This is a genomic window from Cytophaga sp. FL35, from assembly GCF_014349235.1.
Classification (GTDB): Bacteria; Bacteroidota; Bacteroidia; order Flavobacteriales; family Flavobacteriaceae; genus Euzebyella.
In genome coordinates, this window is record NZ_JACSOH010000011.1 from 57,672 (window position 1) to 115,342 (window position 57,671).

43 protein-coding genes (2 of these 43 cut by a window edge) are annotated in these 57,671 nt (G+C 39.8%); 32 read left to right on the plus strand and 11 right to left on the minus strand.

The window, feature by feature from the left end:
• The 25 genes from BIZ36_RS10820 to BIZ36_RS10940 form a co-directional block, all read left to right on the plus strand.
• Window positions 1-284 carry the final stretch of an NAD(P)/FAD-dependent oxidoreductase gene (locus BIZ36_RS10820; RefSeq protein WP_187457921.1) on the plus strand. Its footprint begins 1,069 nt before the window's first position, so 284 of the gene's 1,353 nt are visible here — the last part of the coding sequence; its start codon lies off the left edge, out of view; its stop codon occupies window positions 282-284.
• A 24-nt stretch (window positions 285-308) separates the two neighbouring features.
• Window positions 309-1,907: a 4Fe-4S binding protein gene (locus BIZ36_RS10825; protein WP_187457922.1), complete on the plus strand. Its 1,599-nt coding sequence runs from the start codon at window positions 309-311 to the stop codon at window positions 1,905-1,907.
• Window positions 1,908-1,909: 2 nt separating this feature from the next.
• Window positions 1,910-2,398, plus strand: a complete 489-nt coding sequence (locus tag BIZ36_RS10830) for a toxin-antitoxin system YwqK family antitoxin (protein ID WP_187457923.1) — start codon at window positions 1,910-1,912, stop codon at window positions 2,396-2,398.
• Window positions 2,398-3,108 carry a glycosyltransferase family 2 protein gene (locus tag BIZ36_RS10835; RefSeq protein WP_187457924.1) on the plus strand — a complete coding sequence of 237 codons (711 nt, stop codon included), beginning with the start codon at window positions 2,398-2,400 and terminating at the stop codon, window positions 3,106-3,108. The genes BIZ36_RS10830 and BIZ36_RS10835 overlap by 1 nt, the downstream gene beginning before the upstream one ends.
• 4 nt (window positions 3,109-3,112) lie before the next feature.
• Window positions 3,113-4,597: a cellulose synthase family protein gene (locus BIZ36_RS10840; RefSeq protein ID WP_187457925.1), complete on the plus strand. Its 1,485-nt coding sequence runs from the start codon at window positions 3,113-3,115 to the stop codon at window positions 4,595-4,597.
• Window positions 4,598-4,685: 88 nt separating this feature from the next.
• A complete protein-coding gene (locus BIZ36_RS10845) occupies window positions 4,686-6,047 on the plus strand; it encodes an MptA/MptB family glycosyltransferase (protein ID WP_187457926.1) in 1,362 nt (453 codons plus the stop codon).
• A 306-nt stretch (window positions 6,048-6,353) separates the two neighbouring features.
• Window positions 6,354-6,956 (plus strand): GNAT family N-acetyltransferase, encoded by a 603-nt coding sequence (locus BIZ36_RS10850; RefSeq protein ID WP_187457927.1) that lies wholly within the window; start codon window positions 6,354-6,356, stop codon window positions 6,954-6,956.
• A gap of 14 nt (window positions 6,957-6,970) precedes the next feature.
• The gene (gene argG / locus BIZ36_RS10855; RefSeq protein WP_187457928.1) at window positions 6,971-8,161 is read left to right on the plus strand and encodes an argininosuccinate synthase; all 1,191 of its coding nucleotides are present in this window, start codon (window positions 6,971-6,973) and stop codon (window positions 8,159-8,161) included.
• The gene (gene argC / locus BIZ36_RS10860; protein WP_187457929.1) at window positions 8,154-9,128 is read left to right on the plus strand and encodes an N-acetyl-gamma-glutamyl-phosphate reductase; all 975 of its coding nucleotides are present in this window, start codon (window positions 8,154-8,156) and stop codon (window positions 9,126-9,128) included. The genes argG and argC overlap by 8 nt, the downstream gene beginning before the upstream one ends.
• 150 nt (window positions 9,129-9,278) lie before the next feature.
• The gene (proC, locus tag BIZ36_RS10865; RefSeq protein ID WP_187457930.1) at window positions 9,279-10,079 is read left to right on the plus strand and encodes a pyrroline-5-carboxylate reductase; all 801 of its coding nucleotides are present in this window, start codon (window positions 9,279-9,281) and stop codon (window positions 10,077-10,079) included.
• 18 nt (window positions 10,080-10,097) lie between these two features.
• On the plus strand, window positions 10,098-11,225 hold the full coding sequence (locus tag BIZ36_RS10870) for an aspartate aminotransferase family protein (protein ID WP_187457931.1): 1,128 nt from the start codon (window positions 10,098-10,100) through the stop codon (window positions 11,223-11,225).
• Window positions 11,222-12,418, plus strand: coding sequence for a glutamate-5-semialdehyde dehydrogenase (locus BIZ36_RS10875; protein WP_187457932.1), 1,197 nt, complete (start codon window positions 11,222-11,224; stop codon window positions 12,416-12,418). Before BIZ36_RS10870 ends, BIZ36_RS10875 begins: the two co-directional genes overlap by 4 nt.
• Before the next feature lie 175 nt (window positions 12,419-12,593).
• Complete coding sequence (proB, locus tag BIZ36_RS10880) at window positions 12,594-13,358, plus strand: glutamate 5-kinase (RefSeq protein WP_187457933.1); 765 nt, start codon at window positions 12,594-12,596, stop codon at window positions 13,356-13,358.
• Window positions 13,355-14,293: a Rossmann-fold NAD(P)-binding domain-containing protein gene (locus BIZ36_RS10885; protein WP_187457934.1), complete on the plus strand. Its 939-nt coding sequence runs from the start codon at window positions 13,355-13,357 to the stop codon at window positions 14,291-14,293. Before proB ends, BIZ36_RS10885 begins: the two co-directional genes overlap by 4 nt.
• A 10-nt stretch (window positions 14,294-14,303) precedes the next feature.
• Entirely contained in the window at window positions 14,304-15,050 is a 747-nt protein-coding gene (locus BIZ36_RS10890; RefSeq protein WP_353616837.1) for an SDR family NAD(P)-dependent oxidoreductase, read from the plus strand.
• Between the two features lies 1 nt (window position 15,051).
• Complete coding sequence (gene argB / locus BIZ36_RS10895; protein WP_187457935.1) at window positions 15,052-15,828, plus strand: acetylglutamate kinase; 777 nt, start codon at window positions 15,052-15,054, stop codon at window positions 15,826-15,828.
• A 2-nt stretch (window positions 15,829-15,830) separates the two neighbouring features.
• Window positions 15,831-16,895 (plus strand): M20 family metallo-hydrolase, encoded by a 1,065-nt coding sequence (locus BIZ36_RS10900; RefSeq protein ID WP_187457936.1) that lies wholly within the window; start codon window positions 15,831-15,833, stop codon window positions 16,893-16,895.
• A gap of 31 nt (window positions 16,896-16,926) precedes the next feature.
• Window positions 16,927-17,283, plus strand: coding sequence for a four helix bundle protein (locus BIZ36_RS10905; RefSeq protein WP_187457937.1), 357 nt, complete (start codon window positions 16,927-16,929; stop codon window positions 17,281-17,283).
• A 27-nt stretch (window positions 17,284-17,310) separates the two neighbouring features.
• A complete protein-coding gene (argH, locus tag BIZ36_RS10910) occupies window positions 17,311-18,591 on the plus strand; it encodes an argininosuccinate lyase (protein WP_187457938.1) in 1,281 nt (426 codons plus the stop codon).
• An 81-nt stretch (window positions 18,592-18,672) separates the two neighbouring features.
• The gene (locus tag BIZ36_RS10915) at window positions 18,673-19,203 is read left to right on the plus strand and encodes a hypothetical protein (protein WP_187457939.1); all 531 of its coding nucleotides are present in this window, start codon (window positions 18,673-18,675) and stop codon (window positions 19,201-19,203) included.
• Between the two features lie 89 nt (window positions 19,204-19,292).
• The gene (locus BIZ36_RS10920) at window positions 19,293-20,891 is read left to right on the plus strand and encodes a M1 family metallopeptidase (RefSeq protein WP_187457940.1); all 1,599 of its coding nucleotides are present in this window, start codon (window positions 19,293-19,295) and stop codon (window positions 20,889-20,891) included.
• A 129-nt stretch (window positions 20,892-21,020) separates the two neighbouring features.
• Entirely contained in the window at window positions 21,021-22,055 is a 1,035-nt protein-coding gene (locus tag BIZ36_RS10925) for an endonuclease/exonuclease/phosphatase family protein (RefSeq protein ID WP_187457941.1), read from the plus strand.
• 180 nt (window positions 22,056-22,235) lie between these two features.
• Complete coding sequence (locus BIZ36_RS10930; protein WP_187457942.1) at window positions 22,236-23,306, plus strand: hypothetical protein; 1,071 nt, start codon at window positions 22,236-22,238, stop codon at window positions 23,304-23,306.
• A gap of 69 nt (window positions 23,307-23,375) precedes the next feature.
• Window positions 23,376-30,296 (plus strand): BspA family leucine-rich repeat surface protein, encoded by a 6,921-nt coding sequence (locus BIZ36_RS10935; RefSeq protein ID WP_187457943.1) that lies wholly within the window; start codon window positions 23,376-23,378, stop codon window positions 30,294-30,296.
• Window positions 30,297-30,302: 6 nt separating this feature from the next.
• The gene (locus BIZ36_RS10940; RefSeq protein WP_187457944.1) at window positions 30,303-31,223 is read left to right on the plus strand and encodes a PorP/SprF family type IX secretion system membrane protein; all 921 of its coding nucleotides are present in this window, start codon (window positions 30,303-30,305) and stop codon (window positions 31,221-31,223) included.
• A 9-nt stretch (window positions 31,224-31,232) separates the two neighbouring features.
• Here BIZ36_RS10940 and BIZ36_RS10945 read toward each other — a convergent pair whose 3' ends face one another.
• The 4 genes from BIZ36_RS10945 to BIZ36_RS10960 form a co-directional block, all read right to left on the minus strand.
• Window positions 31,233-32,075 (minus strand): pseudouridine synthase, encoded by an 843-nt coding sequence (locus BIZ36_RS10945; protein WP_187457945.1) that lies wholly within the window; start codon window positions 32,073-32,075, stop codon window positions 31,233-31,235.
• A 79-nt stretch (window positions 32,076-32,154) separates the two neighbouring features.
• Complete coding sequence (locus BIZ36_RS10950) at window positions 32,155-33,060, minus strand: geranylgeranylglycerol-phosphate geranylgeranyltransferase (RefSeq protein WP_187457946.1); 906 nt, start codon at window positions 33,058-33,060, stop codon at window positions 32,155-32,157.
• A gap of 46 nt (window positions 33,061-33,106) precedes the next feature.
• On the minus strand, window positions 33,107-34,045 hold the full coding sequence (locus tag BIZ36_RS10955; RefSeq protein ID WP_187457947.1) for a mevalonate kinase family protein: 939 nt from the start codon (window positions 34,043-34,045) through the stop codon (window positions 33,107-33,109).
• 177 nt (window positions 34,046-34,222) lie between these two features.
• The gene (locus BIZ36_RS10960; protein WP_187457948.1) at window positions 34,223-35,308 is read right to left on the minus strand and encodes a diphosphomevalonate decarboxylase; all 1,086 of its coding nucleotides are present in this window, start codon (window positions 35,306-35,308) and stop codon (window positions 34,223-34,225) included.
• Window positions 35,309-35,396: 88 nt separating this feature from the next.
• Between BIZ36_RS10960 and BIZ36_RS10965 the strand changes: the two genes are divergently transcribed.
• A complete protein-coding gene (locus BIZ36_RS10965; protein WP_187457949.1) occupies window positions 35,397-35,870 on the plus strand; it encodes a TspO/MBR family protein in 474 nt (157 codons plus the stop codon).
• Here the strand turns inward: BIZ36_RS10965 and BIZ36_RS10970 are convergent.
• The 7 genes from BIZ36_RS10970 to BIZ36_RS11000 form a co-directional block, all read right to left on the minus strand.
• Entirely contained in the window at window positions 35,863-36,411 is a 549-nt protein-coding gene (locus BIZ36_RS10970) for a DUF1697 domain-containing protein (RefSeq protein ID WP_187457950.1), read from the minus strand. The genes BIZ36_RS10965 and BIZ36_RS10970 overlap by 8 nt on opposite strands.
• 3 nt (window positions 36,412-36,414) lie before the next feature.
• Complete coding sequence (locus BIZ36_RS10975) at window positions 36,415-37,680, minus strand: BaiN/RdsA family NAD(P)/FAD-dependent oxidoreductase (protein WP_187457951.1); 1,266 nt, start codon at window positions 37,678-37,680, stop codon at window positions 36,415-36,417.
• Window positions 37,680-38,375, minus strand: coding sequence for a glycerophosphodiester phosphodiesterase (locus tag BIZ36_RS10980; RefSeq protein ID WP_222937355.1), 696 nt, complete (start codon window positions 38,373-38,375; stop codon window positions 37,680-37,682). Before BIZ36_RS10980 ends, BIZ36_RS10975 begins: the two co-directional genes overlap by 1 nt.
• 53 nt (window positions 38,376-38,428) lie before the next feature.
• Window positions 38,429-40,207 (minus strand): alpha-amylase family glycosyl hydrolase, encoded by a 1,779-nt coding sequence (locus BIZ36_RS10985; RefSeq protein WP_187457953.1) that lies wholly within the window; start codon window positions 40,205-40,207, stop codon window positions 38,429-38,431.
• A gap of 34 nt (window positions 40,208-40,241) precedes the next feature.
• Window positions 40,242-42,554 (minus strand): maltose phosphorylase MdxK, encoded by a 2,313-nt coding sequence (gene mdxK / locus BIZ36_RS10990; RefSeq protein ID WP_187457954.1) that lies wholly within the window; start codon window positions 42,552-42,554, stop codon window positions 40,242-40,244.
• 89 nt (window positions 42,555-42,643) lie between these two features.
• Entirely contained in the window at window positions 42,644-43,297 is a 654-nt protein-coding gene (pgmB, locus tag BIZ36_RS10995; RefSeq protein ID WP_187457955.1) for a beta-phosphoglucomutase, read from the minus strand.
• A gap of 54 nt (window positions 43,298-43,351) precedes the next feature.
• Window positions 43,352-44,380 (minus strand): LacI family DNA-binding transcriptional regulator, encoded by a 1,029-nt coding sequence (locus BIZ36_RS11000; RefSeq protein ID WP_187457956.1) that lies wholly within the window; start codon window positions 44,378-44,380, stop codon window positions 43,352-43,354.
• A 344-nt stretch (window positions 44,381-44,724) separates the two neighbouring features.
• Here BIZ36_RS11000 and BIZ36_RS11005 point away from each other — a divergent pair, with 344 nt between their 5' ends.
• From BIZ36_RS11005 to BIZ36_RS11030, 6 genes are all read left to right on the plus strand, one after another.
• A complete protein-coding gene (locus BIZ36_RS11005) occupies window positions 44,725-47,787 on the plus strand; it encodes a SusC/RagA family TonB-linked outer membrane protein (protein WP_187457957.1) in 3,063 nt (1,020 codons plus the stop codon).
• Between the two features lie 11 nt (window positions 47,788-47,798).
• Window positions 47,799-49,391: a RagB/SusD family nutrient uptake outer membrane protein gene (locus tag BIZ36_RS11010; RefSeq protein ID WP_187457958.1), complete on the plus strand. Its 1,593-nt coding sequence runs from the start codon at window positions 47,799-47,801 to the stop codon at window positions 49,389-49,391.
• 233 nt (window positions 49,392-49,624) lie between these two features.
• Complete coding sequence (locus BIZ36_RS11015; RefSeq protein ID WP_187457959.1) at window positions 49,625-52,939, plus strand: VCBS repeat-containing protein; 3,315 nt, start codon at window positions 49,625-49,627, stop codon at window positions 52,937-52,939.
• Window positions 52,936-56,199: a VCBS repeat-containing protein gene (locus BIZ36_RS11020; RefSeq protein ID WP_187457960.1), complete on the plus strand. Its 3,264-nt coding sequence runs from the start codon at window positions 52,936-52,938 to the stop codon at window positions 56,197-56,199. The genes BIZ36_RS11015 and BIZ36_RS11020 overlap by 4 nt, the downstream gene beginning before the upstream one ends.
• Window positions 56,200-56,253: 54 nt before the next feature.
• Window positions 56,254-57,108, plus strand: a complete 855-nt coding sequence (locus BIZ36_RS11025) for a GyrI-like domain-containing protein (protein ID WP_187457961.1) — start codon at window positions 56,254-56,256, stop codon at window positions 57,106-57,108.
• A 156-nt stretch (window positions 57,109-57,264) separates the two neighbouring features.
• On the plus strand, window positions 57,265-57,671 hold the 5' end (the start) of the coding sequence (locus tag BIZ36_RS11030) for a xylulokinase (RefSeq protein ID WP_187457962.1). It continues 1,078 nt past the right edge of the window; only the first 407 of its 1,485 coding nucleotides appear in the window; it begins with the start codon at window positions 57,265-57,267; the stop codon falls past the right edge of the window.

Below are 57,671 nucleotides of genomic sequence, written 5' to 3' on the forward strand. Positions count from 1 at the left end.
CAGAAGAAAAAGTATGCATTACCATGGCCTACCACGCCGACACCGGTAAATTTTTGGGTTTAAATACCTTTGGCATAAGAATGCGTCATGAAGTATTTGACCGTTGGCTGACCGAAGAGTGTAGTGCGGACTATGTATTAGAACACCTAAAGGATGCCAATTTTGACCCTGAGTTCTACAAAGCTTACGAAAATCTTATCGTAGCTAAATATAATACCGACACAGGAAGTCACATCCAAACCAAGAAAAAGAGCTGGAAAAGAATTTTAAGCCTTGGCGCCTAAAACCAAACACTTACAAATTGCATTATGAACAATACAGCAGATAGAAGTATGGCCTTAACAGGCGAACCTCCAAAGGCCCTGAACTTACAACAGAAACTTGCCACCCTATTCGGTATGACCGGAATGGGTATCTTGGTTCTAGCTCTTATGAATATCAATTTCGAGAACCGAGCCCTTTGGCTTACCCTTTCATTACTGGCGATTAGCGGAGGTATTGTTTGGTTCTCCTATGCCGCATATGCGAATACACAACCTGGCATTAAAAACGACGGGGTTATGTTCAAATCCATTTCAAGTCGTGGTTTTTGGGGCTGGATTGCAGGTATTGCGCTCACAGGTTTTTACATTGTACTTTATTTTTATCCACAGTACTTGGGCCTTACAAAAGAGGGAGATAACACCGGCCTTATTGCTCTTTTTGACCCCTTGAGCAAATTATTGAGTGGCAACCCTGCCAGCCAATGGTTTGTTTATGGCACGCTTTACACGGTGGCCATTCTTGCATTCGGAATCAAGTTTTTGTACAAGTACCGCCATAACGCCTATGAAAGGCTGCGCACCATTAGCGTTATGTTCTTTCAGACCGCTTTCGCTTTTTTGATTCCTGAATTAATGGCAAGACTAAATGGAGAAGGCTTTTCCCTACCCTATTACGATCTAAAGAATATTTGGCCCCTTAATTATTATAATTTTGAACGCTATCGGGTGAATAGTTTTATCGATGCAGGCGATATTGGCCTGGCACTATTGATTTTTGGAATTCTTTCCATCTTTGTCATCACACCCATTCTCACCTATAAGTACGGGAAACGTTGGTATTGCTCATGGGTTTGTGGCTGCGGCGGATTAGCAGAAACGGCAGGAGACTCCTTTAGGCAACTAAGTGATAAAAGTCTTTTTGCTTGGCGGGTCGAAAGGTGGGTCGTACACAGTGTAGTAGTGTTCGTAACCCTTATGACCACGGCCGTAATTTATTCCTACCTAGGTAACGACACCAGCAAATACTGGTTAACAAAAACAACTTTCTTAATAGGTGTAGCCACTTTTTTAACGGCCATTTTCGCTTGGGTGATGATATACAAAAGAGAGCAACTGAAAAAAGATGCCACCTACGGGGCTATTGGTTATTTTGTAATCATAATTGCCTTAATCGGTATACATTTTTTCAGTGGAGATGGCAATGTGTTTCTATTTAAATCTGAAGCCTTGAGAAAAACCTATTCCTTTTTAATAGGAAGTATTTTTTCGGGTGTGATCGGAACCGGATTCTATCCCATTTTTGGAAATAGGGTATGGTGCCGCTTTGGTTGTCCCATGGCCGCCATCCTGGGCTTTCAACAACGCCTTTTTTCAAAATTTAGAATAACCACCAATGGTGGACAATGTATATCATGCGGTAATTGTTCCACCTATTGTGAAATGGGTATTGATGTTAGAGCCTACGCACAAAAAGGACAAAATATCGTTCGCTCCAGTTGTGTGGGCTGCGGTATCTGTTCTGCGGTGTGCCCTCGTGGCGTGCTTAAATTGGAGAATGGCCCTGCCAAAGGTAGAATCAACAGCCAAGATGTTCTTTTGGGCAATGATGTTGACCTAATGCAATTGGTAAATGAAAATAAATAATCATGTTTAAGAAGGTTTTATTTATTGGGATATCGTTTTTCCTGGTTTGTTCATTTCAGAGTTCTTCTGACGCCATCTACACCAGAACCTTTTTTGCTTCGGGAGAAATAAAATCGGAAGGCTGGTCGTCAAATGGTTTAAAAACCAATTATTGGAAAAACTATTTCCAGAATGGAAAAATAGCTTCAGAAGGTCATTATGAAAACAATAAAAAAACCAAATATTGGAAGTTTTTTAATGAGGACGGGCAATTAGTAAAGGAAGGTCACTACGCAGAAGGAAAGAAATATAAATGGTGGTTATTCTATGATCAAGCCGGGCATATCAATCACAAATGCCAATTAATGAACGGTAAGAAGAACGGCTACTGTTTAAAATACAAGAACCAAAAACTAACGTCCGCGGAAAAATACAAGAACGGCCAAAAAATTAAGGAATGGTTTAGCTTTGCCAGCTTCAAAAGGGACAACAATCTTGCAGATTTAAATTAATGGATCACAATTTTCAAAATCCACCGGACATAAAAGTAATTATACCTGCTTTTAATGAAGCAGAATCAATCCAAGAGGTGATAAAAGAAATTCCGGAAATAGTTTCCGAAGTTATTGTGGTAAACAACAACTCTTCGGATAAAACAGAAGCCAATGCTAAAGCTGCAGGCGCTACCGTTTTATCGGAAAAAAGAAAGGGGTATGGTTATGCTTGCTTAAAAGGAATGGATTATGTGGCGTCGCAATCCAAAACACCCGATATTATCGTATTTCTCGACGGAGACTATTCAGACTATCCAGAGGAATTGACTAAATTGGTGGAACCCATATTATTACAAAATTTAGACTTTGTAATTGGAGCACGAGTTAAACGACTTAGAGAAGAAGGAAGCATGACTCCACAGCAAATTTTTGGTAATTGGCTGGCTACATTTTTAATGAAATTGCTTTTTGGGGCAACATTTACCGATTTAGGTCCGTTTAGGGCTATAACTTACCCTAAGTTATTGTCTTTGAACATGGAAGACAAAACTTATGGTTGGACAGTGGAAATGCAGCTAAAGGCACTTAAAAAGAAATTGGCATATACCGAAGTACCAGTACGTTACAAAAAAAGAATTGGTGTCTCTAAAGTATCAGGAACCGTAAAAGGTAGTATATTTGCGGGCATAAAAATATTAGGTTGGATTTTCAAATACAGCATAAAATAAGTCTATGGGATTAGTCATCTCTTATATCATCTTAGCCATCTATAGCGTTGCGCTTTTATTGATATTTTTCTACAGCTTGGCACAATTGAATCTACTGGTCAACTATTTGGGCCACAAGAGACAAAACCAGACGGCTCCAAAATTCAATCTCCTAGATGCAAAGGAAATTCCGCATGTTACCATACAACTTCCCGTGTATAACGAAGAGTATGTTATGGGTAGACTTTTGGAAAATATTTCAAAAATTGAATACCCAAAAAGTAAACTTGAAATTCAAGTACTCGATGATTCTACAGACGAATCGGTGGTAGAAACCGCTGCCAAGGTAGAGGAGCTTAAAAAATCGGGACTTGATATAAAGCATATTAGAAGAACCAACAGAAAGGGCTTCAAAGCAGGTGCTTTAAAAGAAGGACTGGAAATTGCCAAAGGAGAATTCATTGCCATTTTTGATGCCGATTTTATGCCTTCTGGCGACTGGCTTAAAAAAACGGTCATTTATTTTAAAGATCCCGAAATTGGCGTGGTCCAAACTCGTTGGGGGCATATTAACCGTGAGTACTCAACCCTTACAAGAATTCAAGCTTTTGCCTTGGACGCCCACTTTACTTTGGAGCAAGTAGGCAGGAATGCTAAAGGCCATTTTATCAACTTCAACGGTACCGCCGGTATTTGGAGAAAAGAATGCATACTTGATGCCGGTAACTGGGAAGGTGATACCTTGACCGAAGACCTTGATTTGAGCTACCGCGCGCAATTGAAAAATTGGAAATTCAAGTATCTGGAAGATGTAGAAACTCCTGCAGAACTTCCTGTGGTTATCAGTGCAGCTCGTTCGCAACAGTTCCGCTGGAACAAAGGCGGTGCGGAAAATTTCAGAAAATCCGTCATGAGCGTCATTAGCGCCAAAAACATTTCGTTCAAGACCAAATTTCATGGTGTCATGCACTTATTAAACAGTTCAATGTTCCTATGTGTGTTCTTGGTTTCTATATTGAGTATCCCTGCAATGTACATTAAAGCACTATATCCGCAATTCGATATTGTTTTTAACCTTTTGAGCTTTTTCGTACTTAGTACTATAATCTTATTTATTTGTTATTGGTTTACCTACAAAAGCATACAGGGCAGTAGCTTTGATAATTTTGTAGACTACATCAAGCTATTCTTTACCTTTTTCTCCGTTGCATTGGGCTTTTCATTGCATAATTCCATTGCTGTTTTAGAAGGCCATATTGGCAAGAGAAGTGAATTTGTGCGTACCCCAAAATTCAATTTGAACAACCTAACGGATTCATGGAAAGGCAATAAATACCTAACCAAAAAGCTCTCTCCTAACATGATTTTTGAGGCCTTGTTAATGTGCTATTTCCTATTTGGCATGTACAGTGCCATTCCGTTAAATGATTTTGGTTTGTTTCCATTTCACTTCATGTTATTCCTTGGTTTCGGTTTTGTTTTTACCAAGTCTTTGACGGCCAGAGCTTAATTGCAAAAGATTTAGGGTGCTAAAAAATTTGATAAGCAATTTCATCTATTTTTAGTATTTTTTCGGTTGCAACCAAACTCAGCTTTTGATGTCCAACCCTTTAATACGATACTGGAAACTACATAAGATACCCATCTTGCTTGCTTTGCTAAGCTGCATTTTCTATTATGTTTTTGCCTATCAATTAATTCGAACGGATTTTGTAAAGCTCATTACTCTTTTTGCAGCTTTATTCTTTATATGCCTAAGGTTGGTTCGCTTTGAAAAATGGAACCTTAGGTTTTTGGCCGTCTGTGGGGTTATTTTCCGCTTGATTTTTTTAATGTCAGAACCCAATCTTTCGCAAGACTATTTTCGTTTCATTTGGGATGGCCATCTCGTTTCACAATTTCAAAACCCTTACCTGTTATCACCGGATGTTCTAATAGAACAGAGCTCAAAACTTATTCCCAATGCAGAACTACTCCATCAAAATATGGGAGACTTGAGTGCCAAACATTACAGCAACTACCCACCGGTGAATCAGTTGTTTTTTGCTCTTGCCGCATTTTTTGGAGGACAGAGTATTTTCAATTCCATTTTGTTCATGCGCCTAAGTATTATTTTGGCGGATTTGGGTATTCTCTACTTCGGAAGAAAATTATTAAAGAACCTTAACCAATCACCTCACCTGATATTTTGGTACTTTCTAAATCCTTTGGTGATTATTGAACTCACGGGAAATTTACATTTTGAAGGAGTTATGCTCTTCTTTTTTGTATGGGCCTTGTATCTGATTTCTATAAAGAAGTGGATGGTAGCCGCCCTACCGTACGCCTTTTCGATATGTGTAAAATTGGTTCCCTTACTTTTTCTGCCACTTTTCCTTAAATATTTCGGCATAAAGAAAAGTGCCCTATTCTATACACTGATCGTAATGATATGTATTCTGTTGTTCATTCCGTTTTATTCAAGCGAATTCATCAGCAACTATAGTGAAACCGTAGGATTATGGTTTTCTAACTTTGAATTCAACGCCGGTATTTATAATCTTGTCAAGTATACGGCCGTTCAATTGGACGCCAAACCATGGGAGCTTATTAAAACCTACGGCACCATTACCCAGGTTCTTACGGTTCTAGTGATTTTAGCCCTAACGTTTCTCCGTAAAAACGAAAAACTTCCTGTATTGGCCGGTTCAATGCTATGGGCATTGAGTTTCTATTACTTTATAACTCCCACGGTTCACCCTTGGTACATCATTTTTCCCGTTCTGCTATGTTTATTTACCGAATACCGATTCCCCATAATTTGGTCAGCAGCGGCAACTCTTAGTTATTTCGCGTATTCCATGGCTGATTTTCAGGAAAATATGTGGTTATTGACCCTTGAATATTTTTGCGTATTTGGATTTATGCTTTACGAGATTGTTAAATTAGGTAAGCTCAAATTAATTTTTCGTAATAATTAATACAGAATTGTTGTGTTTTAAATGTAAACATGTACATTTGAATCACGATGAAAGTACCACAAGACATATTTATTCAAATGAGCAGTAGTGCTCCGGTACGTCCGTTTCGCATCCGTCGTCGCCCGTAAGGGTGCATTTCTATCATGGGATTAGGTGAGTCCATTCCCGCAACTTCAACAAATATTTTTTTTCAATTTAACTGCCAGATATAGATTTTGGTTGTAAGCCTATTTATTTTCCCCCAAGGAATAAGCCTGTAACCCTAACCAATAAATAAAAACCAATGGCGACAAATAGTACTCTAAAATGGAAATCGATTTGAAAGACAAAATAGAAACTGTAGAAGAGCGTGCCTCAACATTTTGTGAGGAAAACGGCATAGAGGTCGTTTTTACCCACGAAATGTCTACGGAACAAATGGAAGAGATTTCAAAAAGAACGGAGAAATATCCAAACATGTACAACGCCAGTTTACAAACTTTGGAAAACAGACTCAAGAACGGGTGCTTTCTATTGATGAAAGACGAGCAAATACTGGGGCACATTTTTGCGCACAAGCACGTGGTAGACAAATATGCTGTTTTTGAACGGTCCTCTTTATGGGTGCATCCAGATTACCGGACCCATAATCTAGGTTTCTTACTAATGCATAACCTTACGGCCAAATACACCTCTGACTTTGTAATCTCCATTGCGCAGGAACCAAGGGTACACCACAACAATGAACTTTTGGGCATGAAAAGGATTCCATTGTCAGAACTATCTCCTGTATTGATAGAAGCGTTGGAAAAACTTGGGAAATTAAGGGACGAAGTAAAATACAGGTATTACGTAAATCCCCATTTTGAAAAGAAAATTCATCAGTTCAATAAAATATTGAACAACCAGAAAAATAAAAATTTAAGTTAGAAAGCGATTATAAAATGAAGAAATTAGTTTTAGCCTACAGCGGCGGATTAGACACCTCTTATTGTGCCAAATACCTGTCAAAAGAAAAAGGATTTGATGTACATGCCGTAAGCGTAAACACCGGGGGATTCTCCAAAGAAGAAATTGCAGAAATTGAGAAAAAAGCATTGGAACTAGGGGCAAGCTCCTATGTTTCCATTGATGCAGTGGAGACCTTTTATACCAAAGTGGTAAAATACCTCATCTTTGGCAATGTACTTAAAAACAACACTTATCCACTTTCCGTAAGTGCCGAAAGGATTGTACAGGCTATTGAAATCGTTCACTACGCTAAAAAAATAGGCGCCAATTATATTGCCCATGGTAGTACGGGTGCCGGAAACGATCAGGTGAGATTTGATATGATTTTCCAAATCATTGCCCCGGAAATTGAAATTATCACTCCCATTAGGGACAACAAACTGGCGAGGGAAGAAGAAATTAAGTACCTACAAGAGAACGGTGTTGACTATTCATGGGAAAAAGCCAAATACTCTATCAATAGGGGACTTTGGGGCACATCTGTTGGTGGCGAAGAGACCCTAACTTCAGAAAAGCCCTTACCTGACTCAGCTTATCCTAGTCAATTACAGGAAAAAGAGCCTCAAGAAGTAAAATTGACCTTTGAAAAAGGCGAATTGGTGGCTATAGATGGAGAAAAAGATTCTCCCGTCAACAATATCATAAAATTAGATGCCATGGCCAGTAAATTTGCCATTGGCCGTGATATACACGTTGGCGATACCATTATAGGAATAAAAGGTAGAGTTGGATTTGAAGCTCCTGCATCGCTCATCATTATCAAAGCCCACCATTTGTTGGAAAAGCACACCTTGACCAAATGGCAACAGTTTCAGAAAGAACAGCAGGGCAATTTCTATGGCATGCTCTTACATGAAGGAAATTATTTGGATGCTGTTATGAGAAACATCGAAGTTTTCTTGACGGACACCCAAAAAACTGTTTCAGGAGATGTATTTGTTGGGTTGTACCCCTTTCAATTTAGACTAAGCGGAATTTCTTCTAAACACGACCTCATGAATGCCTCCTTTGGCAGCTACGGGGAAATGAACAAAGGTTGGTCTGCAGATGATGCCAAGGGCTTCATTAAAATCCTTTCCAACTCGGGCAAAATTTATAACCACGTAAACCCAAGTGATGATTAAGGCAGGAATAATTGGTGGTTCGGGGTATACGGGTGGTGAATTGATCAGAATACTTTTGAACCATCCGCAAGCGGAAATCGATTTTGTTTTCAGCACGACCAGAGCAGGTAAAAAACTGACCACTGCGCACCCAGACCTCTTGGGAACTACCGATATGGAATTCACCGGAAAAGTAAATCCTGAGGTGGATGTAGTTTTTCTTTGTTTGGGACATGGTAATTCTGGGCGATTTCTAGAAGATCATCAATTTTCAGGTAATACCAAGATTGTTGATTTGAGCAATGAGTTCCGTTTGGAAAACGATTCGGTTTTTCAAGGCAACCAGTATGTTTATGGACTTCCGGAGTTAAGAAAAACAGAAATAGAAAAGGCAAATTACATTGCCAATCCCGGTTGCTTTGCAACGGCCATTCAATTGGCCTTGCTTCCTTTGGCAAAAGCAAGCAAACTACATAACGAAGTACATGTAAATGCAGTAACCGGAAGTACCGGTGCCGGAGTAAGTCCATCGTCAACTTCCCATTTTAGCTGGAGAAACAACAATGTAAGCTGGTACAAGCCTTTTACCCATCAGCATTTGGGTGAAATCAACGAAAGTTTACATTCCCTACAAAAGAACAGTGGAGAGTTGTTTTTCCTCCCTAATCGGGGAAATTTCACTCGGGGTATTTTGGCAACGGCCTATACAAAGTATGATGGCAGCCTTGAGGAAGCCATTGCCCTATATGAAGATTTTTATGCCGATGCACTTTTTACTCAAATTGCAGAAGAACCCATCAACCTAAAGCAGGTCGTGAACACCAACCAGTGTCACATTCATTTACATAAACACAACGATACGCTGTTGGTAACTTCGGCCATTGACAATTTGTTAAAAGGAGCTTCAGGACAGGCCGTTCAGAATATGAACTTATTGTTTGGGCAAGAAGAAGGTGCCGGATTGAACTTAAAGGCGGGAGTGTTTTAGGAGTTGTTAGGATGGAGTTAGGACGTAGGCAGTAGGACATAGGAAATAGGTCAAAATACTTAATCAGCTAACCTTCAACTAATCCCTATCAACGAGCAACGAACAACCATTAACGAAGAAAGAGCAACCATTAACGAAGAAAGAGCAGCCATGAAAATAGCCATTATAGGGGTAGGTAATTTGGGGCTATCCATAGCCAAAGGAATACTGAATTCCAAAGGAACCACCAGTTTGTATTTGACCAAACGCAACTTGGATGAAATTAGGGAATATGACGCCCATGATATTGTAAGTCTAACCACGGATAACCGAGAAGCGGTAAAAAATTCGGACATTCTAATTTTGGCGGTTCAGCCCAGTCAGCTAGAAGACCTATTGAATGGTTTTAAGGATTTGCTGACCGAAGACCACGTGATCATTTCCACCATTACAGGCTATAGCATTGAGAACATGGAAGAAATCTTAGGCAGCAACCACCACATCATCAGGAGCATGCCCAACACCGCCATTTCCGTGGGCCAGTCAATGACCTGTATTTGCAGCAATAAAAAAGGAGAAGCAAAATTGGAATTGGCAAAATCTATTTTCAATCAAATGGGACACTCGATGGTCATCCCTGAAAATCAAATGCAAGCAGCTACGGTTATCTGTGCGAGCGGAATCGCTTTCTGGATGCGCTTGATACGTGCTACCACACAAGGCGCGATTCAACTGGGTTTTGATGCCAAGGAGGCACAAGAACTGGCCATGCATACCTGTAGCGGTGCCGCAAATTTACTGATCGAGTCCAGTAGTCACCCTGAGGAAGAAATTGACAAAGTAACGACTCCAAAAGGTTGTACTATTCAAGGTTTGAACGAGATGGAACATCAAGGATTAAGCTCCTCGCTTATTCAGGGAATTGTAGCCTCATACAATAAAATCAGCAGAATTAAAGAAAATCAGCTTTAGCCCAAATTAGGACAGAAAATGAAATTATTTGACGTATATCCACTTTACGATGTTACTCCGGTAAAGGCCGAGGGCATAGTAGTTACCGATGACAAAGGCATATCGTATCTCGATTTTTACGGAGGCCATGCGGTTATCTCTATTGGTCATTCGCACCCACATTATGTAAAGCGAATTAAAGACCAGTTAGATAAAATAGGTTTTTATAGCAACTCGGTTCAAAATCCGTTACAAGAAGAACTGGCTGGTAAATTAGGTAGGCTTTCCAATTGTAAAGATTACAATTTGTTTATGTGCAACTCTGGGGCCGAGGCCAATGAGAATGCACTAAAGCTTGCCTCTTTTCACACAGGTAAATCGCGAGTGGTTTCCTTTAAAAACAGTTTCCACGGAAGAACATCTGCGGCTGTAGCAGCTACCGATAACCCAAAAATCAATGCACCTATTAACCAACAACAGAAAGTCACCTTTTTAGATTTTGGTGATTTGGATGCCTTAGAGACTGAACTTTCAAAAGGCGATGTATGTGCGGTAATTTTAGAAGCCATTCAAGGGGTTGGGGGATTGGATGAACCTACCACTGATTTCTATCAAAAAATAGCGGAAGCCTGTAAGAACAATAAAGTAGTATTGATTGCCGATGAAGTTCAATGCGGCTTTGGGAGAAGCGGAAAATTTTTCGCCTTTCAACATCACGGTATTCAACCTGATATTATTTCCATTGCGAAGGGAATGGCCAATGGTTTTCCTGTAGGTGGTATTCTCATTCACGAAAAAATAGAGGCCTATTACGGTCTATTGGGTACCACTTTTGGCGGCAACCATTTGGCCTGTGCCGCAACTCTGGCAGTTTTGGAAGTTTTAGAAAACGAGAACCTTATATCTAACGCAGCCAAACTGGAGGACTATTTCAGGACGAAGGCTGCTGAAATTCCACAGGTAAAAAAAGTGAAGGGAAGAGGCTTAATGCTAGGGTTGGAATTTGATTTTGAAGTGGCCGAGTTAAGAAAAAAGCTGATTCACAACCAACACCTGTTCACAGGTGGCGCAAAAGACAAACATGTATTAAGGATACTTCCTGCCCTAAATATTTCAGAAGGTCATATAGACACCCTTTTTGAGGCTCTTAAAAAAGAACTGGCATGAACCTATTGTTAAGTTTAAAACAGCGAAATGCGGTACTCTTGAGTATGGCAAAATATCTTGATGAAGAAAGAGAGGCCATCCTTTTGGCCAACAAGCAAGATATGGAAGGTTATAAAGGTGGCGATTTGGCAATGCACGACCGATTAAAGGTAGACGAAGCTAAAATTGACGGAATGATCCTTTCGTTGAATCAATTGGCAAATGCCGAGGACCCCTTGGGTATTGAGCGTTTTAACTTCACCCATGAAAATGGCATGCGCGTAAGTAACAAAACAGCCCCCTTTGGCACCATATTGATTATTTATGAATCAAGACCGGATGTGACTATTGAAGCAGCTGGAATCGCTTTTAAATCAGGGAATAAAATTTTATTGAAAGGGGGTAAAGAATCGCTCAACAGCAATCTATTATTGGTTCAACTTTGGCACAAAGCCTTGGAAGCTAATGATACCACTAGAGAATGGGTTGGGTATTTAGAATTTAACCGTACCCAAACCCAAGAATTTTTGGAGAACCCAACGGAAAAGGTCGATTTGATTGTGCCTCGCGGTGGCGAAAAACTAATTGCTTTCGTTAAGCAACACGCCACCTGCCCCGTAATCGTAAGCGGAAGGGGAAACAACTTTGTATATGTAGATTCTGATGCGGATGTAGATATGGCAATTGATATTATCATCAATGCGAAAACGGCCAAGATTTCAGCCTGCAATGCCTTAGATAAGGTTTTAATAGCTTCCGGATTACCCGACAAACAAGAGTTTATTTCTTTATTGATTGAAAAATTAAAAGAACACAACGTCGAAATTATTGCCGATCAAGCTATTTCCGAATTTGAAGGAACCACTCCTATCATCGACCCAAAAGTTTGGTACGAAGAGTTCTTGGATTATAAAATTGTTCTCGGTCTGGCCGTAGACTTAGATGATGCCATTGAACGAATTAACAAATACAGCGGAGGGCATTCAGCTTCCATCATTACCACCAATGAGGAAAAAGCCGATTATTTTATGTCCCGAATTGACTGTGCAGCAGTTTATCACAATGCTTCCACCAGATTTACGGATGGAGGTCAGCTCGGTTTGGGTGGAGAATTGGCCATTAGTACGGACAAACTCCATCAACGTGGTCCGATAGGACTACAACATCTAGTGACGAATAAATGGTATGTAAAAGGCAGTGGACAGGTGAGGTGAGCTATTTTTTAGTTTACAGTTCTTAGTTCAAAGTTTGTAGAAGTTTAGCACAATGAGATAAGACTTAAGATATAAGATAAATTATTAGTCTTTTGACCCATTACCATAAACGAGCAACAGATAACCATTAACGAACAGCCAGCAACCAAAAACAAAAGAAAACAAGTACCCAAAAATGGGAAAAAAACGCATTTTACTAAAAATAGGTTCCAATACGCTTACTAAAGAGACCAATCAAATCTCCCGAGGTAAGCTAGAAGATATTGGCAGGCAAATATCCCAATTGAAAAATGACTACGAATTTGTGGTTGTAAGTTCTGGGGCGATTGCTGCGGCCAAACAGTTTGTAAAACTGGAGCACAACGGTAAGGATATTTTAGTAAAGCAGGCCTTAGCGGCCATTGGCCAACCCCATCTAATGCGCATGTTCCAAGAGAGTTTTAGAGAATTGGGCCTGTCAGCGGCCCAGTGTCTTTTATCGTATTCCGATTTTGAGAATCCGAAGTCCAAAGCCAACATCAAGAACACCATTGATATTTTGGTGGAGAACCATATCATTCCGATTATCAATGAGAACGATACGGTTGCTGCGGATGAGATTCAATTTGGCGACAATGATAAATTGGCAGCGTTGACTGCGGCATTATTAAAAGCTGATCTATTGATTATTGCTACCAATACCAACGGAATCTATACCAAGCAATCAATGGAAAACGGTAAACCGGCAACTATTAAGGAAGTTTCGGGAATTGAAGGTATCAAAAAAGAAATAGGCAGTTCAAAATCGACCCACGGTACTGGCGGTATGGCTTCTAAAGTACAAGCGGCCACTATTGCCCAAAAAGCAGGTATTGAAACTTGGATTGTGAACGGCCTCAATGATAATTTTATTACAGACGCCTTTTCAGGCAGCACAAATCATACGAAAATAAAGATATGAAACACTACCTTTCAGTAAATGACATCGACTCGCTAAACGATTGGGTCAACGAAGCAAGGGAACTTAAAAAAGAACCCAAAAAGTTGAAATCTCTGGGAGAAGGCAAGACCATCGGCCTCCTTTTTTTCAACAACAGCCTTCGTACCCGCTTGAGCACTCAAAAAGCCGCAATGAATTTGGGCTTGGATGTGATTGTCATGAACTTTGGCAGTGAGGGTTGGGCCTTGGAATATGCCGATGGTACGGTGATGAATCAAGGCACATCGGAACATATAAAGGAAGCTGCACAAGTAATTTCACAATATTGCGATATTGTTGCCATTAGGGCTTTTGCCGGACTTACCGATAAAAAGGAAGACGAAGCCGAAATTGTTCTCAATGGGTTTAAAAAATATGCTTCCGTTCCGGTGGTGAATATGGAAAGTTCTGTAGGTCACCCATTGCAAGCTCTGGCGGACGCCATAACCTTAGCGGAACAAAATACGCGGAAAAGGCCTAAGGTAGTCCTTTCGTGGGCCCCGCACCCGAAAGCATTACCACATGCGGTGGCAAATTCATTTGTACAGATGATACAATTGCAGGATGCTGATTTTGTCATTACCCACCCTGAGGGTTATGAACTGAATCCTGAAATCACCAACGGTTCGGTTATTGAACATGATCAAAAGAAAGCTTGCGAAGATGCCGATTTTATCTATGTAAAAAACTGGAGCAGCTATAATACCTATGGTCAAGTTCTGAATCAAGATAAAAATTGGACCATGACCAAAGAAAAACTCGGAAAGGCAAAGTTTATGCATTGCCTACCAGTGCGAAGAAATATGGTAGTGGCCGATGAAGTTTTAGACAGTGACCAAAGCTTGGTAATAGAACAGGCCAACAACCGAACCTACAGCGCTCAGGTAGTTTTAAAAAAAATATTGGAGAACAACTAAGATTTTTGAAATCGGCAAATTAGAAAACAAAGTATGTATTGTAACCGGTGCCACAAGTGGCATGGGTAAAGCTATTGCGCAAAAATTTGCTTCTGAAGGAGCCTATCTGGTTTTATCGGGAAGAGATGAGGTCAAAGGCAACGCCCTGGCGCAAAGCCTGCCCTGCTCAATCTTTTTGGCTGGCGATGTAGGCAATGCTGAATATAATAGAGAATTGGTAGAGGTAGCCATTCAAAATTTCGGTGGGTTGGATATTGTATCACTCAATGCCGGAATTTTGGGTCTGGGAAATGTAATCGAACTTTCAGAGGATTTATGGAACAGAACGCTTTCAACCAATTTGAGCAGTATTTATCTGCTTGCTAAATTTGCCATTCCCCATTTGAAAACAAAAAAGGGTACTATTTTGATCAATGCCTCTATAGCGGCTTTTAAGAGTTTCCCAAACCACCCCGCCTATTGCGCATCCAAAGCAGGGGCTGTAGCATTGATGAAGCAACTGGCAGTAGAATATGCCCCGGATATTAGAATCAACGCCATGTGCCCAGGACCAGTAGACACCCCACTTCTGTGGAATTCAGCTGAAGCTTTCGAAAATCCGAAGGAGGCCGTAGCCGATGCAGAAAAAACGACTTTGCTCAAAAGGCTGGGGCAACCGACAGATATCGCCAACCTAGCCTTATTTTTGGTTTCCCAAGAAGCTTCTTGGATTACCGGTACGGCCATGACCATTGATGGTGGAATATTAAACGCATAAAATGAAAAAACTATCCATAGTAAAAATTGGCGGCAATGTTATTGAAAATAAAGCCGAGCTCATCAAGTTTCTGAATAACTTCTCTCTCATAAAAGGACCTAAAATTCTAGTTCATGGAGGCGGAAAGTTGGCCACCCAATTGGGCAAAAAATTGGGTATCGAATCAAAAATGATCGAGGGGCGCCGTATTACCGACGATAAAAGCCTTGAACTGATTACCATGGTCTATGGCGGACTCGTCAACAAAAATATTGTGGCCGAGCTACAATCGCTCAATTGCAATGCTATTGGGCTTAGCGGTGCCGATGGCGATACCATACAAGCCCATAAACGCCCCGTTAAAGACATTGATTATGGTTTTGCAGGTGATGTAGACGGCGTGAGTTCAACTACCATCAAAAAACTTCTGGAAGCTGGTCTTACACCTGTATTTTGTGCAATGACACATGATGGAAAGGGGCAACTGCTCAATACCAATGCAGATACCATCGCTTCGGAATTAGCGATTGGCATGAGCACGGCCTACGAAACCACTTTATATTACTGCTTCGAAAAGAAAGGTGTTTTGATGGATGTCAACGATGACCAATCGGTTATAAAACATATCGACAGCGTTTCATACCAAACCCTTTTAGAGAAAAAAGTAATTGCAGATGGCATGTTACCAAAAATGCACAACTGCTTTCACGCCCTGGAAAAAAATGTTCATCAGGTACGCATAGGCGATATAGAAATGCTACACCCCAACGCAAATTTATTCACCATCCTTACTCTTTGATAATGCAACAAAAAGAACTGACCGAAAAAGCTATCGAGCTCTTAAAAGAACTTATTTCTATACAATCTTTTTCTTCGGAAGAAGATAAGACCGCTGATGCCATTGAAAATTGGTTCAAGTCGTTCAACATTCCGTTTGAACGCCATTTGAATAATGTGTGGGCAGTGAACCTACATTTTGACGAAAGTAAGCCTACCCTGCTTTTGAACTCGCATCACGATACCGTAAAACCCAATTCGGCTTATACCAAAGACCCTTTTCATCCACATATTGAAGATGGAAAATTATATGGTTTGGGAAGTAATGATGCCGGGGGAGCGTTGGTTTCATTAATTGCAACGTTCACGCATTACTATGCAGAGGAAAACCTGAACCATAATATTTTAATGGTAGCTTCTATGGAAGAGGAAAGTTCAGGACCCAATAGTCTACGAGGACTTTTACCCAAACTTCCCCATATCGATGTGGCTATTGTGGGCGAACCTACCTTATTGGATTTGGCCATAGCGGAAAAAGGATTGGTAGTTTTTGACGCAATAGTGAAAGGTACTCCTTCGCATGCGGCACATCCTAACGATAATAATTCCATTTACAATACCATTGAAGTGTTGGAGTGGTTCAAGAATTACTCTTTCCCAAAAGTTTCGGAAGCTTTGGGGCCGGTAAAATTGACGGTTACCCAAATCAATGGAGGTTCACAACACAATGTGGTTCCGGCAGAGGTGGAGTTGGTAATTGACGTTCGAGTCAACGATAAATATTCCAATGCCGAAATTGCGGAAATTCTAAAGAAAGAAGCTCCTTGCGAACTTCAAGAACGTTCGCTAAAACTTAATTCTTCGGCCATTGACAAAGACCACCCGTTGGTGAAATCAGGTATCGCGTTAGGCAGAAAGACCTATGGCTCCCCCACTCTATCCGATCAGGCAGCATTGACCTGTCAGTCCTTAAAATTAGGCCCTGGGGACAGTACACGTTCGCATTCGGCAGACGAATACATCTACGTTAAGGAAATTGAAGACGGGGTAGATTTGTATATTAAACTGTTGAAGGGATTTCTTCTTTAGTTTAAAGAAGAAAGTAAAAAGTTAATAGAAAATGTATAATTACAAAGACCTTATTGTTTGGCAAAAATCTATGGATTTAGTGGAGAAGGTATATCAATTAACTTCAACTTTTCCCCAAGAAGAAAAATTCGGCCTCACAAGTCAAATTAGGCGATGCGCCGTCTCCATACCTAGCAATATTGCGGAAGGTACCGGACGAAAATCAAAAAAAGTCTTTCGGAGCTTTTTGGAAATCTCCAATGGGTCAATCAATGAGCTGAAAACACAGATAGAAATTTCAAAAAGAATCGGATTTATATCCGAAAATGAATTGGAAAATATCTTTGACATTTGCAACGAAGTCCAAAAAATGACCATCACCCTAATTAAGAAGTATAGCGACTTCTAACTATAACCTAAAAACTTTAAACTCCTTATGAAACTCTGGGATAAAGGATTCAGTACTGATAAAAAAATAGACCACTTTACCGTGGGAAATGATCGTGAACTCGACTTATTGCTTGCCAAATACGATGTGATCGCTTCCAAGGCGCATGCTAAAATGCTGGGCAAAATAGGACTATTGACGCAAGAAGAAACACAATCCCTTGTCACGGAATTGGATGCCATTGCGCAAACCATTGAAAAGGGCGAATTCAGCATTGAAGATTCTTTTGAGGACATGCATTCTAAAATCGAATATGTACTCACGGAAAAACTGGGTGATACCGGCAAAAAGATTCACACGGCAAGATCTAGAAACGATCAAGTTCTGGTAGCCATGCACCTGTATTTAAAGCATGAACTATCGGAAATAAAAAGTCAGACAAAAGAGCTTTTTGACCTCTTATTGCAATTGGCCGAGAAATTTAAAAACGTGCTTCTTCCAGGCTATACCCACTTGCAGATTGCCATGCCCTCCTCTTTTGGACTGTGGTTTTCCGCTTATGCCGAAAGTTTGATTGATGACCTCTATTTCATTGATGCCGCTTACAAGGTTGCCGACCAAAATCCGTTAGGGAGCGCCGCCGGCTATGGAAGCTCCTTTCCAATAGACAGAAGCTTCACCACCCAAGAAATGGGTTTTGAAACCCTAAAATACAATGTGGTGGCCGCCCAAATGGGACGCGGAAAAGTTGAAAAGGCTACCGCTTTCGGCATGGCCAATATAGCTGCCACCTTATCCAAACTTTCCATGGATGTTTGCCTCTACATGAGCCAAAACTTTAATTTTATCTCCTTTCCGGATGAATTAACTACAGGCAGCAGCATTATGCCGCACAAGAAAAACCCCGATGTTTTTGAATTGGTACGTGGTAAATGTAATAAGCTGCAAAGCATACCGAATCAATTGACCTTGGTAATCAACAATCTGCCCAGCGGATATCACCGAGATTTACAATTGGTGAAGGAAATTATTGTTCCCGCGATTCAAGATATGAAGGCCTGTCTGGAAATTTTGACTTTTAGTTTGAAAGAAGCGAAAGTGAACGACGAAATTCTAAGCGACCCTAAATACGATTATCTCTTTAGTGTAGACACCTTGAACGAGCTGGTACAAAACGGAATGCCGTTTAGGGATGCCTATAAAAAAATGGGAATGGAAATTCAAGAGGGTACTTTTAGCCCTAAAAGGGATATTCACCATACCCACGAGGGCAGTTTGGGCAATTTGTGTTTGGATGAGATCAAGAAAAAAATGGAGAAATTATTCTAATAAATTCAGTATCCCTAGAAACAGGGATGCAAGAATAGATTGTGGGAAGTATGTTTGTCCTGTCATAATTAAATCAACCATATGAAATCTATTTTCGCATCCTTAAGTATTCTCTTTTTATTGGTGTCTTGCAACCAGCCATCTGCTGAAAACTATTTTGACCGAACCACCTTAAACAGCAATAAACTTGTGGGTTTTGGCAGTGCTGACTTCGATAGATACGCACAGCTTCAAGAAACAGGTCAACTTTTTAAACTTACCAATGGTGAAATGGAAAAGACCGATAAAATATCGGAACATATCACCACCTACATCATTCCAGATATTGAAAAAAACATTGAACAGATTGAAGAATTAAAGCCTACGGAAGAAACCGAAGAAATGATTGTCAAAAGCCTAAGTCTTTTCAATTATGTTAAGAACATTTATGAAACAGAATATTTAACCATTGCAAATATGATGGACAATGGTGAAGAGGTAGATGAAATCAATGAGGCTCTTTCACTAATGAATAGTGTAACGTTTACGAAATTTTCAGTTCTTCTAGAAGAATTATGGGAAGTCGCGCTACCTTATGCAGAGGCTAACGGAATTGAAGTGAAAACTTACTAAACTATATGTTGGCACTACCTTATTCACGAACGAAGGGAAATTAAAAGACAAGCTTTCTTAAATTAGCAGCGGATTAAAAACCTCCGTAAATGAACATTATTACCAAGTCCTATTTTTTCACTTTCCTTTTGTTTTTCTCATTAAGCCTGCTGTTCTCCCAAGACACCTATCAGCGAAATAGCTCTGCCGATGTTCAACGCTATGTTTTCGGGTTAACCCTTTCAGATGAATCGAACCTTATTAAGGGAGAAACCGAAATCAATATCAACTTTACCCAAGAAGTTGGTCCGTTTTCATTGGACTTGATTGAAAAAAATGGTGATTATGGTATGACCATTAGCCAAGTTCTTGAAGGTGATACCCCAGCCAAATACACCTACAATAATCATAAAATTGAAATAACCCCGGGCGCTTTCGAAGAAAAAAACAGAACCTACAAAGTTATTTATGAGGGTATTCCTGAAAGAGGACTTGTAATCGACACTACCAAATTTGGTCAGCGTTCTTTTTTTGGTGACAACTGGCCTAATTTGGCCCGTCATTGGCTACCCTCTGTAGATCACCCTTATGACAAGGCCGGTATCGAATTCAGAATTACGGCCCCAGATTATTATGATGTAGTGGCCACCGGAGAAAAAATAGAAGAGAGCAATCTAGGTAACGGTCTAAAATTGACAACTTATAAAGAACCAGCACCCGTTGCCATGAAAGTGGTGACTGTTGGTGTAACTAAATTCGCCAGTACACTTTTGGGTGAGGTGTACGACATTCCCGTGTCCGCCTGGGTGTATCCAGAAAATAGGTTGGATGGTTTTTCAGATTACCATGTGGCCAGCAAGGTCTTGAAATACTTCATCGACCAAATTGGTCCGTATTCCTACGCAAAACTGGCCAACATGCAGGCAAAAACGCAGTGGGGCGGACTCGAAAATGCTGGTACTATTGCCTATTTTGAAAATTCGGTCACCGGAAAAAATGAGGTGGAAGGCTTGATCGCCCATGAAATTGCCCACCAGTGGTTCGGAAATTCCGCCTCAGAAAATGATTGGAACCATGTATGGCTTAGTGAAGGCTTTGCTACCTATTTCGCTATTCTATACCAGGAAAGCGTTTATGGAAATGAAAAAAGAAAAGAAGAATTGCAACTTGACCGTAAACAAATTATCGATTACTATCAAAAAAAACCTTCGCCCATTGTTGACCCTAGCATCAAAGACCCTTTAAACGTTTTAAGCGTAAACACGTATCAGAAAGCGGGCTGGGTACTGAACATGTTACGCCACAAATTGGGTGATGAAGTTTTTTGGAAAGGGATTAGAACCTACTACGAAAAATACAGAAACAGCAATGCCATGACCGAAGATTTCAGGGAAGTTATGGAATCGGTTTCCGGCAAAGACTTAAATGCTTTTTTCGACCAATGGATTTTCACCAAAGGATATCCCGAACTCAAATGGAAGTGGAGCTACAAAGGAAAAAAATTAAATATATCTATTGACCAGCTCCAAAAACATCATACCTATTCTTTCCCTCTGGAAATTGGAGTAACAATAAATGGCAAGACGACCATCAACACTGTTGAAGTAACGGATTCGAAGGCGAATTTTTCCATCAAAACCGATGCGAAACCCGATTCCGTTGTTCTAGATCCTGATACTTGGTTACTATTCGAAGACAAAAACCCATAATTTATTGTGGCAACTTATTCTTCCTATTTTACAAAAGGTTAAACTTCCTGTAAGAATTATTCCCTATTTTTAGTTTCGAATATGAAAGGCGTATTTCGACAAGAAATATTGTCTACAATCTAAATCGATATGAAACTAAAGGTGGCAGAGTATAATATGGAGTGGATGAAAAATCTGTTCGTTAACGGAATTCCTGTCAACGTTCCTCCTCCTGTAGGAAAACCTGAAAGCGATTGGAACGAGCAAGAACGATTGACTATGAAAAGTCAGCGATTGATTTCCGTTCTCGCCCATTTAGATGCAGATATTGTAGCTGTGGTAGAAGGGCCAGATACCCTTGCCAATGGAACCAAAACAGCTAAGGCGCAACTTGAACTTTGGATGACCACCTTTGGCCTTACCCAAAGAAACTATAAGGTAGTTCAAGGCTATACCTCTCGCGGGCAGCAAGAACTATGCGCTATTTACGATGCTGATAAACTTATTCTGGAGCATACCCCGGAAGGTAAAAATAGTTTCGATGAACCTTTTTTGGCCGATACGTTGGAACAAAGTATTAAAGAGCAATATGAACATTTTAGACCTCCCGTAGAACTCACCGTAAAAGATAAGGCAAGCCCAGCCAAACTTTTTAAAATGATTATTGCCCACGCCAAATCAAAAGGTATATTTGACCATGTCGATTACGCCAGATACGAATATCTATCCAACCTCAACCGAAGAAAATTGTATGCAGAGTGCATGCACATGCGCGAACGAGTTGATCAATGGATAAACGAAGGTGATAAGGTTCTGGTAACCGGAGATATCAATGACGGTATGGGAAGCGACTTCTACGAAAACCGATTTGGTAAAAGTGCTATTGAAATATTGTTGGGCAGTGTTTATGAGCCCGAACTCATTTTAAAAAGCGCCTTGGGAAAGCCCAAATTAGGAAAATACGGATGGTCACCAAGTTCTAGTTCTTTTACGGATACCATTACTAAAAATTGGTTTACGGTTCTTATCGACCATATTTTGGTCAGCCAAGATATCAAAATCGATTCAGGCGCGGTTCTCAACCCATATTCCGAACCCCATAAGTCCGATTTAAGCCAAGAACTCAAAGATGCGTTAAAGAAGGCTTCAGACCATTTTCCAGTAGTTGTTGAGATTGAAGTGTGACAAGTATTCACTTCAACAGGTTTTCTGCACCGTTGAACGTTAATTAATTTAATATTCCCCTCGTTTTTCTCTTGTCACACTATGATTACCGACTAGTTCACAACAAAAATTTTAACAAAGTAGGGCACCCCTATATTTTTAAGGTGTAATTCTAATTCATTACAATTCACCTACCTACGCATGAAAAAACTTTTGTACCCCCTACTCTTCCTCATTATTGTTTCTTGTAGTACAGATTCAACCGATTCGTTCAATGACACCGTTCTTGAAAATACCGATTCTGAGATGACTCCTGAAGATACGGCTGACAATCAAGAAACCGAATCTCAAAATCAGAACACGGCACCTGTTCTAAACCTACAATCATATCCTATTAACGAACATGCTTCTCCGGCGACATCCATTGGTTTTGTACAAGCGAATGATTTGGACGGGGATGAACTAACCTATAGCATATCCTCAGAAGTGGATATAGAGATCAACGAAACCACAGGAGAGCTTACAGTTGGGCCCGATTTGCAACTTGATTTTGAAACCATGTCCAACATAGAGTTCATGGTATCAGTATTTGATGGAGCAACCATCACCGAAGAAAATTTTGAACTAATTATTGAGGATATTGATGAAACAACGCTACTCACAACCGAACAAACAGAGCTTATAAGCTATTTTCAACACCTTGTATACTGGAAAGGTCACGCCAACACCCCGGTAGAAAGAAATCAAAAGTGGGCATCTACCATGAAAATTTATTTGCACGGGACCATTTCAAACGAATTTGCCGCAACGGTGGATGATGTTATGGCAGAATACAACGAAATTTTTAATGATGGTTTCAGTATAGTAACCGAGGAGAATGAAAGTGAGTCTAATGCCTCCGTTTTTTTTGGCAGTGAATCAGAACTAGAAAATGTGTGGCCAGATATGTTTGAAATTGTGAAAGATGGTGGGTATAGTGGTTATGCCATAACACCTTCCAATGCCCATCAATTAAGCAATTCAAGAATTTGGATCTCAAACCCAGCTGCGGTCTTGTTCAAACACGAACTTGGTCACGCGCTAGGCTTTGGCCACTCAAACAAATGCCAAAGTGAAAATAGTTTCCTTTGTTCGCAGATAAGTACAGATAATGATTTTCTACCAGAAGAATTAAGCATTATTCGTTATGCCTACCATCATAGACTTCAGGAAGGTCTAACGGAAGAGGAAGCAGAAGCCGTATTGGCCGATATCATTGTAAACGAGCAATAGATTTCCTCTTTCATCCAAACTTATAACCACCTCTTCTTTTAACCTAATCTTTCCAAAAAAATGGAAAAAATGTCGCATCCCACTAAAGCTCGTCCTTTTTCACAAGAGCAGATTAATCCTTTATCAAGAAAAAGCTCATTGACTTCAAGTTTTACATTTAGTATACTACTACTTACGCTTTTGATTTCCTTTGTTGGTCAATCCCAATCTTTTAGATCTATATGGAATACCAACAATACAGAATCGGGTTCTTCTGCCAACAACGAAGTCACCATACCCACCAACCCAGCCTACACTACTTATAATTATGATGTTGATTGGGGAGACGGCAACATAGATACGGGTGTTACCGGAAACATAACCCACACCTATGCAACTGCTGGCACGTATGCTATAGAAATTAGCGGAACTTTTCCATCTATCTATTTTAACGATGAAAACGCAAGCGATAAACTAAAAATCATAGAAATATTGGCATGGGGTACCCTACAATGGCAAACTATGGAAAATGCCTTTTTTGGCTGCGAAAACTTAAATTTTGATGCCATTGATTCACCTGACCTCTCTCAGGTTACCACACTACAAAATATGTTTAATGGCTGCGAAGCCTTCAATGGTATTGTTAACAATTGGGATGTTAGCACTATAACCAATATATCAGGAATGTTTCAGGAATGTGCCATTTTTAATAGGCCATTGGATCTGTGGAACACGGCTAACATTACCGATATGTCTTACACCTTTCACAGAGCAAGGGCTTTTAATGAACCTCTGGATAATTGGAATGTTGCAGCTGTCACTGATATGGAGTTTTTCTTATCGGAAGCAACTTCCTTTAACCAAAATATCAACAATTGGAACATCTCAAATCTCACCAATTTAATTGGAACGTTTAGATATACAGGCAATTTTAATCAGCCTTTAGACAATTGGGACGTAAGCAATATTACCGACCTTACGGGTACGTTTCAAGGCTCTGCATTCAATAGACCAATAAACAACTGGAACGTAAGTAATGTGGTTACTATGGAAGCTACTTTTAGGGAATCACAATTCAACCAACCTTTAAGCCTATGGGATGTGAGTACTGTAACCAATATGTCTCAAATGTTTCATAGAAACCGAACATTTGACCAACCCATAAACAATTGGAACGTAAGCAACGTTACGGACATGTCCGAGATGTTTGATGGGTGGATATGGGGAGCAGTCTTCAACCAACCCTTAGATAATTGGGATGTGAGTAACGTAACGGACATGGAATACATGTTTAGGGATAATTCTGCATTTAATCAAGACATAAGTATGTGGAACGTTAGTGGCGTAACCAACATGCGAGGTATGTTCGAAGAAAACCCTGCTTTTAATCAAAATATAGACAACTGGGACGTTAGCAATGTTACAAATATGAGTCAAATGTTTAATGAAGCAACAGCTTTTAACCAACCCTTGAACTCATGGAATATTGGTAGTGTTACAGCAATTGAAGGTATGTTCTTTGATGCAACGGCTTTTAACCAACCTTTAGATAATTGGGATGTATCTGGTATTACAAGCTTTAGGGATATGTTCCGCTTAGCAACAGATTTTAATCAAGACATTAGCACGTGGAACGTCTCCAATGTAACACAGTTTACCGCAATGTATTTGAATGCGAGTTCATTTGATCAAAATCTAGCCAATTGGAATATTGCTAACGCCACTCAAATGAGTAACATGCTTTCTAATAGTGGCCTATCACAAGAAAATTATGATAATACCTTAATTGGTTGGGCAGGCCAAGCCGTTCAGAATGGAGTTAGCCTAGGAGCAAATGGACTACAATATTGCGATGCATTAAATCAAAGGCAAGGATTAATAGACACCAACGGTTGGACCATTACTGGAGACAATGTAAACTGTTCTTATGTACTCTGTACGGAAATTACCATGCCGGCCGCAGGAGACACTATGACACCTGCCAACAGTGATATTAGATGGAATCCTGCTCCAAATGCCGATGGTTATCGTATTACCTTAGAAATTGAACGTGGCGGTAATAGAAACTACGCTTCTCTAAACGGGAACACATTAAACAACTATGATGTAGGTAATGTGGTTGGTCTTAGTTTTTCCAATGAATTTCAAGCCGGTGATACGGTTTACGTAACTGTGGTTCCTTATAATAATGAAGGACCTGCAACCGGCTGCCAAGAACTTTCGTTTACAGTAGTTGAAAGTTGGGTTAATAGTCCTGATGCCTTCAAATTAACCTATGATACTAGCATCACAGAATCTGGCTCAACACCTGCCAATCAGTTAAAAATTAAAGCAAATACAGGTTATCCAGGTTATTTAACCTATAATTATTCTATTGATTGGGGAGACGGACAGTATAATAATAATGTTACCGGTGAAATTACACATACATACTTAACACCAGGTGTTTATACAGTAGCTATTATTGGGGATTTTCCGGCTCCTTATCATTATGTAAGTAATTCTGATCATATTAAACTTATTTCTATTGATCAATGGGGCACCCAAGTTTGGCAATCTATGAATTATGCATTTTATGGTTGCGAAAATATGGAATACAACGCTACAGATGTGCCCAACCTTTCGCAAGTAGAGATAGCCTCCAACATGTTTTCCGGTTGTTACTTATTTGATGGTGCAATAGACAATTGGGATGTAAGCAATATTACCAACATGCAGAGCATGTTTATTTCTGCACGAATTTTTAATCAGCCATTAAACAGTTGGGATACCAGCAATGTTACCAATATGTATGGAATGTTTGGGGCTGCTCAATTATTTAACCAACCTTTGGACAATTGGGATGTTAGCCAAGTTACCAACATGAATTTTATGTTCGCCCAAACACAGGATTTTAACCAAGATTTAAGTAGTTGGGATACTGGTAGTGTTACGAATATGGGACGTATGTTTCAAAGCTCACAGGCTTTTGACCAACCTATTAACAGTTGGAATGTAAGTCAGGTAACAGATATGTCAGAAATGTTCCAAAGAGCAGAAGTATTTAATCAACCTCTAAATAACTGGAATACAGGGAACGTCATAGACATGTCTGCCATGTTCTATGATGCAGAATTGTTTAACCAGAACATCAATAGTTGGGATGTATCATCTGTTACAGATATGAGCCAGATGTTCTACGACGCAACAGCATTTGACCAACCACTGAATAATTGGAATGTTGGTGCTGTCACCACCATGAACTCCATGTTTTCTAGAGCAGAGGCTTTTAATCAAAATATTGATAGCTGGAACGTAACTAACGTAACCAACATGAGCAACATGTTTAACTATGCCATCTCTTACAACCAACCCATGAACAATTGGGATGTGAACTCTGTTGTAAACATGAGCGGTATGTTTAGGGGCGCCCAAGTATTTAACCAACCCTTAGATAATTGGGATGTGAGTGCGGTTGCTAATATGAGCGCTATGTTTGAGCATGCCGAAGTATTTAATCAACCAATCAACACGTGGAATGTAAGTTCGGTAACCCTAATGCCATCCATGTTCGATGCAGCTTTAGCTTTTAACCAACCCTTGAACAATTGGAACGTAGGGGTGGTCACCAATTTCAATTCCATGTTCAAAGAAGCAGAGGCTTTTAACCAACCCCTTAATACTTGGGATACCGGGGAGGCTCAAAATATGGCCGGAATGTTCTATGGAGCAATTGTTTTTGACCAAGATATTTCTACTTGGAATACTTCCTTTGTAACCACCATGCAAGAAATGTTTAGAGAGGCAAGTGCTATCAACCAATCCTTAAACGCATGGAACGTGGCATCTGTAACTACTATGCGTGGCATGTTCCAAGAAGCTACTTCCTTCAATAGCTCCATAAACGATTGGAATGTTAGAGCTGTAACTACAATGCAAGATATGTTCAATGGTGCTAGTAGTTACAATCAAAGTTTGAACAATTGGCGCGTAAACGGGGTAACAAATATGGAGAGAATGTTCTTTGGTGCTAGTGCTCTAGACCAATCTTTTGATCAATGGTTGATTGGTACCGTTTCTACGAGAGATATGTTCCATGATGCGACTTCGTTTAATCAATTTTTAGGGGATTGGGATGTAAGTAATGTAACCAACATGCAAGGCATGCTGGATGATACAGCTCTTTCAAGAGAAAATTATGACAACACCTTAATCGAATGGTCAGAACAGACCTTAACACCTGGTATTAACCTAGGAGCCAATACCCTACCGTATTGTGATGCGGTTGAAGAACGCCAATTTATGATAGACAATTTTGGATGGACTTTTACTGGCGATGTACTTGATTGCCCCATCCCCGATTGTACCCAACTGGTTGCACCTTTGAATGGCGACACGGATGTTCCCGTTAATACTAATATTACCTGGGAAGCGGTTCAATTTGCAAGAGAATACAAATTATTTGTTGGCACCTCATCAGGAGGAACAGATATCTTAAATAACGAAGTGGTGGTGAATAACACCTCATTTGAATTCGCTGCGGATTTTAACCCTGGTGTTACCGTTTATGTTACCATTATTCCATCCAACGAAAATGGTGATGCGGTTGGGCCTTGTACGGAAGAAAGTTTTACCGTTACGAATGACCCACCAACCGTTCCAGATTGCACCAACCTAACCTTACCGCTGAATAACGCTACCGATGTTCCTTTTGACACAGATTTAAACTGGACTGTTGTAGGCAATGCAGATGGATACAGAATCAATGTAGGAACAACCTCTGGAGGCACGGATTTAGTTAACAATGAAGATGTAGGTAATGTAACGGAATATGATTTTTCTGCGGATTTACCAGAAGACACTTTAATTTATGTAACTATTCTACCTTACAATGAAGAAGGCCTTGCCACAGGGTGTATTGAAGAATCTTTTAGAACGGAATTTATTCCAGTTCCTCCATCATGTACTACAATTTCCAGTCCAACCAACGGAGCTGTAAATGTACCTATTGATACAGATTTAAGCTGGAATGCCGTTGCAGATGCAACTGGATATTTAGTTAGTGTAGGCACCACAGCCGGAGGGATAGAAGTAGAAAATAATATAGATGTTGGCAATACCACCACCTATTCCTTTAGTTCAGACCTACAAGCAAATAGAATGCATTACGTTCGTATTATTCCTTACAATGCAGTAGGAGATGCAACTGGTTGTACCGAAGAATCATTTACAACAGGAGCCGGAACTTTATCAGACCCGCCAAACTGTACATCATTGAGCGACCCATTGAACGCTGCAACAGACGTAGCTATAGGAACCAATATTAGTTGGAATGCATCAGCCAATGCTGATGGGTACTATTTAACCGTGGGAACCACCGCTGGTGGTAATGATATCTTGAATAACGAAGATGTTACGGGGACTACTTTTGACTTGCCTTCCGATTTACCAGAAAACACTCAAATTTTCGTGACGCTAGTTCCTTACAATTCTTTTGGAAGTGCTACTGGATGTACCGAAGAATCGTTTACTACCGAGACCTTACCAACCGTACCTAGTTGTACCAATTTGAGCATGCCTTTGAACGGTGCTACCGATGTTTCAATCACTACCGACTTAAGTTGGAACGCAGCTGTAAATGCAGATGGCTATTACTTGACCGTAGGTACTACAGCTGGTGCTAGCGATATCTTGGATGCCGAAGATGTTACAGGAACTACATTTGATTTACCTGCCGATTTACCGGAAAACACACAGATATTCGTAACTATTGTTCCGTACAATGCTTTAGGAGACGCTACCGGATGTACCGAAGAATCCTTTACAACGGAAACATTACCTACCTTGCCTGTATGTACCCAATTAAGCAATCCGGTAAACGGAGCAACGGAGGTTTCCATTTCAACCGTCCTAAGATGGAATGAAATCTCTAATGCAGATGGTTATTACCTTACCATGGGTACAACAACAGGAGGCAATGATATTTTGAATACCGAAGATGTAACAGGAACCACTTTTGACCTTCCTGTTGATTTACCGGAGAACACCGAAATATTCGTGACCGTCGTACCATACAATGGAGTGGGTAGCGCAACGGGTTGTACAGAGGAATCGTTTACTACCGAGGTCATGGCAGCCGCACCTTCCTGTACAACGTTAACCAGTCCCGCAAATGGGGAAAGCAGCGTTTCAATTTTGACCGATTTAACATGGTCTGCAGTAAATAATGCTGATGGATATTATGTTAATGTGGGTACTTCTGCCGGTAATGCAGATATATTGAACAATGAATCTGTTAACACTAACAACTTTGCATTTACCAATGATCTACCTGAAGGCACAGAGATATTCGTTTCCATCGTTCCTTTTAATGGCAGGGGCAGTGCTATAGGGTGTGTTCAGGAATCCTTCACGACAGAAATTCGTGAAACTGTCCCCAATTGCACTTCAATTATCGTTCCTGAAAACGACCAAGTTAATGTATCTGTTGATACTGAGTTTGTTTGGAATACCATATCAAACGCTGATGGCTACTACCTTAGTTTGGGCTCTAGTGCTGGAAGTCATGATATTTTAGATAGTGAAGATGTTGGTATTCTAACCTCTTATACCCCGGCTCAACCCTTGCCTTATGACCAGGATATTTTCGTTTCTATTGTAGCATATAACGCTCAAGGCAGTGCCATTGGGTGCACCGAAAGTAGCTTTACCACTCAAGAAGAGCCAGAAGAGGATAAGCTGGAGACTTTTTATGGGTTTTCTCCAAACGGGGATTTTATAAATGATGTTTGGGCCATAAACGGAATTGAAAACTACCCGGAAAATACGGTGAGCATTTTTAACAGATGGGGAGATTTGGTATTTTTTATTTCAGGTTATGACAATAACGTCAATGTTTTTAAAGGAGAGGCCAACCAGAAAACGAAAATTGGGGCCGGTGAACTACCCGCAGGCACCTATTTCTTTAACATCACTTTACCGGAAAACCACAATTTAAAAGCTACCCAAGGATTTGTAGTTATTAAAAGATAAATACCCATGACCAAAAAACTAACCTATTTAATTTTGACTTTTGTTGTTTGTGTAGTAGGAAACCTAAGAGCCCAACAAACCGCTGTTTTCTCCGAATACAACTACAACCCATTTTTGATTAATTCCGCATACGCGGGAATGCTTTCAAGCACCGAGCTTAGTGCTACCCATTCCGGTTTTATTAGTGAAGTAACAGGAAGTCCAAGAACCCTTTCATTAACAATAAATTCCCCTCTAAGGGACGGGAAGGTTGGTCTGGGAGCGGGCTTTCTGCAAGATGAGGTAGGCGTTAGCAAAAACAGTACTTTTTTTGCGGCTTACTCCTATAAGATTTTTTTTGATTTTGAATCCAAAAGACCTTATTGGCAACTCTATCAACCTGGCGTTCTATCCTTTGGAATTACTGCTGGATTACAGCAATACAAAGAAGATCTTTTGTCACTAGGAATTACGGGCGACCCCAATTTCTCAGAAAACATCAATGCCAGTATTCCCACTGTAGGTGTTAGTTTTCTTTTCAACCATGCGCAGTTCTTCGCAGGCATTTCTGCACCAAACGTACTTGGAGACAAATTGGCTTCAAGAGATGACCTCAACCTATCCAATCCCGTTTACGGTTATTTTGGCTACCGTTTCTTTACTAGCATTTTTGAAGAAATTATGATCAAGCCCAACGTCCTTCTAAAGTATGAAGATGGAGCCCCTTTACAAGCTGACCTGAACATCGCGGCAAGTTTTAAAAATAAAATAGAGGTAGGAGCTGGCTACAGAACCAGTTCTTCCATTAACCTCCTGGCCGGAGTTTATTTTTTAAAAAACCTTCGTTTTATTTACAACTACAATATTGCCCTAAAAGAATCCCCCTTTGGCAATACCCATGGGCTAGCCCTAAGTTACCTCTTTGGTGATGGGTACCAAATAGATTGATGAGGCCGCCTAATTAATCATTCTTAAGTTGGCAATTTCCTGCTCCGTGAGGTATCGCCAGTGGCCACGGGGCAAATCTTTCTTGGTAAGACCGGCATACACCACACGGTCCATTTTCACTACCTCATATCCCAGGGTGTCAAAAATTCGCTGAACTATATTGTTGCGGCTGCTATAAATTTCCATGCCCACTTGACTCTTGGGTGCATTGTCCACAAAGCTAACTTCTTGTACCTTAACCACTTTTCCATCTACGGCCAGACCTTCTTGAATCCGCTTTAGATCGGCACTGCGAAGCGGTTTCTCCAATTCTATGTGAAATATCTTCCTAAGTCCATTTTTGGGGCTGTTTAGTCGCTTGCTCATTTCACCATCATTGGTAAAGAGAACCAGACCTGTTGCTTCCTTTCCTATCTTACCTACCGGTTTTAATTCAGATTTAGAAGCCTTGGCAACCAAACTCTGGGCACTACGTTGACTAATATTAGACCTCCCTGTAGCGGTAAATCCTTTAGGCTTGTTCAAAAGCACATATTCCTTCTTAACAGGATTAAGTAATTTCCCGTCAAAACGAACCTCATCTTCCAATTTAACCTTATAACCCATTTCGGTAACAGGTTTGCCATTTACAGTAACATTCCCCGCCGCAATTAACACATCTGCTTCCCTTCTGGAGCATACACCGGAATTGGCAACATACTTATTGAGCCTTACCAAATTGGAATTGGGTGCAGGGGTACCTCCATTTTGTTTTTTTATAGGCGCATTACCCCTAGAAAAACTTTTCTTTCTAAATTTTCCACCCTGTCTCCCGGATGCCCTTCTCCCATCATTAGATTCCGATCTGCTCATAGCCTTCTTATTTTCTGCAAAGGTAAGTTTAATCTTTTAACCCTAATAAATTCCTGTGAATCAATTGAGCAAGTTATATTTAGAGTATTCGGTTGAGTACTAAATCAATATCGATCAATAAAATACTGAACACCCCGGCAACTATGATAAGTTTGATCATATTATGTAGCCCAACGTAATGTAGCTTCGTACGGGCCTTCCACATCATGACCGTCACGACTACCAGCATGACTATACAGCCCAAAAAGTAGAAATGCATATGGCCCACATCAAAATATTCGGTAAGTAAAAAAGTCGGTAGTAAAGCCAACAACAATAATAGACTTATACAGGTTTTAGAAAATTTTTGACCATAGAGTATAGGTACCGTTTTGTAATTCTGTGCCATATCGCCTGCAATATTCTCCAAGTCCTTTATCATTTCCCTACTTAAAATTAGGGTGAAGAGGAACAAGGCATGTACAAAGATGACAGTATCAAAGTTTTTATAATAAACGAACACTGCAAAAAACGGGGTGATTGCCAGCGTGGCAGAAACAAAGTTACCTATGAAGGGTATTTTTTTAAGCTTGTGGGAATAGAACCAAATTCCAAAAATATATGCCGAGAAGAATAGAACGGCTTTAAATGAGACGTAGCTTGCGGCAAAGGTTGCCAAAAAGTTTAGTACAAAATAAGTAATCAACTTAAACTGTTGACTCACCAATCTATCCAACATACTTTTTCTAGGCTTATTGATCAAATCCTTTTCAGCATCATAAAAGTTATTGATAATATAACCGGCAGCAATTACCAAGGTAGATGACAGAACAATGACGAATAAATTAAAATCAAAAAGCACCTCCCTAAGCGGAAGCTCAGGTGCAAGAATGTAAATGGATGCCAAGTATTGCGCCAAGGCTATTACAAAAACATTGTAACCCCTTACGACCGAAAACAAACTCAACAACTTTAAAAGCAGGAGCCTGTTTTTTCGATTGAACATCTATGTGTTTTTTGATTGGTTTCTAATAGGCTCGAGAAGTAGAGACTTAGAAGTTATAGACTACCTCCAAATTGTATCCCTGCAAGGACTTTTTGGCCTTGTCAATATCTTGGGTAAAACCTAAAATGTAGCCTCCGCCTCCAGAACCACAAAGCTTGAGGTAATATTCATTGGTTTCTATTCCTTTTTGCCAGAGCTCATGAAACTTGGCAGGTATCATAGGTTTAAAGTTATCAAGTACTACGTGAGAGAGTTGCTTTAGGTTTCCAAAGAGCGATTTTACATCGCCTTTTACAAAGTCTTCCACGCAGGCATCGGTATGTTTTATGAACTGGTTCTTCAACATACTTCTAAAACCTTCCTGTTTCATTTTTTCCATAAAAATCTGGACCATAGGTGCTGTTTCGCCTGTAGAACCGCTATCCAATAAAAATACAGCTCCCTTACCTTCCAAATTCTGTGCGGGAATACTGGTGGATTCTATATTATCTTGGGAATTGATGAGGATGGGCAAACTTAAATAACTGTTCAATGGATCGAGCCCTGAGGATTTTCCGTGAAAAAAGGATTCCATCTTACCAAAAATCTGTTTTAACTTCAGTAACTTTTCACGGGTAAGATTTTCAAGTACGGTAATCTTATCCAAGGCATATTTATCATAAATGGCGGCAACAAGCGCTCCGCTGCTCCCTACGCCATAGCCCTGTGGAATAGAACTATCAAAATACATTCCGTTGGCAACATCTGCCTTTAGCGATTCAAAATCAAAGGAAACTAATTTTGGATCGTTTTTGTGTATCATTTCCAGGTAACCGGTAAATTCCCTTAAGCTCCTATTGGAACGTTTGGCGTTATCAGACAAATTATCATCTGATTTTAAAGCGCCTTTAAAGAAATTGTAGGGTATGGACAACCCTTTGGAATCTTTGATGATACCGTACTCTCCAAAAAGAAGAATCTTAGAATAAAATAATGGTCCCTTCATTGTATGGTCGATAAGGATACTACAAAAATAAGAAATAAACTATTGCGTTCTATTCAATTGGTGCTAAACAACTTAAATACGCTATCAAAAACTTCGTTCGAGCGCATTACCGCTTTTCACAACCCAAATTAACTGGTTTTAGTATTTGAGTATACGTAAATAATGGCCGAAAGGATTTTAGACCAACTTAATGGCTCCAGTTCCTACTTGATCCTCAATAAATTGTCCGTTCTGGCAATGTGAGGCCAGCTCCTCTTTTATAAACTTGAGTACCACTGTTTTTTCCGCTGCCGGATATAATACGTGAACGTTGGACCCGGCATCAAGAGTAAAGCAAACATGGCTCTTTGTTTCACGCCTAAAAGCCCATATTTTATTAATGATTTGTAAGGTGTTGGGCTTCATCAAAATAAAATAAGGTGTACTGGTCATCATCATGGCATGCAACGTGAGCGCCTCACTTTCTACCACTTGAATAAAACCATCCAAATCACCTGATCTGAAAATGGCTTTTAACGTATCTAAATTGGTATGTGCCTGTTGAAAACGTTGTTCCGCAAAAGGGTGATGGTGCATGAGTCCATGACCTACGGTACTACTTACCGTTTTTTCTCCTTTATCCACCAAAAGTACCGTATCGCAAAAATCCTGGAATACAGCATGTGTTTTAAAAGGGTAGGTAACTCCATAGAAATCACTACTGTTTTCAATCCCCTTATAACTTCCCCATTGAACCAAGGGCCCCTGAATACTTCTACATGCACTTCCAGAACCTAAGCGCGCCAAAAAGGAAGCTTTTTGATTAAAAAAGTTAGGAGTAACGGTAGGGTTCAGTTCTTTTTCTATATCCATTAGACACAAAGCCAAAGCAGACATTCCGCTTGCCGAAGAGGCAATTCCGCTACTATGGGGAAAAGAGTTGGAACTCTCAATGACCAAATGATATTCCTTTAAAAAAGGAAGATAAACTTCTATCCTAGATAAAAAAGTCTGGATTTTGGGTTTAAATTCTTCTTTTGGGCTACCCTCAAACAAGAAATCAAAAGAAAACTGATGCTGCTTTTCCTTTAGTTTCTCATAACTGACCAAAGTTGTTGTAAAGCAAGAATTCAATGTAAAACTGATGGACGGATTTGCCGGAATTTGGTTTTCCCTTTTGCCCCAATATTTAACTAATGCAATGTTACTGGGAGACCTCCACGATGATTTGCCCGATGTTGGCAAATCGTCATACGAATTGGGTATAAAACGGGACTCGGTCATAGATACAATTTTGTGCAAATATACTTTTTAACCCGCTTATCTAAGCCCATAGAAATAATTTGTTAACTTAGGCTTGAAAACCACCCACTTGAAAAGCAAAATACTTCATATAAGCTATGCCGTGGGCATTTGTCTGGTTATAGGCCTATTAGGAAGTTTCGTAACCCAAACTTCAGTTAATGACTGGTACCTTACCCTAAACAAACCTAGTTTTACGCCTCCCGGTTGGATTTTTGCTCCTGTATGGACCGTACTTTACATTATGATGGGAATTGCCGCCGGTATTGTATGGACCAAAGGTTTTTACCATTTATGGGTGAAAACAGCTCTTTACCATTTTGTATTTCAACTTTTGTTGAACGCTTCATGGAGCATTGTGTTTTTTGGGCTGAAAGAGCTTTTTTGGGCCTTGATAGTCATTGTAACCCTATTGATACTCTTAATCTTTACTATTAGATGGTTCAAGGTAGTGAGCAAAATCGCGGCCTGGTTGCTTGTACCCTACTTTATTTGGGTTTGTTTCGCTACCGTTCTCACCTATAGAATTTGGGAGCTTAATTAAGAATGGCTACCATCTGGCTCAACTTTTCCATGGTTCTTTGGTTTCGGGTCGTAGCCTCCACATTTAGTTTTCGTTCTATGAGGTTGTTGTTGAGCTTGGCTTTTCCATATCCGGTATTACATAGTAAATAAACACAATTATCGGTTACGTAAAACTCTTCATTTTCATAAACCTCTTCTTCAAAATGCTTTACCAATACGGAGTCCGGCGTATTTTTTAACAGAACATAGTAAACTTTACCGTCACCCTTCTCGAGTTTTATTTCAAATGGAATACTTGCTAGAATGGTATCCAATTCGGTCTTTGACATTACCAAAACAGGTACCTTAAAACCAAACTCTTTCTCTATTGAATCCTGTATTTTATTTTCCAAAATCCTTTTGTTCTCTTCAATTGAAGAGAATACCACGTTTCCACTTTGTATGTAGGTAGCAACCTTCTCCAAGCCATTTTCCTCTAACAACGAACGCAATTGTGCCATGGGAACCTTTTTGGTTCCGCTTACGTTGATGCCCCGTAAAAATGCAATATACACTGCCATTTATTAAGTTTTAGTAATTGCTTTGGCTACCATATAACCGCCGGTCCAAGCATTCTGAAAATTGAATCCGCCTGTTATAGCATCCACATTTAAGATCTCTCCTGCAAAATATAGATCAGGCAAAAGCTTGCTTTTATAAGTTCTAAAGTCGACTTCCTTTAAATCTACACCCCCAGCGGTAACGAATTCTTCCTTAAAAGTTGATTTACCTTCAATCTTGAGTTCACACTCTGTTAATTGTGCTGCCAAATTTTCCAATTGTTGTTTGTTGATATCCGCCCACTTATCGGCCTTATCTATTCCGGAAGCCTTTACCAAATTGGTCCATAACCTTCTAGGAACCTCAAGTGCTTTGGTTCGCAACACAGTTTTTCTTCCTTCCACTTCCTTCACTTCCCGCAAATAGCCCAAAAGCCCCTCATAATTGTAATCAGGCATCCAATTGACAATAATTTTAAAGTTGTACTTATAGTCGTGTAATATGCGAGCACCCCATGCGGACAATTTTAAGATGGCCGGCCCGCTTAGCCCCCAATGCGTAATGAGAACAGGTCCATCAGCATACAAAATGGGCGTTCTTGTCTTTTTACTTTTAAGTTTTACGGTAATCTTATTCTCAAGCAAATTGTTCTCAAATATCTCAACAATGGCATTGGTAGCGACCCCTGGAATTCCCGCTATTCGTGTATCCTTACAAATAAAGGTGAATAAGGATGGCACGGCGGTCTCAATAGTATGGCCCAGTTGCTTTAATAAATTCCAAATTTTAGGGTTGCTACCTGTTGCTAGCACCAATTTACTACACTCATAGGAGTGCTTGATTGTTTTGATCTGCCACCCCTTGGCCGTATTTTCAAAATGGGTTACAGCACTATGTCTTAGTACCTTTACACCTAATTTTTGGGTAAGATTCAAAAAACAATCGATTATGGTTTGTGAAGAATCCGATACCGGAAAAATACGTCCGTCATCTTCTATCTTTAAGGAAACTCCGTGTTCTTCAAAAAACGCCATGGTATCTCCGCTAGCGAAGGTGTGATAGGGCCCAAGGAGTTCTTTTTCCCCTCGGGGATAATTCTTAACCAACATATTAGGATCAAATTCTGCATGGGTAACATTACACCTACCCCCGCCGGAAATTTTCACTTTCCCGAGTACTTCTTTGCCCCTTTCGAGAATTGCTATTTTAAGAGATGGTTTCGACTTTGCCAGTTGTATGGCCGTAAAAAAACCGGCAGCCCCTCCTCCTACAATAATAACATCAAACATTACTTGACTCGTTCAGGATAGTTGGTAATGATACCGTCTACCCCCAATCTTTTCATTCCAATGATATCCTGCTCATCGTTAACCGTCCAAGGGTAAATTTTTAACCCAGCTTCCTTTAATGCCACATTGTTCTCTGCATTTAACTGCTCAAAATGGGGATTTACGGCTTCGGCATTCAATTCTTTTGCTATTTCTATAGCATCTTTTGGATCCTTACCCGTTAGTATAGCAATGGGGATTTCGGTATTAGAGGCGCGCATATCCTTTAACTCGTCCCATTTAAAACTGGAAATAATAAAATTATTCAATTTCCATGGCCCGTTTTGAATGTTCTCCTTAACAATTCTATTCACCTCCTCAGCCGTATCCGCTCCTTTTAATTCGATATTTAAATCAACTTTGGCAGCCATTTCATCCAAAACCTCCTGCAAGGTGGGAACTTTATGACCGCCCTCTACTACTAATGCCCGCAATTGATCAAAGGAATAGTCTTCGATAAAGCCGCTTCCGTTGGTCAACCGGTCCACTTCATCATCATGAAATACTACAATCTCCCCTGTTCTGATTTTAAAAACGTCAATCTCGATCATATCAACCTTCAGTTCAATAGCCTTCTGAATTGAAGCCAACGTATTCTCCGTTTCGTGACCCATGGCACCTCTATGGCCTATGACAATTGGTTTATTTACACTCATACAAGAAGAGAATGTTAGAGTTAAAAAAAGTATTATGAATGGGCATCTACCTTTCATTTGGTATGTAGTTTAAAAATAAAGGATTCCAAAGGATGTACATCTACCCGCACCTTGGCGCTCCCCTCGTTTACAAATAAAGTTTCTTTATGACCGTACAACATATCCTCCAAAAGGTACTCCCCATCCTTCAAATTCCATTTTTCAATGATATCAGGCGGAAGCTGCAAGTGAAAACCAAACCAATCATTCGCGTGAAAATTGCTTACTACAACCAGTTTTTCATCGTCTGACCAACGTACAAAAGATAGCACATGGTGATTGTAGTACTCCGTATGATCTCTATTATAAAAATGGATATCTTGGTAATGCCCGGTCAAAGCATTGCTGTTGATGGTAAAATTGAGTAACCTTTTGTAAAATTCGCGAAGGGCAGCTTCTTCATCTGACAATTGGCCACCATCGAATTTTTTATCGTTCACCCATCTTTGATGATGTGGCACCCCTATGTAGTCAAAAATTGAGGTTCTGGTAGGGCTTCCAAAACCGGGATGTTCCGCGGCAGGCTCCCCTACTTCTTGACCAAAGTAAATCATTACCGGAGCGGTAGTCATGGTCGCCGATACCACCATGGCCGGTTTTCCCCTTAACGCGTCACCGGCAAAATCTGGGGAAGCAATTCGTTGCTCGTCATGATTTTCAAGAAAATGTAATAAATGATGTTCAATATCTTGGGTTCCTTTTTTGACCACGGGAATATGGTCCGTCCACCCATGGCCTTGCATGATATGTTTTAGGGAATCGTACATTTCCACCTTATCGTACAGATAGTCCATTTTTCCCTTAAAAATGAAATTTCGGTATTCATGGGGATTGTACACTTCGGCCATTAAAAAAGCATTGGGATTCTGCATTTTTATATGCGAGTTCATATAGCTCCAAAATTCTACTGGAACCATTTCCGCCATATCATATCGGAAACCGTCCACTCCCTTTTTTAACCAATACAAGGCAATATCCTTAAACTTCACCCACGCACTGGGTACGGATTTGTCCTTCCAAAAATGAAAATGCTCCTCAAATGATTTATGTGCATACTCATCAGGAAGTATGTCAAAATCGTACGCCCCATCGGGTTTGACCCCATAGTTGATTTTTACCGTTTCGTACCAATCATTAAAATCAGGTTGGGCAGAACGGCTACCATTGCCTGTCCATTTCGCGGGATTTTCCTCAAAATCAGGGTAAGGAGCTAAATCTTCTCCACCCAAAGGCTGATAACCATCGCGCCAATTAGGTACTTGAAATTCATGTTGTGGAAGGTAGTAAAAATCATTGTCCCGAGCATATTCCACCGAAGTATCATCGTCAACACCAAATGGCCGAGAACCCTTAGGTGTGGAGGTCCCTTCATAATTGCGTGCCACATGGTTGGGAACAATATCGATAATAACCTTTAAGCCAGCTTTGTGGGTTCTTTTAATTAGGCTTACAAACTCTTGGAGTCGTTTTTCAGGATTTTTGGCCAAATCCGGATTCACATTATAATAATCCTTTACGGCATAAGGTGAACCGGCCCTTCCTTTGACTACTTCGGGAGAATCATTTGAAATTCCGAAGTCGGAATAATCATTGATCAGGGCGTGATGGGGCACTCCTGTGTACCACATATAAGTACAGCCCAAATCTTTAATTTCCTTAAGCGCTTTGGGGGTAAAATCAGAAAACTTGCCCACACCGTTTTCCTCTACAGTACCCCATGGCTTGTTGTTGGTATTTGTATTACCAAATAGCCTTGTAAAAACCTGATAAACTACCTCCTTTTGCTTTGCCATTACCTACAATAATTATCTATCTCAAAGTCCCCATTTAATGTGGCACCGAAATATCCCTTCCGGGCTTCAATTCCACTTCTTTCTGGTTACATAGTATAGTAATGGCGTCATTACCGGAGATTGAAAACTCCGTTTCTTTCTGTTTCACCGAAACTTTCACCACACTTCCCCTAAAATTGATTTTAAAGGAGTAAGAATCCCATTTTTCGGGAATACGCGGTGTGAACGACAACTGATCATTGGCAACACGCATGCCTCCAAAACCCTCAACGATACTCATCCACGTACCTGCCATAGAAGTGATGTGTAAACCTTCTTCCACCTCTTTATTGTAATCATCCAAATCCAAGCGAGAGGTTCTCAGGTAAAATTTATAGGCCTGCTCCATTTGGTTAAGTTTCGCCGCCTGAATGCTGTGAACGCAGGGAGAAAGGGACGATTCATGAACCGTAAAGGGCTCATAGAAGTCAAAGTGTCTCTTGAGCTCCTCTTCGGAAAAATGGTCTTCAAAAAAGTAAAACCCCTGAAGTACATCTGCCTGTTTAATATAGGGCGAGCGCAAAATACGGTCCCAACTCCATTTTTGGTTGATCGGTCTTTGTGCGGATGGCAAATCTTTTACGGTAATCAATTCTTTATCCAAAAATCCATCTTGCTGTAGGAATACCTTTTTTTCCTCGGAATACGGAAAGTACATTTTATCCGCTACTTTTTTCCAATGTGTAACTTCACCATCGGTCAACTTGGTCTTCCCTACAATTCTTCTATAATCGTCTTCAAAACCATCGTGCACCCTTTGCAATTGCTCCACAGCAAAATTGATGCACCATTGGGCCAAATAGTTTGTGTACCAGTTATTATTTACATTGTTTTCATATTCATTGGGCCCGGTTACCCCAAGAATTACATATTTCTGTTTCTGTTCAGAAAAACTGGCTCTTTGGTGCCAAAAACGGGCAATGCCAATGAGCACTTCAAGACCCATTTCAGGAATATAGGAATAGTCACCCGTAAAACGGCAGTAATTGTAGATAGCGAAAGCTATAGCGCCATTTCGATGGATTTCCTCAAAGGTAATTTCCCATTCATTGTGACATTCTTCACCGTTCATGGTGACCATTGGATATAGGGCCGCGCCATTGGTAAAACCCAGTTTTTGGGCGTTCTCAATAGCCTTCTGTAGGTGATTGTATCGATATTTCAATAGATTTCTGGCCACCTGTTGATTTTTGGTAGCCATATAGAAAGGAATGCAATAGGCTTCGGTATCCCAATAGGTACTTCCTCCGTATTTCTCACCGGTAAATCCTTTTGGGCCAATATTCAATCGGGAATCCCTCCCCAAATAGGTCTGGTTCAACTGAAAAATATTAAAGCGGATACCTTGTTGGGCTTTTACATCGCCCTCAATGGTTATATCGCTCATTTCCCAAATCTCCGCCCATGACTTTTTTTGTTTATCCAAAAGAGTTTCAAACCCTAAATCCAAAGCCTTTTTCAACACCTCTTTGGAAATATCCACCAAATTCTTTCCTTGATGGTTTCTTTCAACTACGTATCCCCCAAATTTTTGAAGTGACAGTGTATCTCCCTTGTTAATCTTTTTGAAATATTCATGCCCTACACACAAGTCTTGCGTAGTTGATCTGGGTTCCAATTCTAAAATTTTCCCATTCATCAACAATTGTGATTGCATGAACGTACAAGTCTTGAATTGTGTCTTCATGGTATAGGCCTCAATGAAACCTTGATTGCCATGGCCATCCACATTGGTCGTATTCCAGAATTTATCATCCCAGTTAGAATCTTCATTGGTGATACCACTATCCAAGTACGGCTGGCATTTTATCTCCAAATCGGAATCAATGGCGGTTATAGTATATTGAATGACCCCTACCTCATCTAAATGTAGACTAAGAAAACGGATTGCTTCCACCTGAATTTTTCTGTCGTTGGGCAGAACAGCTTCAAACGCACGCTTATACCAACCTTCTTTCATATTCAGTTCACGGGTGTACCCGCTAACTTCCTTACAGGTATTCAAATCTAGAGCTTCCCCATTGACCCAAATATTGATGCCTATCCAATTTGGAGCGTTGAGCACCTTAGCAAAATATTCAGGATATCCATTCTTCCACCAACCTACTCTGGTCTTATCCGGATAATAAACCCCAGCAATGTAACTACCTTGAAAAGTTTCTCCGGTATAGGTTTCCTCAAAATTGGCTCGCTGCCCCATGGCACCATTTCCTAGACTGAAAATGCTTTCCGAGGATTTAACCAACTCCTTATCAAAGCCTTCCTCAATAATGGACCAAGGAGTTGCTTTTAAATATTCTTGATTCATAACAACTTAATTACTTGCAATTCAAAATTAGAAATATATAAGTAGCCCTAACCGTAAAGTTGGGAATAAAAACAAAAAAAATATGGCTTCTAGGTAATTAGTCGATCAAGAAAATCGTTGCTGATTTGTGTAAAATCTATATAGTTGTAACGGGCTTCCGATAAAATACTTTCATCCCCAATTCCAATACTGGTCATACCGGCATTGTTCGCTGCCTGTATGCCTGCCAATGCATCTTCAAATACCACGCATGCATTAGGGGGCACCCCCAACTTGTTGGCACCAATAAGAAAGACCTCCGGGTCCGGTTTGGCCTTGGTAACGTTGGTTCCATCTACTAAATAATCAAAGTAGGAGATGAGACCTACTTTTTCAAGAATTGCCCTTGCATTCTTACTCGCAGAACCTAAAGCCATGGGAATATCTTTACCTTTTAGGTAATTAAGTACACGAGGCACATCAGGTAAAATTTCAGAACTATCCATTTTATCGATATAGGCAAGATAGTCCTCATTTTTCTCTACCATCCAGGTATCGAACTGATCTTGCGTGGCAGTCACGTTGCCAATATCCAATAAAATCTCAAGACATCTTTTTCGGCTCACACCCTTGAACAGTTCATTTTGTTCCAAGGTAAATTCAAAACCAAGTTCATTGGCCAACTTTTTCCAAGCGAGGTAGTGATATTTGGCTGTATCTACTATAACACCGTCCAAATCAAAGATAAAGGCCTTTATTCCCATATGTAGAATTTTTCATTAAGGCCCGTAAGTTATAACAAGTAATAAAATTGAAAGTTAATTTAAGGTAGATTCTCTATTGATAATACTTGCTTTAACGATTTCGGTCGTATAACTTTCTTCCTCTTGCCTATCATCTTCTCGTTCCACACGATCAATAAGTAATTTTGCTGCCATCTCACCCATTTGAATACCATGTTGGGCTACAACGGTAAGGGTAGGATTGGAATATCTTGAAAGCAAACCATCTGTAAAACCAATGAATGAAATATCTTCAGGTATTTTCATTCCACGTTTTTTGGCCACACCCATGCATTGAATAGCAAAAATTTCATTTACGCTTAGTATGGCATCAATATCCGTATTGTCAAAAAAAGCGTCTATCATGCTTTCCTGAATATCATCATAAGGTATTACTAAAACTAAATCATTATCCACTTCCATTCCATATTCATTAAGGGCCCTTTTATAACCCTCTGCACGTTTTTCACTTACATTAAAATAACTTTCAGTTGTAGCAAGCGCAATTCTTTTACGCCCCTCCTTCAATAGCTTTATAGTAGCCTCATAAGCAATTTCCTCATCGTTTAAAATAACTTTATCGCAATCTAGATTATCCGTAACACGATCAAAAAGTACTAAAGGCGTTCCTTGATCTACTACTTGTTTAAGGTGAGTAATATCATCTTTTTGCTGCGTTTCAGCAGAAAGTGACATAATAAAGCCATCAATACTACCATTGTTCAACATTTCCATATTGATGACCTCCTTGTCAAAGGTTTCATCCGAAACACATATAATCACGTTATATCCCTGTTCATTGGCATATTTTTCTATACCACGAAATACGGTTGTAAAGAAGTGGTGCACAATATCCGGAATGACCACCCCAATATTTTTAGTACGCTTGTTTTTGAGGCTAACCGCAATATTGTTAGGTTTATAATTATAAAGCTTGGCGAAAGCCTGAATCTTTTCCTTTGTATCCTCGCTAATCTCATCACTGTTCTTTAGGGCCTTTGAGACCGTAGAAATGGAAACTTCCAATTCACGAGCAATATGCTTGAGAGTTATCTTTTGTTTCATTACCTAGTTTTATGTCAGTGAAAATAATGTTAAAAAGCCAAAATGCCCGAAAACGTTTGATTTTTAACAAAAAAACCGGCACCAATAGAATTAAACATATTTTTCCTACAAAAAAGAAAACTTTTATATTTGTTTTATAATACGAATTACCTATTTTTAATTATCAAAAACATGAAACCCACTAAAAACATTGCATTTGATTGGTTTCATCCTAAATTTGAAAAAGTTATTAACACGAAACCGTTTTCGACACTAACTATTTCACCCACCCCTCATTTTTAACCGGCTTTTTACATATTTTTAACTTTTAAACTGAAATTATAACTCAACTTAAATCATTCTTTATGAGAAATTCTCTTTTAAAAAGCTTATTGCTACTCGGGGCATTTTTATGTTTTGGGCTTGCACAAGCACAGGAAATATCGGGAACGGTTTCCGATGCCAGTGGTCCTCTTCCCGGAGCCAGTGTAATAGTTAAGGGAACGACTAACGGTGCGCAGACCGATTTTGATGGTAATTATACATTGGCAGATGTTGAAAACGATGCTATTCTTGTGGTGAGCTATATTGGCTATGCCTCTCAAGAAATACCCGTAAATGGGCAGAGCACCATAAATGTAACCTTACAAGAAGATGCACAGGCACTTGAAGAAGTAGTTATCATCGGATATGGCTCAACGACAGTTAAAGATGCCACCGGGTCTGTTGCCTCGGTGACCTCGGAAGACTTCAATCAAGGGGTTATCTCTTCTCCTGAACAGCTTATTCAAGGTAAAACCGCAGGTGTTCAAATTTCACAATCAAGTGGTGAACCAGGTGCAGGAATCTCACTGAGAATTCGTGGAACTGGATCCGTACGAGGAAACAACAGTCCGTTATTTGTTATTGACGGAGTACCCGTTTCCAACGAAAATGTCTCTGCTTCGGGTGCCGATGTTGGTGTTGGAACAAGCGGATCTAAAAACCCGTTGAACTTCTTAAACCCGAACGACATTGAAAGTATGAGTATCTTAAAAGATGCTTCTGCTACGGCTATCTATGGTTCTAGGGGTGCTAATGGTGTTGTGGTCATTACCACTAAATCAGGTAAGGGAGGCGCTAAAGGTCAATGGAACTTTTCCACCAACCTGAACGTAGCCAAAACTGCTGACCGCTATGATTTACTTACTGCCGACGAATTTATTGCTGGAGGAGGAGCTAACCTAGGTGGCAAAACGGATTGGCAGGATTATGTTTTTAGAACTGCTGCTTCCACCGATAATAACTTAGCGTATTCCCAGAACTATGGCAGTGGAAATGTCAGAGCCACATTCGGTTATTCAAAACAGTTTGGCGTCATTGAAGATACCGATCTTGAAAGAATTACAGGTAGAATCAACCTAAACCAACGTTTTTTAAATGACAAATTGAAGGTGGGTTTTCAGGGTACCATTTCAAGAATTAACGATAACGTACCTTTTGTAAGTAGAACATCAGGTAGTACAGGTGACTTATTGGCTTCGGCTTACTATTCCAACCCTACCCTTTCGGCCAACCCCAATGCCAGTGCGGACCCAGATCGTAACCCCGCAAATTTGCTGGCTTATTATGAAGATGTTACAAACACTAATAGATATTTAGGCAACATTTCATTTGACTATTCTTTTACTGACGAATTTTCAGCTAAATTAAATTTAGGCATTGACAAGTCTGATTCTTACAGAGGACAGGTGGCCGGACCTGGAATTTTAGCCTTACAAAATGGTGCCACCAACAACGGAAGAGCGGCAGTTAGCAATTTGGACACCCAAAACAAATTATTGGAACTTACGGTAAACTATAAGAAGTCATTTGAAAACTCGACACTTGATGCGTTAGCCGGTTATTCTTTTCAAGATTTCAACAGAAAAGGAGAAAATATCATCGGTCAGGGCTACGGCTCAAATGACTTGAATGAAATTTTAAGAAGAACCGTACAAGCCTACGACGATACTAAATATTTTGCCACAGATTACCAAGCATATGGTATAGGAACTTTTGCAGATGCAGCTGACGACGGTGATTTATTTAGAATTTTAAATTTATTTCCAACACCTAATGTCACTACCAGAGCTGTACCAGGTATTCCTATAGATGCTTTGGCCGTTGATACTTTTGACACTACGGACGAGTTGCAATCTTTCTTTGGCAGGATCAACTATACCCTGCATGACAAATATTTGATGACGGCTACGTTTAGAGCTGACGGTTCTTCTAGATTTGGTGAAAACAACAAGTACGGACTTTTTCCATCCGCAGCTTTTGCCTGGAAATTGAACCAAGAAGATTTTGTAAACGAAGACACTTTTTCTACATTAAAATTGCGTTTGAGTTGGGGTATTACTGGTAATCAAGATGGCCTTGGGCATGGCAATTATTTAAATAGAACGCGATGGAGTCAATTAAACATTAATGCTGGTTCACAAATTACGGTGCCAGCAACTTCCGAAGTGGCATTTGCCAATCCAGATTTGAAATGGGAAGAAACCACCCAATATGCCTTTGGTATCGATTTCGGCTTTGCTTCCGACCGATTTACAGGTAATATCGACCTATATAGAAAGGAAACACGCGATATTCTTTTGAACCTACCCGCGGTGCAACCGGCGACTTCCCCCTTTGTATTTCAAAACGTAGATGGTGTTATTCTTAACCAAGGAATAGAATTAGGCTTAGATTATGATATCATCCGCGGAGAAGACTTTAATTGGAATGCCAATTTCAATATCGCCTACAACCAGAATGAGCTAACCGATTATGCCGGTCCAGACATTCAAGCCGGAAATCTATATGGTCAAGGGCTTACAGGTACTACATCACAAATTCTGACGAACGATAAGCCGCTCTTCACCTACTATCTAAGAGAAGTTGATGAGAATTATGTAGTTGATACGGATCCTACAATTTTAGACAAATCCGGTTTACCTAAGGTTACCTCTGGACTTTCAACAAGTGCTTCGTACAAAAACTGGGATGCATCTTTATTCTTTAGTGGGCAGTTTGGCTTTTACGTATATAATAACACCGCCAATGCCCTTTTCGCTTCCCCACAAATTGGAAGCAGGAATAATCTCAAAAGTGTTTTGGATGAAGGTATAATTCTTTCTGCCACCAACCCTAGCACCTATTTTTTGGAAAAAGGTGATTTTGTTAGGTTACAATCCGCTTCCCTATCTTATAATGTTCCTCTTGAAGATGAAGGTTTATTTGACAGTATGCGTCTTAGTGTAAATGGCCAAAACCTATTCTTAATAACCGACTACAGTGGCCTTGATCCCGAAGTAAGCACCACCAATATACCAGCTAATGGCCTACCATCAGCCTCTATTGACTACTTGGCTTATCCGAGACCAAGGACCTTCAGCTTCGGCATTAATGTTACTTTTTAAAAAAATTGATCATGAAGAAAATATATAAATATATAAGTTTATCACTTCTAGTCCCCATGGCATTTTCCTGTACGGACCTGGAAATTGAGCCAACAGACTCCCTTATTACAGAAGGCTTTGCAGGAGTTGCTAATGTTGAAGGGGAAGTGGCCAACATTCGTAATATAATTTCCACCAACCAACTGGCAAATCAGGGTGGACTTTTCGCTTTGAACGAAGTATCATCAGATGAATACGTGGTACCTACTAGAGGAACCGATTGGGGAGATAATGGTGCATGGCTGTCCATACACCGACAAAGCTGGAATGCGGAGTTAGGTGACATTATAAACTCTTGGCAACAACTCAATAGCGTCACTATTAACGCCACAAGAACAATTAGTGACAAAAGTGTAAATACCGATAGCGGTGATATTACTGAACTTAAAGCACAAGCAAGGTTTTATAGGGCTTGGGCCATGCATTGGATTCTTGATATGTGGAGACAAGTACCTTATAGAAATGTCGATTTACCTAATAGTGCCATACCCGAGGTACTTACTGGACAAGTGGCTCTCGACAGTATCGTAGCTGACTTAAATGTCGCAATAAGGGACCTACCTGTGGTTACCTCCGGTGATGGAATTGAAAAAAAATCATCACCCACAAAAGCGGCTGCCAACTTGTTATTGGCCAAAGTTCACTTAAACAAGCATGTATATCTTGAAACGGACCCGCAACCTGCCGACATGCAAGTGGTAGTAGATGCCGTCAATGACATTGAAGCAGATGGATATACATTGGCCGCTCCAGGTGATTTCTTTGATATTTTTAGACCTAGCAATGACGTTGAAACAATTTGGTGGACTCCCTCAGATGCGGGTCCTATGATCTGGCACACGCTACACTACAGCCAGAACTTCCCAGGTGCCAATGATGGAGGAGGTTGGAACGGATTTACCACTTTGGCGGAATTTTATGACCTATTCGAAGGTCCTGCGGATACCAACTACCCCGGTGACGGCCAGGAGGAAAGACGTGGTATGGTACATGACGCTAGTACCGCAAATGCGGAAAATCTCGGTATTGGTTTAGGCTTCTTAATCAATCAGCAGTACGAGCAAGATGGTACTCCCTTGAATGCAAGAGATAATGTCGGTGGAGTTCCCTTAGTATTTACACGTGAAGTGGAACAAGCGGAGTACACATCTCCAGCCGATGATGCTTTGTTGGAAACAGCCGGTATCAGAATGCTTAAATACCACCCCAACGAAGAAGGTGGCGACAGAAGAAACCATTTGGTACGCTACCGTTTTGCAGATGCCTATCTAATGCGAGCGGAAGCCATGTATCGTATGGGAAGCGACGTTACATCAATCATCAATGAACTTAGAACTATCAGGGGTGCAAGTGAACTAGCAACCGTTACCGAAACTGAATTATTGGCTGAAAGAGGTAGAGAACTCTATCAAGAAGCTACCAGAAGACAAGACTTGATTAGATTTGATCAATATTTAAGAGCTTGGAACCTGAAGGAAGCTGGTGACCCACATTTAAAAATATTCCCGATTCCAAATTCAGATATTTTGGCCAACCCAAATTTGGTGCAAAACTCTGGATATTAATCTAATTTAGAGTTGAAAAAGGCCGCCTTGAGCGGCCTTTTCTGTTTGATTTATTTATTGAACTATTAAAAATTACGTTAGTTAAACACCTTTTTAATTGATGTTTTCTTCAAACTAGTTGGTTATCTTGCATTGAAATGAACCCTATAAATTTATACTCAAAATTGAAGTCTTTATCATCAAAGAAAACATGGCAACTTAAGGCCTTCTTTTTTTTATTTGTGCTTTTTTCTATGAATTTCATTTCATGTAAAAATGAAAATGAGGAGAAACCTTTGGAAGAAAGTAAAAAATCAAATCATAGACTTTTCACAATGATGTCTTCAGAAGAAACAGGTATTGTTTTTTCAAATGACATACAAAACCAACGTAACTTTAATATTTTCAAATATCGTAATTTTTACAACGGTGGTGGAGTAGCCATAGGGGACATCAACAATGACGGCTTGCCAGATATTTACATGACCGCCAATATGGGGCCAAATAAGTTGTTTCTCAACAAGGGTAATTTTCAATTTGAGGATATTTCCGATAAGGCCGGTGTTACTGGTAACAAACCTTGGTCAACGGGTGTGGTTATGGCCGATATAAACTCAGATGGTCTGCTTGACATTTATGTGAGTAATGCGGGAAATATGGAAGGGAATAACCATGACAACGACTTATATATCAACAATGGCGACCTTACCTTTACTGAAAGGGCCAATGAATATAATTTGGCCAAGACAGGGTTTTCAACCCATGCTTCCTTTTTTGATTACGACAAAGATGGTGATCTTGATGCTTATATTCTTAACAACAGTAATATACCTGTTACCAGCCTAGGCTATGCCGCGCAAAGAGATGTTCGTGCCCAAGATTGGGAGGGTGTTCCTGAAATTTTTAGAGGTGTAGGAGATATGCTATTGAGAAACGATAACGGAAAATTCGTTGACGTCAGCGAAGAGGCTGGTATTTATGGCAGTCTTATTGGATTTGGCCTTGGGGTTATGGTAAGCGATATAAACGGTGATTTTTATCCCGACATATATGTATCCAATGATTTTTACGAACGAGACTATTTTTATATAAACCAAAGAGATGGCACGTTCACAGAAGAAATTAAGAATTGGACCTCACATCTTTCCTTATCAGCAATGGGGGTCGACATGGCCGACATTAACAATGACGGCAATGCAGATATCTATATTACAGATATGCTGCCAGAAGAAGACACCAGAACAAAATCGGTAATGGAATTTGAAGGTTACAATATATTCAAATTAAAGCAGGGCAAGGATTTTTACCAGCAGTATATACAAAACACCTTACAATTAAATAATGGAAATGGCTCGTTCTCTGAAATAGCCTATTACAGTGGTGTAGCCAAAACTGATTGGAGTTGGGCCGGTCTGATATTTGACATGGACAATGACGGTCTACGAGATATTTTTGTGACCAATGGAATTAACCACGACCTTACAGACCTTGATTTTGTCGATTTTTTTGCAAATGAAATCATTCAGCGAATGGCACTGACGGGCAAAAAACAATCTATTGATTCTATCATTAATAAAATGCCGGTTTCACCTCTGCCAAACTATGCCTTTCGAAATAAAGGTGATATCACTTTTGAAAATGCAACTGAAAAATGGGGTTTAGAAATACCCAGTAAGTCAAATGGGGTAGCTTACGGTGACCTTGATAATGATGGAGATCTTGATATTGTGGTCAATAATGTGAATATGCCTGCCTTTATTTATAGAAACAACGCCGACAAACTAACCGACAACAATTATATCAGATTAAAATTTGAGGGTGATAAAACAAACCCCTTTGCTATTGGTACCAGCGTAAAACTATATTATAAAGACAATATTGTACTCCAAGAATTAATTCCTTCAAGGGGTTTTCAATCTTCCATGGACTATACTATGACCATTGGTCTAGGCAAAACAGAAAATATAGATTCCCTAAGGATTATTTGGCCCAACGATCTCACACAAGTTTTTACGAATATTGAAGTGAACCAAGAGCTGTTGCTAAAAATTACGAATGCAAATAAGAAGTACATACCTCATAATGAAAGGAGAAATCAAACTTTATTTACGGAGGTCAAACAACCGCAATTGAAACCTCATACAGAAAACGCTTATCAAGATTTTGATTACGAAGGCCTTATTTCAAAACTTGTTTCACAAGAGGGGCCAGCCCTATCTGTGGGTGATATCAATTCCGACGGACATGAAGATGTATTCATTGGTGGTGCCAAAGGCGAGGTAGGCAGCCTCTACTTTCATTTGGGCAATGGCAACTTAAAACGGTCGAACCAAAAAGTATTTGAGAAAGAAATCGATTATGAAGATACCGCTTCCGCTTTTTTCGATGTTGATTCCGATGGCGACCTTGATCTAATGATAGGTGCAGGTGGTAATGAAATTACAGAAAAACAAAAGTACACTCTTCGTTTATTCTTAAATGACGGCAAAGGCAATTTTTCCAAATCCCCCACAAAATTCCCCTCTAAATTCACCAATATTTCAGTTTTAGCACCGTATGATTACGACCACGACGGTGATATAGACGTCTTTGTAGGATCAAGAAGCGTTGTTGGTACGTACGGTATTAACCCTGAGCATTTGTTATTAGAAAATCAGGGTGATGGTACCTTTACCGACGTTACCGAAAGACTCGCCTTTAACTTAAAGGATAGCGGAATGGTAACCGATGCGCAATGGGCTGATGTTGATGGAGATGGAAAAAAAGACTTAATAACCATAGCAGATTGGGGCTCGCCTCAAATATTCAAAAATTCAGGTAGAAGGCTTGGCAAAATTTCTACTTCCCTTGACAGCTTGTGGGGATGGTGGAATACCGTTGAGCCTGTTGACATCGACAATGATGGTGATACCGACTTCGTCTTGGGCAACCAAGGTTCCAATGTATCTTATACCGCAACAAAAGACAGCCCTATGAAACTATGGATCAACGATTATGACAATAATGGGACCATAGAACAGGTCGTAACCAAGCAGTCCAATGGGCAAGATTACCCATTGCACCAACAACAGGAAGTGACAGGCCAGATAGTATCACTCAAAAAACAAAACTTAAAGGCTTCTGAATACGCAGAAAGACCTATATCAGAGCTATTTCCACCTGCAATTCTAGAGAACACAATTATTAAAGAGGCCAACACTATGCAGTCTGTAATCGCTATCAACCAAGGAGGCGGCAAGTTTAAAATCAAAAGCTTACCCAGCAGGGTGCAGCTGTCATGCGTTTGCGGTATTAGCTGTATGGATGTTAACGGTGATGGTCACTTGGATTTAATAATGGGTGGCAATAATTATGAGTTCAAACCCCAATACTCTCGATTAGATGCCAGTTACGGCCATGTGTTGATCAATGATGGTAAATCAAATTTTGATTGGATAAATTATGATAACAGCGGTTTTTTTATCAAAGGTGAAATTAAACACCTTCTACCATTAAAAGATGCCGATGGCAACAAATTTGTGATTGCGGCGATCAATAATGAGAAACCAAAGATTTTCAAATTGCAATGAGAAGAATAATATATGGTTTATCGGTCATTTTTTTGTCACTTACCAATTGCAAAAATAATAAGGGTGAGTTATTTAAGAATCCCACAGCTACGGAAACAGGACTGATTTTTGAAAACAATCTTACCGAAACCGATGACTTAAATATTCTGGAATACTTATACTATTACAATGGTGGTGGGGTAGCTGTTGGAGACATCAATAATGATGGCCTACCTGACATCTACTTCTCAGGAAATCAAGTAAAAAACAAACTTTTTTTGAATAAGGGCAATTTAAAGTTTGAAGATATTACCAAAATATCAGGCACTGAAGGTATAAGCGATTGGAACACGGGTACCATGATGGCAGATGTTAATGGAGATGGTCTTTTGGATATATACGTTTGCGCGGTAGTTGGCCTTCAGGGTTTAAATGGTCATAACGAACTCTTTATCAATAACGGCGTTTCAGACTCCGGTGAAATTACATTTACGGAAAGTGCCGCTAAATACAACCTTGACTTTGATTCATATAGTTCGTCTGCTGCTTTTTTAGATTATGATTTAGACGGAGATTTAGATATTTACCTGTTAAATCACGCGGTACACACCCAAGAATCTTATGGCCATGCCTATCTTAGAGAAAACCGTAATTACCAAACAGGAGACAAGCTTTTAAGAAATGATGGCCATACATTTACTGATGTAAGTGAAGAGGCTGGCATTTATGGTGGCCCCAACGGCTACGGCCTTGGTATCTCAATAGCCGACTTCAATAATGATGGTTGGCCCGATATTTATGTAGGTAACGATTTTCATGAAGACGACTATTATTACGTAAACAATGGAGATGGAACTTTTTCGGAAAGCCTTAAAGCATATTTCGGGCATACATCAAGATTTTCAATGGGTAACGATGTGGCTGATATCAACCAAGACGGACTACTTGACATATTAACCTTAGATATGCTGCCTGAAGATGAAAAAGTACTAAAATCTTCCCAAGGTGATGTAGAACCGCAAATCATGAAATTACAAACAAAAGATTACGGTTACCATTATCAGTACACTAGAAACATGTTACAGGTAAATAGAGGCGACCACTTCTCCGAAATTGGCCTTCAATCGGGCTTGGCAGCAACCGACTGGAGTTGGAGTGCTCTTTTTGCAGACTATGACCAAGATGGCCAACAAGATGTGTTCATTTCCACAGGAATTCCGAAAAGGCCAAACGACCTTGACTATATCAATTTTGTTTCCTCAGAACAGATCAGAACAAAAATCAACAATACGCATCTCATGGACCGCCAAGCCTTGGATTCTATGCCCAAGGGAATTACACATAATTATATTTTTCAGGGTGGCGATAATTTGAATTTTATTGACAAATCAGGGCAATGGATGGCTAAAGACACACTATTTAGCGGTGCGACCGCCTTAGGAGATTTTGATAACGATGGAGATATTGATTTAGTAGTGAATAACATTGATTACCCGGCCTCCCTATACATCAATAAAACAAATCAAAAAGCCAATTATTTAAAGCTGAAATTTAAATACTTAAGCAAAAACCCTTTCGGAATTGGCACCAAGGTCTACTCTTACCATAAGGGCAAACAACAATATAAAGAGCTTTATACGGTCAGAGGCTTTCAGTCGTCATCAGAACCTATTATCCATTTTGGTTATGGAGATGACGATAACATTGACTCCCTTAAAATCATATGGCCTAATAATACATATCAAGTTCTACATAATATTGAAGTCAATCAAAGCTTATCCCTTTCTCCTCAGGACACAAAACCTTATACCCCCGCAGAATTAAATTTCGAAAATCAGCTGTTTAAAAAAGTGGACTCTAACTTAGGAATAAATTTTAAACACATTGAAGACAATTATTCTGATTTTAACCGACAAAAATTAATTCCCTACCAATTTTCAGATCGTGGACCTGCAACCGTCGTTGGTGATTTAAACAACGATGGTTTAGATGATATTTATTTTGGCGGCTCTAAATACAATCCTTCTAGAATATTCTTTGCATCGGATACCACCTACAATGAAAAGCCTGTCAATGCAATAGCAAAAGACTCTATCAAAGAAGATTTGGCAGCCCTGATAGCCGATTTTAATAATGATCAAAAAAATGATCTTTTTGTCGGTTCTGGTGGTGCAGATTTTTTCGACGAACATAAACCTTTATTAGACGCTTACTATGTTCAAGCCGGAAATACCTTCGAATCAGTAGAACTTCCTGAATACTATGAAAATGTTTCAATAGTTGTACCGCATGACGTAGATAAAGATGAAGACCTTGACCTTTTTATTGGCAGCCAAATTAATACCAATGATTTTGGTAGCTTTCCTACTTCGTATTTGTTGATCAACAATAAGGGACATTTTTCGATTAGCGACACCAAAGTACTCGACAACATAGGGATGGTGACCGATGCCATTTGGGACGACTTTGATGGAGACCATATAAAAGACCTTATTGTAGTAGGAGAATGGATGGCTCCTACTTTTTTCAAAAATGATAACGGATCACTTAAAAAGGTATCGTCCCCTATTCGTTCTTCCTTAAATGGCCTTTGGAAAAAAATCCTGCCCTTTGACATAGATGCAGATGGTGATACTGATTATATATTAGGAAACTGGGGAACCAATAGTAAATTCAAAGCATCACAAAAAGCGCCCATGAGAATGTACTATGGTGATTTTGACAACAATGGGCAAACTGAAACCATTATCGCAATTAAAAAACATGGCCAATATTATCCTTTAGACGGTCTTGAAACACTCTCTTCACAAATTGTAAGCCTGCGAAAAAAATTTACCACTTACTCAAGTTTTGCCGGAAAATCGATGGAAGAAATATTCGATAAAGAAGAACTAAAAAGAGTAAAAATTTTAGAAGTAGATGAATTGCGTTCTGGTTATTTAGAAAATGAGAATGGCAATTTCAGTTTCAAACCATTTGCCCCTGAATTACAAACTACTCCCCTGCTCACCTTTTTAAAATACGATTTTGACAATGATGGAGAAATGGAAGTTTTGATGGCAGGCAATTATTTCGGCGTGAAGCCATTTCACGGTAGGCTTGACGGTTTTTCCGGGGCACTTTTGCAAGCAAACGGAAGTTTTCAACTCACTCACGAATTAGGCCTGAACTTGACGCAGAAATCTGTAAGACATCTAAACATCATTCAGTTGAATGGGCTACCTTATCTTTTGGCAACAATCAATAATGACAAAGCTGAAGTTTATAGTTTAAATCGTTAAGTACGATCAATACTCATGATCAAAAAAATTCTCATAATTATATTCATTTTTTTTATGGCAATCTTGGTTTGGTATTTTTTTATCAAACCCCAAGATTACATAGCCACTTTCAAAATTAATACTCCTACAGGTACGGTAGTGCAAACCCTCAAAACTTGGCAAACTTCTCAAGACGGTTCGCAATTTATTGCGCAAAGATCATTCGACTTTTTCGAGCACCAATTAGCCTTTAATGATTCTATTTTCAATTATCATTGGGAATTTGAAAAACTACAGGACACCATAACAAAGGTACAGGTAAACATTACCGATATAAATAATAGCTTTAAACAAAGAGTACTGGCCCCATTTGCAGATACCGACTTCGAGAAGAGGTCTAAACGAACCGTGATGAATTTTTACGACCACCTCGTCGAACATTTAGAAAATATCAAGGTGACATATAAGGGAGTAGATACTACCAAAAGTACATACTGTGCCTATATACCTATTACTAGCACACAATATGAAAAGGCTTCAAAAATGATGAAATACTACCCCACACTTGATCATTTTGCGTTGAACAAACGTATCAAAACAACGGGTTCACCATTTATAGAGATTGTAGATTGGAATCAAAAGAATGACTCTATTTCATTTAACTTTTGTTACCCTATCAAAAAAACCGACTCACTACCAAAACATGATCTCATCAAATACAAACAATATATTGGTAAAGAGGCTATACACGCTACCTATAATGGAAACTACATCACCTCGGACCGGGCATGGTATGTGCTTTTAGAGATGGCAAAAACTAAGGGATTAGCAATAGAGGAAAAGCCGATAGAAGTGTTCCTAACCAATCCGAATATGGGTGGAGTTGAATTGGACTGGATTGCCGAAATCTATATGCCTTTAGCTGAGTAACCCGTTTCGAAGAACTCCTACTCGAATGTAATTCATAATATAAGTATCGCTTCAAACAAATAGTGAAAAATGCAACATATTTTATAGCATTTAACACATCTCTTGCTTGTAACAAAGTAGCTAAAGCAATATCTTACCACCTGCTAAAATTTAACCATGTATTCCATAGGATATGATATTGGTAGCTCTTCCATAAAAGCTGCTTTGATTGAAACTGCAACGGGGAAATCTGTTTCAGTAATTAATGAACCCGCCATAGAAATGGGGATGATCGCCCTAAAAAATGGGTGGGCGGAACAACACCCCAATGACTGGTGGCTGCATGTGTGCACCGCCACCAAAAGACTTATTAACGAGAATGCCATTAACCCTAAAGATATTTCGGGAATAGGCATCTCTTACCAGATGCATGGGTTGGTAGTCATTGACAAAAAAGGGGAACCCCTTAGAAATTCAATTATTTGGTGTGACAGTAGGGCCGTTCCTATTGGTCAAAAAGCGTTTGACGAATTGGGCAATGATAAATGTGCCGAATATCTTTTGAACTCCCCAGCTAACTTTAC

Bases quoted from the DNA above. Each gene is read 5' to 3' on its own strand.
- BIZ36_RS10975 (WP_187457951.1), bottom strand. From the start codon at position 37,680: ATGTTTGATGTTATTATTGTAGGAGGAGGGGCTGCCGGTTTTTTTACG.
- BIZ36_RS10850 (WP_187457927.1), top strand. From the start codon at position 6,354: ATGGAAATCGATTTGAAAGACAAAATAGAAACTGTAGAAGAGCGTGCC.
- BIZ36_RS11010 (WP_187457958.1), top strand. From the start codon at position 47,799: ATGAAGAAAATATATAAATATATAAGTTTATCACTTCTAGTCCCCATG.
- mdxK (WP_187457954.1), bottom strand. From the start codon at position 42,554: ATGAATCAAGAATATTTAAAAGCAACTCCTTGGTCCATTATTGAGGAA.
- BIZ36_RS11015 (WP_187457959.1), top strand. From the start codon at position 49,625: ATGAATTTCATTTCATGTAAAAATGAAAATGAGGAGAAACCTTTGGAA.
- BIZ36_RS10840 (WP_187457925.1), top strand. From the start codon at position 3,113: ATGGGATTAGTCATCTCTTATATCATCTTAGCCATCTATAGCGTTGCG.
- argC (WP_187457929.1), top strand. From the start codon at position 8,154: ATGATTAAGGCAGGAATAATTGGTGGTTCGGGGTATACGGGTGGTGAA.
- argH (WP_187457938.1), top strand. From the start codon at position 17,311: ATGAAACTCTGGGATAAAGGATTCAGTACTGATAAAAAAATAGACCAC.
- argG (WP_187457928.1), top strand. From the start codon at position 6,971: ATGAAGAAATTAGTTTTAGCCTACAGCGGCGGATTAGACACCTCTTAT.
- BIZ36_RS11020 (WP_187457960.1), top strand. From the start codon at position 52,936: ATGAGAAGAATAATATATGGTTTATCGGTCATTTTTTTGTCACTTACC.
- BIZ36_RS10830 (WP_187457923.1), top strand. From the start codon at position 1,910: ATGTTTAAGAAGGTTTTATTTATTGGGATATCGTTTTTCCTGGTTTGT.
- BIZ36_RS10950 (WP_187457946.1), bottom strand. From the start codon at position 33,060: ATGTTCAATCGAAAAAACAGGCTCCTGCTTTTAAAGTTGTTGAGTTTG.
- pgmB (WP_187457955.1), bottom strand. From the start codon at position 43,297: ATGGGAATAAAGGCCTTTATCTTTGATTTGGACGGTGTTATAGTAGAT.
- BIZ36_RS10960 (WP_187457948.1), bottom strand. From the start codon at position 35,308: ATGACCGAGTCCCGTTTTATACCCAATTCGTATGACGATTTGCCAACA.
- BIZ36_RS10835 (WP_187457924.1), top strand. From the start codon at position 2,398: ATGGATCACAATTTTCAAAATCCACCGGACATAAAAGTAATTATACCT.
- BIZ36_RS10885 (WP_187457934.1), top strand. From the start codon at position 13,355: ATGAAACACTACCTTTCAGTAAATGACATCGACTCGCTAAACGATTGG.
- BIZ36_RS11000 (WP_187457956.1), bottom strand. From the start codon at position 44,380: ATGAAACAAAAGATAACTCTCAAGCATATTGCTCGTGAATTGGAAGTT.
- argB (WP_187457935.1), top strand. From the start codon at position 15,052: ATGAAAAAACTATCCATAGTAAAAATTGGCGGCAATGTTATTGAAAAT.
- BIZ36_RS10925 (WP_187457941.1), top strand. From the start codon at position 21,021: ATGAAACTAAAGGTGGCAGAGTATAATATGGAGTGGATGAAAAATCTG.
- BIZ36_RS10905 (WP_187457937.1), top strand. From the start codon at position 16,927: ATGTATAATTACAAAGACCTTATTGTTTGGCAAAAATCTATGGATTTA.
- BIZ36_RS11025 (WP_187457961.1), top strand. From the start codon at position 56,254: ATGGCAATCTTGGTTTGGTATTTTTTTATCAAACCCCAAGATTACATA.
- BIZ36_RS10900 (WP_187457936.1), top strand. From the start codon at position 15,831: ATGCAACAAAAAGAACTGACCGAAAAAGCTATCGAGCTCTTAAAAGAA.
- BIZ36_RS10970 (WP_187457950.1), bottom strand. From the start codon at position 36,411: ATGGCAGTGTATATTGCATTTTTACGGGGCATCAACGTAAGCGGAACC.
- proC (WP_187457930.1), top strand. From the start codon at position 9,279: ATGAAAATAGCCATTATAGGGGTAGGTAATTTGGGGCTATCCATAGCC.
- BIZ36_RS10955 (WP_187457947.1), bottom strand. From the start codon at position 34,045: ATGAAGGGACCATTATTTTATTCTAAGATTCTTCTTTTTGGAGAGTAC.
- BIZ36_RS10870 (WP_187457931.1), top strand. From the start codon at position 10,098: ATGAAATTATTTGACGTATATCCACTTTACGATGTTACTCCGGTAAAG.
- BIZ36_RS10825 (WP_187457922.1), top strand. From the start codon at position 309: ATGAACAATACAGCAGATAGAAGTATGGCCTTAACAGGCGAACCTCCA.
- BIZ36_RS10875 (WP_187457932.1), top strand. From the start codon at position 11,222: ATGAACCTATTGTTAAGTTTAAAACAGCGAAATGCGGTACTCTTGAGT.
- BIZ36_RS10945 (WP_187457945.1), bottom strand. From the start codon at position 32,075: ATGAGCAGATCGGAATCTAATGATGGGAGAAGGGCATCCGGGAGACAG.
- BIZ36_RS10920 (WP_187457940.1), top strand. From the start codon at position 19,293: ATGAACATTATTACCAAGTCCTATTTTTTCACTTTCCTTTTGTTTTTC.
- BIZ36_RS10980 (WP_222937355.1), bottom strand. From the start codon at position 38,375: ATGAGTGTAAATAAACCAATTGTCATAGGCCATAGAGGTGCCATGGGT.
- BIZ36_RS10930 (WP_187457942.1), top strand. From the start codon at position 22,236: ATGAAAAAACTTTTGTACCCCCTACTCTTCCTCATTATTGTTTCTTGT.
- BIZ36_RS10915 (WP_187457939.1), top strand. From the start codon at position 18,673: ATGAAATCTATTTTCGCATCCTTAAGTATTCTCTTTTTATTGGTGTCT.
- BIZ36_RS10935 (WP_187457943.1), top strand. From the start codon at position 23,376: ATGTCGCATCCCACTAAAGCTCGTCCTTTTTCACAAGAGCAGATTAAT.
- BIZ36_RS11005 (WP_187457957.1), top strand. From the start codon at position 44,725: ATGAGAAATTCTCTTTTAAAAAGCTTATTGCTACTCGGGGCATTTTTA.
- proB (WP_187457933.1), top strand. From the start codon at position 12,594: ATGGGAAAAAAACGCATTTTACTAAAAATAGGTTCCAATACGCTTACT.
- BIZ36_RS10845 (WP_187457926.1), top strand. From the start codon at position 4,686: ATGTCCAACCCTTTAATACGATACTGGAAACTACATAAGATACCCATC.
- BIZ36_RS10985 (WP_187457953.1), bottom strand. From the start codon at position 40,207: ATGGCAAAGCAAAAGGAGGTAGTTTATCAGGTTTTTACAAGGCTATTT.
- BIZ36_RS10940 (WP_187457944.1), top strand. From the start codon at position 30,303: ATGACCAAAAAACTAACCTATTTAATTTTGACTTTTGTTGTTTGTGTA.